Annotated in this window: 37 protein-coding genes (2 of these 37 running past the window's edge); 26 read left to right on the top strand and 11 right to left on the bottom strand. The window is 34.3% G+C overall.

The window, feature by feature from the left end; translation table 11 throughout:
• Positions 1-965: the 3' portion of a glycosyltransferase family 4 protein gene (locus tag ACZZZI_RS18220; RefSeq protein ID WP_316758663.1), read on the top strand. The gene continues 304 nt to the left of window position 1, outside the view; only the last 965 of its 1,269 coding nucleotides appear in the window; its start codon lies off the left edge, out of view; the stop codon is at positions 963-965.
• A gap of 19 nt (positions 966-984) precedes the next feature.
• Here ACZZZI_RS18220 and ACZZZI_RS18215 read toward each other — a convergent pair whose 3' ends face one another.
• From ACZZZI_RS18215 to ACZZZI_RS18205, 3 genes are all read right to left on the bottom strand, one after another.
• Complete coding sequence (locus ACZZZI_RS18215) at positions 985-1,722, bottom strand: glycosyltransferase family 2 protein (protein WP_316758664.1); 738 nt, start codon at positions 1,720-1,722, stop codon at positions 985-987.
• A 35-nt stretch (positions 1,723-1,757) separates the two neighbouring features.
• On the bottom strand, positions 1,758-2,612 hold the full coding sequence (locus tag ACZZZI_RS18210) for a beta-1,6-N-acetylglucosaminyltransferase (RefSeq protein WP_316758665.1): 855 nt from the start codon (positions 2,610-2,612) through the stop codon (positions 1,758-1,760).
• Positions 2,613-2,675: 63 nt separating this feature from the next.
• Positions 2,676-4,319 (bottom strand): hypothetical protein, encoded by a 1,644-nt coding sequence (locus ACZZZI_RS18205; RefSeq protein WP_316758667.1) that lies wholly within the window; start codon positions 4,317-4,319, stop codon positions 2,676-2,678.
• A gap of 65 nt (positions 4,320-4,384) precedes the next feature.
• Here ACZZZI_RS18205 and ACZZZI_RS18200 point away from each other — a divergent pair, with 65 nt between their 5' ends.
• From ACZZZI_RS18200 to ACZZZI_RS18175, 6 genes are all read left to right on the top strand, one after another.
• Positions 4,385-5,056, top strand: a complete 672-nt coding sequence (locus tag ACZZZI_RS18200) for an HAD family hydrolase (protein ID WP_316758669.1) — start codon at positions 4,385-4,387, stop codon at positions 5,054-5,056.
• Positions 5,057-5,077: 21 nt separating this feature from the next.
• Positions 5,078-6,121, top strand: coding sequence for a UbiA prenyltransferase family protein (locus tag ACZZZI_RS18195; RefSeq protein WP_316758671.1), 1,044 nt, complete (start codon positions 5,078-5,080; stop codon positions 6,119-6,121).
• Positions 6,122-6,144: 23 nt separating this feature from the next.
• Complete coding sequence (locus ACZZZI_RS18190; RefSeq protein WP_316758673.1) at positions 6,145-7,584, top strand: GMC oxidoreductase; 1,440 nt, start codon at positions 6,145-6,147, stop codon at positions 7,582-7,584.
• A 2-nt stretch (positions 7,585-7,586) separates the two neighbouring features.
• Positions 7,587-8,015 (top strand): hypothetical protein, encoded by a 429-nt coding sequence (locus ACZZZI_RS18185; RefSeq protein ID WP_316758675.1) that lies wholly within the window; start codon positions 7,587-7,589, stop codon positions 8,013-8,015.
• 120 nt (positions 8,016-8,135) lie between these two features.
• A complete protein-coding gene (locus tag ACZZZI_RS18180; RefSeq protein WP_316758678.1) occupies positions 8,136-9,047 on the top strand; it encodes a glycosyltransferase family 2 protein in 912 nt (303 codons plus the stop codon).
• A 9-nt stretch (positions 9,048-9,056) separates the two neighbouring features.
• Positions 9,057-10,226: a glycosyltransferase family 2 protein gene (locus ACZZZI_RS18175; protein WP_316758680.1), complete on the top strand. Its 1,170-nt coding sequence runs from the start codon at positions 9,057-9,059 to the stop codon at positions 10,224-10,226.
• 28 nt (positions 10,227-10,254) lie between these two features.
• Here the strand turns inward: ACZZZI_RS18175 and ACZZZI_RS18170 are convergent, their stop codons facing one another.
• From ACZZZI_RS18170 to ACZZZI_RS18140, 7 genes are all read right to left on the bottom strand, one after another.
• Positions 10,255-11,040 carry an FkbM family methyltransferase gene (locus ACZZZI_RS18170; RefSeq protein WP_316758681.1) on the bottom strand — a complete coding sequence of 262 codons (786 nt, stop codon included), beginning with the start codon at positions 11,038-11,040 and terminating at the stop codon, positions 10,255-10,257.
• 125 nt (positions 11,041-11,165) lie between these two features.
• Positions 11,166-11,999: a cupin-like domain-containing protein gene (locus ACZZZI_RS18165; protein WP_316758682.1), complete on the bottom strand. Its 834-nt coding sequence runs from the start codon at positions 11,997-11,999 to the stop codon at positions 11,166-11,168.
• A 106-nt stretch (positions 12,000-12,105) separates the two neighbouring features.
• Entirely contained in the window at positions 12,106-12,783 is a 678-nt protein-coding gene (locus ACZZZI_RS18160; RefSeq protein WP_316758683.1) for a 4'-phosphopantetheinyl transferase family protein, read from the bottom strand.
• A gap of 24 nt (positions 12,784-12,807) precedes the next feature.
• Complete coding sequence (locus ACZZZI_RS18155; RefSeq protein WP_316758684.1) at positions 12,808-16,827, bottom strand: non-ribosomal peptide synthetase; 4,020 nt, start codon at positions 16,825-16,827, stop codon at positions 12,808-12,810.
• A gap of 8 nt (positions 16,828-16,835) precedes the next feature.
• Positions 16,836-23,474 (bottom strand): amino acid adenylation domain-containing protein, encoded by a 6,639-nt coding sequence (locus ACZZZI_RS18150; protein ID WP_463490475.1) that lies wholly within the window; start codon positions 23,472-23,474, stop codon positions 16,836-16,838.
• 803 nt (positions 23,475-24,277) lie between these two features.
• Positions 24,278-25,114 (bottom strand): MBL fold metallo-hydrolase, encoded by an 837-nt coding sequence (locus ACZZZI_RS18145; protein WP_463490473.1) that lies wholly within the window; start codon positions 25,112-25,114, stop codon positions 24,278-24,280.
• A gap of 54 nt (positions 25,115-25,168) precedes the next feature.
• On the bottom strand, positions 25,169-26,191 hold the full coding sequence (locus tag ACZZZI_RS18140) for a LacI family DNA-binding transcriptional regulator (RefSeq protein ID WP_463491808.1): 1,023 nt from the start codon (positions 26,189-26,191) through the stop codon (positions 25,169-25,171).
• A 402-nt stretch (positions 26,192-26,593) separates the two neighbouring features.
• Here ACZZZI_RS18140 and ACZZZI_RS18135 point away from each other — a divergent pair, with 402 nt between their 5' ends.
• The 18 genes from ACZZZI_RS18135 to ACZZZI_RS18050 all read left to right on the top strand — a co-directional run bounded on the left by ACZZZI_RS18135 (position 26,594) and on the right by ACZZZI_RS18050 (position 56,659).
• Entirely contained in the window at positions 26,594-29,731 is a 3,138-nt protein-coding gene (locus tag ACZZZI_RS18135) for a SusC/RagA family TonB-linked outer membrane protein (protein WP_344764056.1), read from the top strand.
• A gap of 4 nt (positions 29,732-29,735) precedes the next feature.
• On the top strand, positions 29,736-31,430 hold the full coding sequence (locus ACZZZI_RS18130) for a RagB/SusD family nutrient uptake outer membrane protein (RefSeq protein WP_463490471.1): 1,695 nt from the start codon (positions 29,736-29,738) through the stop codon (positions 31,428-31,430).
• A 36-nt stretch (positions 31,431-31,466) separates the two neighbouring features.
• The gene (locus ACZZZI_RS18125; protein WP_463490469.1) at positions 31,467-34,565 is read left to right on the top strand and encodes a SusC/RagA family TonB-linked outer membrane protein; all 3,099 of its coding nucleotides are present in this window, start codon (positions 31,467-31,469) and stop codon (positions 34,563-34,565) included.
• 11 nt (positions 34,566-34,576) lie between these two features.
• Positions 34,577-36,292 carry a RagB/SusD family nutrient uptake outer membrane protein gene (locus tag ACZZZI_RS18120; protein ID WP_424059317.1) on the top strand — a complete coding sequence of 572 codons (1,716 nt, stop codon included), beginning with the start codon at positions 34,577-34,579 and terminating at the stop codon, positions 36,290-36,292.
• Between the two features lie 102 nt (positions 36,293-36,394).
• On the top strand, positions 36,395-38,224 hold the full coding sequence (locus ACZZZI_RS18115) for a glycoside hydrolase family 2 protein (RefSeq protein ID WP_463490466.1): 1,830 nt from the start codon (positions 36,395-36,397) through the stop codon (positions 38,222-38,224).
• A gap of 28 nt (positions 38,225-38,252) precedes the next feature.
• Complete coding sequence (locus ACZZZI_RS18110) at positions 38,253-40,472, top strand: glycoside hydrolase family 3 N-terminal domain-containing protein (RefSeq protein ID WP_463490464.1); 2,220 nt, start codon at positions 38,253-38,255, stop codon at positions 40,470-40,472.
• Positions 40,473-40,510: 38 nt separating this feature from the next.
• Complete coding sequence (locus tag ACZZZI_RS18105) at positions 40,511-43,162, top strand: glycoside hydrolase family 2 TIM barrel-domain containing protein (protein WP_463490462.1); 2,652 nt, start codon at positions 40,511-40,513, stop codon at positions 43,160-43,162.
• A 9-nt stretch (positions 43,163-43,171) separates the two neighbouring features.
• Positions 43,172-44,347 (top strand): DUF5009 domain-containing protein, encoded by a 1,176-nt coding sequence (locus tag ACZZZI_RS18100; RefSeq protein WP_463490460.1) that lies wholly within the window; start codon positions 43,172-43,174, stop codon positions 44,345-44,347.
• 9 nt (positions 44,348-44,356) lie between these two features.
• Entirely contained in the window at positions 44,357-46,816 is a 2,460-nt protein-coding gene (locus ACZZZI_RS18095; RefSeq protein WP_463490458.1) for a glycoside hydrolase family 2 TIM barrel-domain containing protein, read from the top strand.
• A 3-nt stretch (positions 46,817-46,819) separates the two neighbouring features.
• Positions 46,820-48,001, top strand: coding sequence for an alginate lyase family protein (locus ACZZZI_RS18090; RefSeq protein WP_424059305.1), 1,182 nt, complete (start codon positions 46,820-46,822; stop codon positions 47,999-48,001).
• Between the two features lie 2 nt (positions 48,002-48,003).
• A complete protein-coding gene (locus ACZZZI_RS18085; protein ID WP_463490456.1) occupies positions 48,004-49,515 on the top strand; it encodes a hypothetical protein in 1,512 nt (503 codons plus the stop codon).
• Between the two features lie 4 nt (positions 49,516-49,519).
• The gene (locus tag ACZZZI_RS18080) at positions 49,520-50,695 is read left to right on the top strand and encodes a glycoside hydrolase family 88 protein (RefSeq protein WP_463490454.1); all 1,176 of its coding nucleotides are present in this window, start codon (positions 49,520-49,522) and stop codon (positions 50,693-50,695) included.
• A 5-nt stretch (positions 50,696-50,700) separates the two neighbouring features.
• A complete protein-coding gene (locus tag ACZZZI_RS18075) occupies positions 50,701-51,828 on the top strand; it encodes a glycoside hydrolase family 18 protein (protein ID WP_463490452.1) in 1,128 nt (375 codons plus the stop codon).
• 63 nt (positions 51,829-51,891) lie between these two features.
• A complete protein-coding gene (locus tag ACZZZI_RS18070) occupies positions 51,892-53,370 on the top strand; it encodes a glycoside hydrolase family 30 protein (protein ID WP_344764034.1) in 1,479 nt (492 codons plus the stop codon).
• Between the two features lie 10 nt (positions 53,371-53,380).
• Complete coding sequence (locus tag ACZZZI_RS18065) at positions 53,381-54,202, top strand: SDR family oxidoreductase (protein WP_463490450.1); 822 nt, start codon at positions 53,381-53,383, stop codon at positions 54,200-54,202.
• A 3-nt stretch (positions 54,203-54,205) separates the two neighbouring features.
• Positions 54,206-55,381 carry a mannonate dehydratase gene (gene uxuA, locus ACZZZI_RS18060; protein WP_463490448.1) on the top strand — a complete coding sequence of 392 codons (1,176 nt, stop codon included), beginning with the start codon at positions 54,206-54,208 and terminating at the stop codon, positions 55,379-55,381.
• A gap of 127 nt (positions 55,382-55,508) precedes the next feature.
• Positions 55,509-55,742 carry a hypothetical protein gene (locus tag ACZZZI_RS18055; RefSeq protein ID WP_316758723.1) on the top strand — a complete coding sequence of 78 codons (234 nt, stop codon included), beginning with the start codon at positions 55,509-55,511 and terminating at the stop codon, positions 55,740-55,742.
• 317 nt (positions 55,743-56,059) lie between these two features.
• Positions 56,060-56,659, top strand: coding sequence for an LbetaH domain-containing protein (locus ACZZZI_RS18050; RefSeq protein WP_424059291.1), 600 nt, complete (start codon positions 56,060-56,062; stop codon positions 56,657-56,659).
• A gap of 2 nt (positions 56,660-56,661) precedes the next feature.
• On the opposite strand, the gene ACZZZI_RS18045 is transcribed toward ACZZZI_RS18050, so the two are convergent.
• Positions 56,662-57,306: a response regulator transcription factor gene (locus ACZZZI_RS18045; protein ID WP_316758726.1), complete on the bottom strand. Its 645-nt coding sequence runs from the start codon at positions 57,304-57,306 to the stop codon at positions 56,662-56,664.
• 76 nt (positions 57,307-57,382) lie between these two features.
• Here ACZZZI_RS18045 and ACZZZI_RS18040 point away from each other — a divergent pair, with 76 nt between their 5' ends.
• Positions 57,383-57,671 carry the beginning of a sensor histidine kinase gene (locus tag ACZZZI_RS18040; protein ID WP_463490445.1) on the top strand. 911 nt of this gene lie beyond the right edge of the window, so the window shows 289 of its 1,200 coding nt (coding positions 1-289); its start codon is at positions 57,383-57,385; its stop codon lies off the right edge, out of view.

Genomic DNA, 57,671 nt, shown 5'->3' with positions numbered 1-57,671 from the left:
ATTGCTTAAGGTTTAATAAAGAAATTAAGAAGAAACTTGCTGAAAATGAGATTGATTTAATCTACTCATTAACACCATATTATAACGATTTAAACTACCCAACTGTAGTAACACATTGGGATATTGGCCACAAGAGTACATTCTCATTTCCAGAAGTAATGTATAACGATGAGTATGAATTTAGAGAGCTTTTTTATCAAAAGTATCTTCAAAAATCTTTCGCAATAATGTGCGAATCGGAAGCGGGTAAAAAAGAACTTTGCGCTTACAAAAATATCAATCCAAATAAAGTATTTATTGTATCTATGTTTGCTGGTAACATGGTTAATTTAAAGTTAAACGAGGTTGAAGAGCAAAAAATTCTTGAAAAATTTGAAATAAAAAAATCTCAGTTTTTTCTATATCCTGCGCAATTTTGGGCTCATAAAAATCACTACAATTTGATTTTAGCTTTCGAAGAATTTGCTAGAAAACATACTGAAGTTAAGCTTCTTTTACCAGGAAGTGATAAAGGAAATTTATCTTATATTAAAGATTTAGTTAAGAAGTTGGGAATAGAAAGCAAAGTTATTTTTGGAGGTTTTGTTTCCAATGAAGAGCTTAACGTATTTTATAAAAATGCAATTTCGCTGGTTATGCCAACTTTATTGGGGCCAACTAACATGCCACTCTTAGAAGCTAATGCATTAAGCTGCCCAGTAATATGTACCGATTTTCCTGGCCACAGAGAAAGTCTAGGCGATAGTGCAATTTATATTAATCCTTTGCAAAAAGAAAGCATTTTAAATGCCTTAGAAGAGATGTATGCTGGCAAGAAATTTGAAAATACCAAAGCTAGAAATTCACTTGAAAATTCTTTAATTCAGATTAATAAAATATTTAGCAATCTTATATCTATTAGAAAAACTTTTCCTGTAGATTTTAAAGTATTAAATACGCTGATTAGTCTTTGGGCTTTTTCGTAGATTTCTTTTAAGAAAAACCTTATCGAAAAAAATAATCTTTTGTTTTAGCAATTACCAACTTGGTATAGAAATAAGGTAGCATTAATGGATTTTCCTTGAATAAATGCTGCTTTATAGTTTGATGCAAATGATATCCTGTATCTGCAACAGCAGTTTTATTTAATCCGTCTGAGTGAAAAACCCCCAATAATTGATCAATTTTTATGATTTTAAAATCTTTGTAAACACGTAAAAGAAACCAAATGTCCATAGCGTAATGATCATCTATTGGGAAATGGCCTATTTTTTCTTGTATTTTTCTTTTGTAAAAATAGCTAACTGGATTGTTAGGGAAAACGTTTAACCAGTATTGTAAAATGTGCGTATACTTATTTGAAGGAATTCGCTTTACGCTTTCTTCATCCGTAAGAAATACCAAATCGCCAACAACCATGTCTGCACTTGGAACCTTTTTGAAGGCGTTAATTATACTTTCAAACGCTCCAGGACTAAATTCATCATCTGCATTGAGATAAACAATAATATCACCGCTACTCATATCAAATGCCTTGTTCATTGCATCCGATTGTCCTCTGTCTTTTTCAGAAACGTAAATGATATCTTTGTGCTTTTTTATAATTTCAACAGAATCATCTGTCGAACCACCATCTGAAATTATATGCTCATAATTTGTATAGCTTTGTTTCAAAACGCTATCAATCGCTCTTTGTAAGTATTTGCCTGAATTATATGAAGGAGTTAATACACTTATTTTCATTTAATAATAGTTATGATTTTTAAGTCTGTTAAAGTTTAGGAAATAAGTTCGGAATCTACCTTATCAAGGATTATTTCGTCGAACTCTACATCAAATTTTCTGGCAAAATGCATTGGCGAAGATTTTAGCTTTGAATAATCTTCTATTCCAAGAAGCTTTGGGTGAGCATTTCCTTCTGACCAATCAATATAACGTAAATTGTTATTATTAGTTTTATTTTTAAATTCTGAATTCATAACTAATGTTGCAATAATAAACTCATCTGTTCCCCAGCAATATTTTAAGAAATTGTTTAACTTCTTATTTTTAGTTATTACTTCAGCTACGTGCTGAGCACATTCGGCACTTAAAGTCCACCATGAAGAATCGCTTCCGCCGTATAATTCTAAATTTTCAGGAAATTTCCTTTTTGGTAAAATTTTGTTAATTATTCTTTGAAAAAAATATTTGCTCTTAAAATTTATATCGGTGAAGTGGTATTTCTCATAGCGTTCTGGAGCGGCTGCCCACCAGTCAGACTTGCTACTTGCAAAGTTTATGAAATTCTGTCCTGGTCGTTCTTTAAAGAAACTATGAATATCGCTAATCGAACTTATCGGGTAATCTTGTGCACTTAGTAAATTAATAAAACCGTAATCCTTATTTAAAGCAGTTATCTCATTTATAGAATTTATTATTCCCTGAGTAAAACTCCAGCCACCCCAGTTGCATTTAATTCTATTATTTATAAAATAAACTTGATCTAATTTTTCCAAGAAAAGAAAATCATCAATTGAAATTTTCTTATCCAAATGGATATAAAAATCAAAATCTTTATGTTGCAGACTTTTTATTAACCTAGCCAATTGAGCTGGGTTTTTATGAGTCATAACGATATGTGCAATGCGCATATTATAGGGGTGAAGAATGCAATAAATGTACTGAACTATTAGGTGTGTTAAAAATACACTATTTTATCGTTTTTTTGGTTTAAATTCCAACAAATAAACAGCAATATCTTTAGTAACATATTTTTTTAAAGGTTTATGAGTTTTAAGGAATTCTTTTAATAAATGATCTGTTGGACTTAGATTTTTAGTATAATACCAATCTGGAGTATCAATTTTATCGCCAATATCTGTTAAGAATTTGGTGTTATATACAAGCCAAACCCGCCTATGTTTAGAAATTTCGCTAAAATCGTTATGTAAATTGTGGTAGTACTCTTCGTAGTTTTTTGAACTATATCTTTGGTCTGTTCCTTCAGTAGCCTTAAAATTATACTTATACATATTGTTATATAACCTAAATCCAGGTAAGTTGTTCCAGTAAACATATACAGCATCATCTTTACTATAATTTTTGTTTATATAAGATAATGCTTCTCTTTGAGATGATGTTTTATGAAGGTAAAAATTCTCAGCAGTTATGAAACTTCCGATAGAACCGAACACTGGCCCGATGATTAACAATACAAAAATTAAGTTTGATAGTACTTTAGACTTGAATTTAAAGCTGAGGTATTCAAAACCAATTCCCAAAATTATTATAAAAACTGGTGCTATAAATACCCAAAATCTTTCAGTAAGTGGATATAACTCCAATCCTGAAGCTAAAAAAGTTAAGGCGATTGGTATTAGTAAGATTAAAGATGTTTCGGCGCTCTTTTTCTTAATTGTAATGCAAAAACCAATAATCAATAGCAACATTGGCAATAAAGGCATCTTAAAAATCATGTTTAAGCCTTGATATTTTGTTACAGCACCAAAATTCCACAATAAGCCAAGCGGATAATCGAGCATTCGGTAAAAATTCATCGCAAACCATTTCAGACCTCCTATAGATTTAGGAGGAAAAGGCATAAAATTATCATATGCTCTAAACCAGTAAACAATCCATTGAGATTCAGCGTGCTTGTGTGTAAAAAGGAGATAATTGATAGCGAAACTAGTTAACCATATAGAAAATGGTATTAGAGATATAAAGAAGACACTCCAGTTTTTCTTCAATAAGTGATATATACTTACACCAATTCCAATACCACCAAGTATAAATACAGAAGCATAAGAAAACCATAAAATAATACCTCCAGTTATGCCCCAAAAGATTAAGCTGTTTATATATTTTTCGTCTTTAAACTTGATGAACAAGAAAAGCGACAACATTGTACCTAAAAGCTCGGTAGAATATTGCTTTACTTCTACGCTGTGGTAAACTAATGCAGGTGAAAAGCAAAATATTGTAAAAGCTAGTAGAGCAGCTTGATTTTTAAGGAAATATCTTGATACTGGAATAAATATTAGCATTGATAGAATACCTGAAATTAAAGGGAAAATTCTAAGAAAGATTTCCTTATTTCCAAATTGATAAACGAAAAACTTAACTGCCAATAGAAAACCAATCGGTGCTTTTTGCTGGTAGTAAAGTGGTGAAGATACAAGCTCATTGGCGCTCATTTTCACCAGACTGGTAGACAAATAAACCTCGTCCATCCATAAAGAACGATTGTAGATTAAGTGAAATAATCTAATTGTGACACCAGCAACAAAGATCGCAAAGAATATTGCTGTATTTGAGCCGTTTGACTGAATTTTACTTTTACTGCTTGATGAGTACATTATTTAAAAACTAACGCTTCGCAATATCGGATTTTTTAATAATTTTACTGTAATTAATCCCTTCTGTGAAAAATATTAATCTGAATAACATAAAACTAGTCATTTTTGATGTAGATGGAACATTGTATGATCAATCTAAATTAAGAAAAAAAATGCTTGTGGAATTAATCAGATATTACCTATTTAAGCCTTGGAGATTTAAGGATTTACTTATCGTTTATCATTTTAGAAAAGAACGAGAAAAAAAGGCTGGGCAACAAATTAACAATCTTCAGGAAGAACAATTTAAATGGTGTGCAGCAAAAATTAATGTTCCGCTAAATAGAATTAAAGAGGTAGTAGATAAATGGATATTTAAATTCCCGATCAAATACCTTAAAGAATCTGCCTATCCAGATGTAAATTATTTCTTTTCTAAACTAAAGGAAAACGGCGTTTTAACCGCTATATATTCAGATTATGATTCTAAGTTAAAGCTTGATAGTATGAACTTATCGGCGAATCTACTTGTTAGCTCAACTGATGAAAATATTAATGCCATGAAACCATTACCAGATGGCTTAAATTACATACTCGCAAAACTTAATATAGAAGATAAAGGTAAATGCTTATTTATAGGAGATAGGCAAGAGTTGGATGGAATATGTGCCGAAAGGGCAGGAATTCCTTTCTTATTAATTGATAATGATAACGCAAATGACAATTTTTATAAATCACTCTCAAACAAGCTGGCTTAATTTAAATTAAGTCGAATTATTATGATAGACAAAATTACGTTACCTAATGATCCCTTATCATCAGATAACACATCTCAAACCGAGCTGAGACCAGCTAAAATTAAAGAATATATTGCTATAGCTCGCCCAGACAACTGGGTTAAAAACCTTTTTATGGTTCCTGGAATGCTATTTGCATTATCTATATTCCATACTCCGTTTAATGGAGCACTTATATTTAAGATTGTTTTTGGCTTAATTAGTATTTGTCTGGTTGCATCAGCAAATTATGTTATTAACGAATATTTAGATGCCAGTTTCGATAAATTTCATCCTTTAAAAAACAAACGCTCTTCGGTAGTTTCAATTGTAAATCCAAAAATAGTATATACCGAATACGCAATACTGGCAGTTATTGGCTTGTCATGCGCATTTTTAGTATCTATAAAGTTTTTATTCGTAGCTGCTTTTCTCTTATTTATGGGCGTAATGTACAATGTTAGGCCATTTAGAAGTAAGGATAGAGTTTTTATGGATGTACTAACAGAATCTATAAATAACCCAATAAGATTTGCCGCTGGTTGGTTTATTTTTAGTCCAGCTTTAGGTATTCCAAATAGTAAATGGGATTTAAACTGGATAAACACTTTTCCGCCAGTTAGTATTATTATTGCTTATTGGATGGGCGGTGCGTTTTTAATGGCGACCAAACGTTTTGCCGAATTTAGGCTAATCGACAATCCTCATGTTGCAGGCTTATATCGAAAATCATTTAAGGTTTATACCGAAAACAGCCTTCTAGTATCTATGTTTTTTTACGCAATTACCTGTGCCTTCTTTATGGGTATTTTTCTGGTAAAAGATAGAATAGAATTACTGGTTAGTTTTCCATTTTTTGCTTTGCTATTTTCATGGTATTTAAAAATTGGATTATTAAATGATTCTCCTGTTCAGGGGTCAGAAAAACTTTACACAAGAAAATGGTTTATGCTCTATCTGGTATTATTTACAGCATTATTATGTACGCTGATGTTTATCGATATTCCATGGTTACATTGGTTTTTGAAAAATGCAAATAATTATTAAATCATAAATCTTAAATTATTGCGATGAAAAGAGATTTTTATGATTTAGTAGTTGTGGGGACAGGCTTTGCCTCGAGTTTTTTTTTAAAGAAATATCTCTCAAAAGTTGGTAATGATAAGAATGTACTTGTTTTAGAGCGCGGACATTTTTATCCTCACGAAGAACGTTTAAAAACAAAAAGAGGAGAGGAATCAGCATATCAAAAATATGAAGAGCCGTGGGAAAAGGCCATCAATAATTTAAGCCCTTATAAAAAATGGCCTTTTACAACAGGTTTAGGAGGCTGCTCTAATTGTTGGTGGGGTTGTACACCGCGTTTTATGCCAACTGATTTTAAAATGAAATCTTTATATGGTATCGAACAGGATTGGCCAATAGATTATAATGATTTAGATCAATACTATTACGAAGCTGAAGAGTTAATGCACGTATCGGGGCCAGAAGGAACGCCATTTCCAAGAACTGGAAAATATCCTTTACCACCACATGAGTTTAGTTTGGTAGATAAAATTCTGCATAAAACTTATGGCAACAAATACATCAGTCAGCCTACGGCAAGAGCAAGTAGAGCAACCGAAGGCCGAAATCAGTGTATGACTTCGAGCACCTGCGATACATGTCCAGTTAATGCAAAGTTTACAATAGAAAATTCTAAGATAGGCGTTTATGAAGATGAACGAGTAGAATTAGTCTATGGTGCTCAGGTTTATAGTTTAGAAATCGCGAATAACGTTGTAAAGAAAGTTTACTTTATTCAAGATGGAAAAGAAAAAAGTATTGGTGGCGAATTAATTGTTTTAGGCGCAAATCCATTCTTTAATTCAAATATACTTTTAAATTCTGGAGATACATCGAGCCTGTTGGGAAAAGGAGTAGGTGAGCAACTTGGCATGCAAGTGTTGATTTACCTGGATGGAATGAGTAACGTGGGCGGAAGTACCTGGGTTAATGCTAACGGATACATGTTGTATGATGGGGAACACAGAAAAGATTACGCAGCTTGCTTAATGGAGGTAAGTAATGCGCCTTATTACATACGTTTAGAAAGAGGAAAGTATTTAAACATTGCAAGTATTAGATTATTATTTGAAGATGTTCCGTTAGATGTTAATTATGTAAACAAAACTTCTAATAAATTAGTTCCTGATGTGCATCATGTAGAAAGATCTCCTTATACTTTAAAGGCAATTGAAAATATGAAGGAGAAACTTCCAGGCATTTTATCTTGCCTTCCAGTTGAAAAACTAGAGTACTTAGAGCCTTTTCCGAATGAAGGGCATATTATTGGTGGTACGAGAATGAGCAGCGACCCGCTACTTGGTGTGGTTGATAAACATCTTATGCATCATAAATACAGAAATTTAATGGTTTTAGGAGCTGGAGCATTTACTACTTATAGCGCATCAAATCCTACGTTAACACTTTCAGCATTATCTTTATTAGCAGCAGATAAGACATTTTAAGCATGAACCGCAGAAAATTTTTATTTTTAACAGGCGTAACAACTGGAGCTGTAATAATTCCAGCATCGGTTTATTTTGTTTCTGGATCAGTTAAAAAGTTTGCCGTATTGTTAATAGAAAAAGAACTATCCTACCTTAAGCTAGAGCCAGGAAGCGTAATTAAGTATGTAGATGATTATTTTAAAAATAGCAATGATGCAGTTTCGAGATTAAAATTCAAAACAATGTATTATCTCAATATCAACTGGGAAAAATCTAATCATCTTAAAGAACTGATTAAATATTATTTATTATCGACCGATTTCTTTATAAATAAAATGGATGAAAGCAAAGTTGTTAGATATTTGGGCCAATACAGCCCGTATAAAAGTCCTGTACCAAATCCATTTGCTTACACACTTTACCCTCCTGCAACAATAAAGAATCCATAATTTAATACCTCAACAATAAAATACTCGAATTCAATTCCATTTTATGAATGTGCATAACTAGAGAGATTTATCTCGTGTATATGCAGAACTATAGAATTGGATTACTACTTTTACATATAAATGAACTCGGTCTCAATCATCACTGTTAATTTCAATCAACATCAGGTTAATATTGATTTTTTAAAATCAATTAAAGCCTATCCCTCAAGTTCTAAAGTTGAAGTTATTCTTGTTGATAATGGAAGCAGAGAACAATATGAGCAAGAATACAAACAGATTTTGCCTGAACTGATTTATATCCGATCGGAAGAAAATTTAGGCTTTGCTGGTGGAAATAATCTTGGTATTAAGAAAGCAACTGGCAAATATTTATTGCTGCTAAACAACGATACCGAAATTACCGCTAACCTAATTGATTCATTAGTTTCTGAAATGGAAGAAAATCCCGAAATCGGCATAGTTTCTCCTTTAATTTTATATTTTGATAAACCTGATACCATTCAATATGCTGGTTTTACAAACATGAATTATAAAACTAGCAGAAACAGCGCAATAGGTTTTATGGAAATTGATAAGGGACAGTATAGTTTAGACAGTAGTGAAACTGGATATTGCCATGGTGCGGCAATGATGTGTAGAAAAACTGATCTTGAAACAGTTGGCTTAATGGCAGAGGAGTTTTTTCTGTATTACGAAGAATTAGATTGGTGCGAAAGATTTAAAAAGGCTGGTAAAAAGATTTGGTTTACAGGCAAAACTAAAATTTATCACAAAGAATCGATTAGTGTTGGCAAAGAAAGTGCTATTAAAACTTATTTTATGACCCGCAATCGAATGTTATTTATAAGAAGAAATACTTCGGCCTTTAATACGCTTATATTTAGTATTTATTATATTTTCATAGCCTGTAGTAAACAGGTAATTACACAGTTCTTAAAAGGTAGAAAAGATTTAGTAAAATGGACCTTTAGGGGACTGTTTTGGAATTTTAAAAATTCTAAAAACAGTAAAAACTTAGGTTTTAAAATTTAAAACATCCCAATGATTATAGCTTTCTGGATTTCTTTATTCATAATTATCTACACATTTGTAGGATATGGTTTTTTATTGTTTTTTTTGGTGCGAATAAAAAGAATCTTTAAAAAGAATTATTTATTTAGCGATAGTGCAGAACTACCAACCGTAACTATATTAATAGCTGCATATAACGAAGAAAATATAATAGAGGAAAAAATTACAAATACACTTGAGTTGGATTACCCGAAAGATAAAACTCAAATAATTGTTATTACAGATGGTTCTTCCGATTCTACTCCAAATAAAATTGCCGCTTATCAAGATGTCTTATTGCTTCATAAAGATTTAAGAACAGGTAAAATGGCTGCCATTAAAAGAGCAATGCCATCTGTAACTAATGAGATTATCGTGTTTACTGATGCAAATACTTTCCTTAATAAATCAGCCATTAAAGAATTAGTAAAGCATTATCAAAATGAGAAAGTAGGGGCCGTAGCTGGGGAGAAAAGAATTATGGTAGAGGAACTTGCCGACGCAAGTTCTGCAGGTGAAGGTTTTTACTGGAAATACGAATCGTTGTTAAAGAAGTGGGATTACGAATTATATTCTAATGTGGGAGCAGCTGGAGAGTTGTTTAGTATTAGAACAGAGCTCTACCAACCTGTTGAAAGCGATACTATTATCGATGACCATATGATTGCAATGAGAATAGCTGAAAATGGATATTTAATAGCTTATGAGCCAGAAGCTTATGCGATGGAAACAGCTTCGGCTAATACAAAGGAAGAACTAAAAAGAAAAGTTAGAATTGCAGCAGGAGGGATACAATCTATATTAAGGCTTAAAAAAGCTGCCAATCCTTTTTACTATCCCTTATTAACATTTCAATACATATCGCATAGGGTTTTAAGGTGGACTGTTACACCTTTTCTACTTATCGCTGCATTAGTACTTAATGGAATTATTGCTTATAAAACCGATGTTTTTTTCTATAAAACTTTGTTTACAGCGCAAATTTTATTTTATATATTAAGCCTATTAGGAATGTTCTTCGAGAGAAAAAATATCAGGATAAAGGCATTCTTTATCCCATATTATTTTTGTGTAATGAACTATGCGGTAGTTGCAGGAATTATTCGTTTTTATCGTAAAAATCAAAGTGCAGCCTGGGAAAAATCACAAAGAAAATCCTGATCGTTTTTTAATTATTTCGATTATAAGTTTACTCTTTCGATTTTAATAATTCATAAACATCTTTTCTAACAAATGTTCGTTTCATCATGTAAGTAGAATGAACTAAAACATAGCCTGCTTTTAAAAGCTGGTTACAAGATTTTTTAATTCTCATCTTATGAGATAAGCCTTTTGCGTGGTAAACTTCATCAAATTCTATGCAAATTATTTTAATATCAAGCTTATCTTTAACGATCGTATCAATCACTGTATATTCCGCACCTTCAATTTCAATTTTCACTAAATCAACAGTATTGTGTTTAAATTCTTTCATGAAATTTGATAAGCGGTCTACTGGTGCTTCTATATACTCTCCTGAATCCTGAAAAAGATAAACAGAATGAGAAATATAGTTGTCCAGCTGAGGAGCGTAAAATTTCAATATCGTATTTTCATCCCAAACACCTCTGTTAACGTACGTAATCTCATCTAATTGTTTAATGTTTGCACGATACATAAAGTTTTCATCGTCAAATACGCCGAAGGTTTCGCCTCTGGCAGCGAATTCTTTAAGCTTAATAAAATAGTTTATGCCCTCTGGCATCGGATCGAATATGAAAATCTTCGAATCGTATAAAACTTTGAGTTCTGTATCGAATGAGATATCCTCACCCGCTCCAATACAATAGCAGATCGAATGTTTATTCAGAAAACCATCAGGAACTTTATAGCCATGATGTTCTGAACCTATATGAACTAAATTTTTGAGTGGTTTTACATCTGATTGAGGATGGAATTTGATTATTTTTTTTGCAATTTCCTTTATAGCCTTCATAATATTTAGAATGATTACTAGAACATTGATGAGATTAAAGTCAATATTCTAACAAGAGATTTAATTTTTTTACTTTTTATGATTGAGCTTTATAAGCTTTAAGTCATACAAAAGATTAGATGTTATTATTTTAGGCTATCGCCCATTTGGCAACCAACCCAAGCGTAACCGTGCATAACTACAGCTCTCATTAAACTTTCACGCCGTCTAAAGTCCCAAACATCTTTTAAAAATGGTTTATAGTTTTTAGCATTTAATTGGTCAAAAGCAACTGAAATTGTAGCCGTTAAAGAATATGCCGAATGCCAGGTTCCAAAAGGAATAAACAAAGTTTCGCCTGCACCAACAGTAAAATTTATTGGGGTCGCATTTTTATATAAAGGAAATTTCTCGTAGTTGGGTTCAAAAATATTCACTTCAGATCGCCAAGGATCATCAGCTTTTGGATAAAGAAATTCTTCTTGCCCTCTTGGAAATACTGTAAATTGCTTATCGCCATATAATTGTGTAATCCAGGCATTTAAGTGATAGTAATCAAGATGTAGATAGGGAAATTTACCACCTGGCCCACCAATAAAAAGTTCGGTTGCACTTCCCCAGTACCCTTTCTTAAACCATTTACTTTCCAACCAATTAGGAAGCGCATAATTTAAGTTCAATGGATCTATAAGAGGCAATAACTCTGGTAATTCTTTTGAAATATTATATTTTAAAGGGTAAGGAGCGGGGTTACTTTCTGTACTGGCTTCAACTAAATCCATTACCTCTTTCATGGTGTATGTTTGTCCTCCTTTTTCTAGCCTTCTATCTCCGTAATTTGCTCTAAACCAATCGGGCGTAAATAAGCCTTTGGCTTTCCATACACTGGCGGCATTTTTGAAAACTACAGGTATGCCAGGTTCATAAAATTCTTTTATAAATTCCTGATGAGAAATGTTGTCAACTCTTTGAATCTCCATGGGGATTAATGGTTATTTTAGAATACAATTATAATTATAAAATTTGTCTTAACGATATGCTATTTAGTGAGATAACTAGCTATTTTAAATGATTTTCTTTTAATTTTTAAAATTTCCAATCCCAGTATTTATGTTGATTATTTAAGTTTGTTGTAGCTAAACTTAACAGATAATTATCTTCTATTTGATGACTAATCAGTTTGTAAAGTGAATCAAATCTTGTTACAAATTCCTCAGAACAATCGATAGAATTTAGGTTATCTACTAAACCTTCTCCAGTCGCTTTTAAAAGTGCTTCTTTTTTAGTCCAAAAAGTATAAAAGTCGGTTATATTATTTATTTTATTAATCTCTGTTTTATTAAAGCACTCAGGTAGTAATGATTTGAAATCAAAATTTTCTTTAATCAATTCGATATCTACACCAACTGGTAAAGGACCTAAAATGATGACTATAAAATTACCGCTATGACTAATATTAAAATGGTAATTTTTAAAACATGGCTTCTTATTTTCATTAAAAGAAAAAATAATATCAGATGCATTTAAGCCCGCTTGCTTCGATAATAACATTTTAGAAAAGAATTTTCCAACGATAAACCTTCTTTTGTCGTCGTATTGCCTAAACTTTTCAGCTTTTTGTAATTCATCAGCCTGAAGAACTTCTTTACTGGATTTTTCTATTTCGTTATATGCATTAATCGAAATTTTAAAAACGTGAATACAATCTGTTGCCAGCATTTTCTCGCCATAATAGTCTTCCCAAATAATATTATCGGTTATCAAGTTATTCAATTTAATGCAGCAAAATTATTTTTGAATGCCATTAAGAACTTCTTGTAGCTTTTGTGAAAAGATATGTACGTGCTTTGGATCAAAAAACTGCAAATGTTCTAAAGGAATATCAACTATGTTTAATTCTTTACCTATATATGGCGACCAACCGTTACTATCCATATTTGGTACATAATTCATTTTTTTATCATTGGCTCTAAAAAGATGAACATTTACATCATACTTTTTAAGCTTGTAATTATTTAAGGCAATTTCATGAGTCTTCTGAATCTTATCTAACACATATTTTGGATTAGATAAATCTGCTTTAATTGGATTGAATTTTTTATAGAAATTATACATCGATCCAAGTGTAAAGCTGATATTATGATCTATGTATGCCTTCGGATATTTAGATAGATATAAAAAAGCTGAGCCAACGGTTTTAAAAATATGGCTAAAAATTGCTGAAAAATTACCGTCTTTCATCAGTTTTGTATAACTGTCTCCATCGTAATAAGTATCAAGCAAGCCTAAAAAGGAAACATTTTTACCTGCTTTTTGGAGCTGATCTGCCATTTCTAGAGCGATAACTCCGCCCGAAGAGTAACCCATGATTAAATATGGGCCATTTGGATTTTCTTTTAAAATTTCTTGAATATAACCACTTGCAATTTCCTCAATGGTGGTAAATGGCTCTTCATCAGGGTTTAATCCTTTTGGCTGAACACCATATATTGGTTGATTTTTATCAACTACTCCCGCAAGGCTTTTAAAAATGATAATATTCATTCCTTGTCCGTGAATGATGTATAGCGGAGGTTTGTTTCCAGATTTTTTAATTGGAATTAACGAATCCCAAGTTATTTCGTGTTTTGATTTGTTTAATTGTAATGCGAATTTTTCGACAGTAGAATTGTCAAATAAAATGGCAAGCGGTAAACGTAGCCCAGTTTGTTTTTCAACCTCAACCATTACTTTAATTGCAATCATAGAATGCCCGCCGAGCTCAAAAAAATCATCGGTAATACTTACTTGATTTAGCTCTAAACTTTCTGCCCATATTTTTGCTATAAGTTCCTGCTCTTTGTTTTCTGGTTCAATAAAAGTATTTTTATCAACTAGTTCACTAACATCATATTGCGGAAGCGCCTTTCTATCAACTTTACCGTTAGATGTTAGTGGTATATTATCTAACTCAATTAATATTCTAGGAATCATATATTCTGGTAACTGGCTTCTTAGAAAAGAAATTATATTTTCTTTATCAAGTGCATTTTCAGTAACCAAATAAGCAATTAGTTTTTTCTCTTCGCCATCCGAATCGGTGGTTAATACAGCCGATTGTTTAACGTTTGGGTGCTTTTGTAAAATATTCTGTATTTCACCTAGTTCGATACGATTGCCTCGTATTTTTACCTGATCATCAATTCTGCCTAAATATAATATATTGCCATCAGGCAACCATTTAACCAAATCGCCTGTTTTATAAATTCTACTGTCTTCTAAATTGGTGTTAGGATTTTGAATGAACGATTTTTGAGTTAATTCTTCGTTATTTAGATACCCTTTAGCAAGCCCGTCTCCGCCGATATGCAATTCTCCAGGAACGCCTACTGGGCAATATTTTAAGTTTTTGTTTAAAATGTGAACTGATGTATTTGAAAAAGGTTTTCCAATAGGTATAATAACAGGATAATCGTAATCTTTATCTACCAGATGTACTAATTTTCCTATTGTTGTTTCTGTTGGCCCATAATGATTTACAATTTCACACGATGCATTTAGCGCTTTAATCTGTTTTATATATTCTGCTGGTAAAGCCTCGCCACCAAACATTAAAATTTTACAAGCGGTGAGAAGTTTGCTTTTGTAGTTTAAAAATTTCCAATGAGAGGGAACGATTTTTAAAAAATCTATCTCATTTTGATTAAAATATTCGTGAATGTATTCTGGATTATTAAATCTGTCTTTAGCAAAAAGATGTAGTGAAGAACCTAAGGTTAAAGCACTAAAAAGTGTTGTGTTACCTAAATCAGTTGAAATAGCAGAACCTAAAGCAAAACTCTTACAGCTTTCTAACTTCGTTAATTTTGCTTTTAAACCAAATAAATAATCTACAATTGCGCTATGTGGAATCATAACACCTTTCGGGTTTCCAGTAGATCCAGAGGTATAAATAACGTAAATTAAAGCATCAGAATTTATAGAAATTGGTGGCTTTTCTTTTTTTGCCTGCCAAACCTGATGATTAATATCATCCAAGCAAATTATATTGCCATTAAAAGATTCGTATATTTTTTTATGGCTTGCTTTATCGGTAATAACAAAGTCACTCTTCGATTCATCAGTTAAAAATTTTATCCGTTGCGATGGGTATTCAGGATCTATAGGAACATACGCCGCACCAGTTTTTATAATTCCAAGAATACCGACAACAGTTTCTAAAGATGGGTTTATACAAATTGGAATTAACGTATCTTTTTTTACACCAGCATCAATTAAGTAATTTGCTAACTGATTCGATTGGATATTAAGCTGTTCATACGATAAAGATTTCCCTTCAAAAACAACTGCCGTTTGATTTGGAAATTCGCCAACTTTGTCGTTAATTAAATCAACAATTGTTTTTTCTTTAGGATAATTGCAATGAGCAGGCGTTATTTCGGGAAAGGGGTTAAGGTGAGATTGCGTATCACTTATTAAGACCTGAGGATTTGAAGATATTTTTGATAATAATGAAACGAAATCGCCCATCATTCTATTTATCGTTTCAGATTTAAAAAGCTGAGTGTTATAAGCCCATTCAAAAATCATCGAATCTTTTGATCCATTTACATTCAACGAAATTTCGAAAGTTTGGCAAACCCTTGGGTTAGAAATGATTTTATGTGTTAAGCCAGAGAAATTAACAGCATCGTCCATTCCTTTATCAACATTAAAAACTACAGGCACTAAAGGAATATTTGCTTTGTTCCTTTTTATATTAAGCTTTTTAAGTAATTCACTAAACGTTAATCTTTGATGATCGTATGTATCTAAAATTTCGTTTTTTCGTTTCAGTAAATAATCTAAAAATGAAGCATTTGGATCGATTTTACTGCGAAGTGGTAATAAATTTACGCAGTGGCCAACCAAATTTAAATTTTCGGATGCCAATTGCCCAGCCGATGGTAAACCTAATACAATTTCTTCTTGCCCTGTTTGGTTGTATAAAAATACTTCGAACGCCGCAATTAATGTTGATACAACACTGCTTTTAGCTTTAACAGATAGATTTTTAACGGAATCGTATAATGCACTATCTACAATGTAATCATTCCTTTTGCCTTCGTAAGTTCTGGTTGTTGGTCTGCTAAAATCTAAAGGCATATCCAAAACTGGAATATCATCTTTGTATTGATTTAACCAAAATTGTTGCGTTTCAAAATATTCATCAGTTTTACTAAAAATAACCTGCTCCAACGCATATTTACTGATTTGATCTGGTAAAACAAGCGTAGAATTTAGTCCGCTAAGTGAAATGTTATAGCAATTACTTAAATCTTCCAGAATAATTCCTAACGACCAGCCATCTCCAATAATGTGATGGATGATAATAGTAAAATAGTGCGTTTCCTCGTTAAGTTTATGAACGAATATTTTAAAAAGTGCACCATCATAAAGATTGAAAGGTATACCGATTTCTTCGGTTATAAAGTCTTTAAGTTTTGCATTAATTAATGATTGATCGATATCCGAAAAATCAGCAAAAATAATGTCGTTATCTACCTGATTATATACGATTAAATTTTCGCCATCTTTAGAAACATTAGCCCTTAATGCTTCGTGACGAGCCGTAACGAGCTTAACTGCCTCTTGAAATGCTCTTAAATTAAATCTACCACTTAATTGTAGCGAAACAGATTCGTTATATGCTAAACTTGCAGGGTTGCCACCTATGACACACGATAGCCAAATTTCCTTTTGCGATTCATTTAATGTAATAACCTTCTCAATTTCCTTTCCTTCTTCGAAAGGATTATAATCAACCTCAATAAAGTTAGCCTCTGTCATAAACACTTTTACGTAAGTTTAACTTGCAGATATTTTCCTTCCTGGTTAGGATCTTGAACAAACCAAGCAGGATTTCCCTCTTTATCTTTTCCCAACTTAGCACCCTTTACAGGAGGATTATTTCCATCAACAACTACATCACTTGCAACATAATTATTATTAGTTTGATTTAGCGAAGGGAAAAAACTTGCTTCAATCATCTCATCCATACTTTCAGTAAAGCAATTGATAATTTTATCAATATCCTGATAAGTTAGTGTTTCTGTTATAAAACAAGGAAAACCATCTAAAACATGAATGCCTTTTTCTCGCATTAAAGCAAACATTAATTCGCTGTACGGAATTTCTTCATGATATTTAACTTTCCAAAGCGAGCCGTAATTAGCCACATATATAGGAAGTTGTCTTTTTTCGAAAGCATCATTTATACCCTTACTTAAATAAGCGCCTTTTTCGTTTAGCTCTTGCTGTAAAGCAGGACCTTTTTCTTTCATGTAATTAAGTGATGCTTTTGCCGATGCCAAAGCGAGAGGATGGCGTACGAATGTTCCTGCAAAATAGGTTACGCCAATTTCTGGATATGAGTTATCGCCATAATCCCAATTTCCACCATCCAACGCATCCATGAAATGGCTGGTACCAGCAATTACACCAATTGGCACGCCTGCACCAATAACTTTACCATAAGAAGCTAAGTCGGCTTTAATTCCAAATAGAGCTTGAGCGCCGCCTGGATGCATTCTAAATCCCGTAATTACTTCGTCAAAAATTAATGCAATACCCGCCTCAGCAGTAATTGTTCTTACTTTCTTTAAAAATTCTATTGGAACAAATTCTGGTCGTCTACTTTGTACAGGCTCAACTAAAACAGCTGCAATTTCGTCTGCTCTTTCTTTAATTATTGCTAAAGATTCATCAGTTCCGTAATCTAAAACGAGTATATTTTGCACAGCTTCAGGCATAATTCCTGCTGCTGCTGGGAATGATTTTAGTTTTTTTGTTCCTCTAACCAAAACTTCATCAATAATACCATGATAGGAGCCTGTAAATGCTACAATAAGCGATCGGGCTGTTACTGTTCTTGCTATCCTAATGCAACCTAAAACAGCTTCAGAACCAGTGCTACAAAGCGCTGCTCTATCAAAACCCGTAAATTCACAAATTAGCTTGCTAACTTCTGCAGCCAATTCATGTTGAGGGCCCACTTCGTAGCCTTTATCAATTTGTTCGTGCATTGCTGCCTTTATAACTTCAGGTTGGTAACCTAACATGCTAGATCCAAAGCCATTTAAAGCATCAATATATTCGTTGCCATCGATATCCCACAACTTGCTACCGTTCGATTTATTTATAACGATCGGATAAATAAGTTCTTTAGTTGCAGGTCTGAAACCCGAAACAACTCTCGGATCTGCCATATAAGAACGGCTGTTTTTGGTATATTCTTTACTTTTAGAGGTTTTTTTGTTGTAGCGTTCAACTAAATTGCTAATAAAATCTGTTTGTTTTTGATTCAAATGCGAAGATTGACGTTCAATTTTAGGAGTGGCACCAAAAGGTTTTTGAATTTCTGCTTTTTCTTCTGCAGATAGACTATTATCCGAAGTTTTATTTAACTCTGGTGTTTTTGCAGTATTATTCGTAGCAACTGCTTGTACCCGTGTAGGTTGGATAGATACAGGTGCACCACCTTGCATAAGCATAACTTGTTTAGATAGAATTTCTAACTGCTGCGCAATTAAACTAAGTGCACTATCATTAACAGGCATTGAAGCTACGTTTTGTTGTATATATTGAACAGCTTGTGGTGCAACAAGAGGTTGTTGTGTAACTGCTTGAGCTACATATTGTTGCTCTTGTATTGCATCAGCAGGTGTATTTGTATCTAAGTAATCAACTAGAGTATCTATAGAAGCGTATTCTTCGTTTAACTTTCTAAATGTAATAGGTAAATTAAATTCTCTTTTTAATGAAATAGCAACTTGAGTTAATAATAATGAATCTAGTCCTAATTCAAGAAAATTTCTTTTCGGATCAATATTGCTCATTTCAATACCTGAAGCATCTTCTAATATTTGCTTAACTTTTTCTGTCAGGTTATTTTTTCTCATCACAATAATATTTAATGGTATACTTTGTTTGGTTTGTTCTGGTACAACTTCTGTTTCAGTTGGTTTCGAGGTTACAGCACTTACCCAATATCTCTTTTTATCAAATTGATATCCTGGTAAATCTACAATTCTTCGGTTTTGGTTTGCATAAAAATCATCCCAATTCGGACTAATTCCATTAACCCATATTGTACCCAATGCGTTTAGCAATGAACTGTATTCGTGCTCTTTAGTCGCTAAGCTCGATACCGAAGTTACTTTAGTTGCCTTAACAGCGGCAATTTGTTTAATTAGAGTAGCAGTTACATTGCCTGGTCCAATCTCTAAAAATAATGGTAAATCTCCATCAATAATATTTTCTATTGCTTTAGAGAATAAGACTGTTTTTCGTAAATGTAACGTCCAATAATCAGTATCGGTTGCTTCTTCGTTAGTTAAAATTTTTCCAGTAACGGTAGAAATTATAGGTAGAGCAGGGGAGAATAATTTTACTTCCGAAACAATTTTTCTAAAATCATCTAATATTGGATCCATCATGCTCGAATGAAAAGCATGACTCGTAAATAGTTGCTTATTAGCAATTTCAGCTTTATCTAAAAGCTTTATAAATTCTTCGATTTGATCAAAAGGTCCAGCTACTACACAAACCCTCGGACTGTTGATTGCTGCTATTGATAAATCACCAAATAATAAATCCGCAACAATTTCACTTTTCTCTCGTACCGAAAGCATAGCACCCGAAGGTAATCCGCTGATTAACCTACCTCGGTTAGCAACTAATTTTAAACTGTCTTCTAAAGAAAAAATTCCTGCAAGCTGGGCTGCAACATATTCTCCGACACTATGACCGCATAACATGGTTGGGTTAATTCCCCAACTTATCCAAAGCTTAGCCAAAGCATATTCAGTTACAAAGAGGGCTGGTTGAGTATATTTCGTATCTTTTAAGATATTACTTGCTTCTTCAGAGGTATTTTCTACATAGATTATCGCTCTGATATCGGTATCGATATACTTTTTCAATATACCAGCACACTCATCAATTGCAGCTTTATAAACAGGTTCCTGCTTATAAAGTTCGAAACCCATGTTTAAGTATTGTGCACCTTGCCCAGGAAAAGTGAAAACCAATTCGCTCGGTAATTCATTAAGTGTATTATCGTTTATTACATTCGATTGTTCTAGTAATTCTTTAAACTGATTAGCTGAATCAGCAACTAAAAACCTGCGGTATCGATAATCGTTTCTGGTTTTTTGCAGGGTATAAGAAATATCTGAGAGTTCTGCATCAGGATTTTTATCTAAATAAACATTAAGCGCTGTTGCATAATTTTCTCTGCTGCTTTCTGAGTTCGCCGACCAAGTAATAAGCTCAGCAGGCATTTTTTCTGCAGGTTCTTCGATAATATTATCATATTCTTCGAGCACTACATGAACATTTGTTCCGCCAACGCCAAAAGAGCTTACGCCTGCAATTCTTTTGTTATCGGTTTCCCAGGCAGAAAAAGTATTGTTAACATAAAATGGACTGTTTTTAAAATCAATATTGCGATTTGGTTTAGTGTAACCTAAAGATGCTGGAAGTTTTTTGTGCTGTAAAGCCAGACATGTTTTTATTAAACCTGCTACACCAGCGGCATGCGTTAAATGGCCAAAATTACTTTTAACTGAACCTATAGCACAAAAATTATTTTTATCCTGTGGGCCGAATGCTTCAACTAAGCCTTCAAATTCAATTGGATCGCCAATAGGCGTGCCTGTTCCGTGTGCTTCAATGTAGCTAATTTCAGAAGGTTCTACTCCCGCATCTGCAATTGCATCACTTATAGCGCCCGCTTGTCCCTCCGTACTTGGAGCAGAGAAACTACCTTTGCCAAAACCATCATTATTAATTCCAACACCCTTTATAATGGCATAAATTTTATCACCATCATTTAAAGCATCATCAAGTCGCTTTAATAAAACAGCGCCAACACCATCGCTAAAAACCGTTCCTGTTGCATTATCATCAAATGGTGTACAATGGCCATCGGCACTTAACATGCTGCCTTCCTGATAAATGTGGCCGCTATTTATAGGTGCAGTAATACTAGCTCCACCCGCTATGGCAATTTCACATTGATTTGCACGTAAACTATTTACCGCTGTAGCAACAGCTAAAAGAGAAGTTGAACACGCAGAATTTACGCTTACAGCAGGACCTTTTAAATTTAAGTGATAAGCAGTTCTCGAAGCGAGGTAATCTTTATCATTAACAGATAAAACCTGCGTTTTACCTTGATTATTAATTAAGGTTGGATGACCCAAAACATTGTTTTCGTAATAGGTATTATTTCCATTGCCTGCGTATACGCCAATTTTAGCTTTGTGTTTAGAAGATAGATATCCTGTTTTTTCTAAAAGCTCATGAGAAACTTCTAGAAATACACGTTGCTGTGGATCCATTAGTTCGGCAAGCTTTGCATTTATTCCGAAAAAAGCAGGATCAAATTTATCTGCATCATTTATAATTCCTCTTGCTTTAACATAATTCGAATCATTTTTCAATTCGTCGGGTATGCTTTTGTCTAAATCGCATTCAGAAAAAAATGTTGTGGTTTCGCGACCTTCAGAAAGAAGACTCCAAAACTCTTCAATCGTATCGGCACCAGGAAACCTGCCCGACATACCAATTATCGCTACATCTTTTGTAGTAGTGGATGTGCTTTTAGTGTTGCTTGTTTTTTGTTTAGAATTAACTTTATCAAGGTATTGTGCTATTCCAGATATGGTTGGAAATTGATAAAGCCTGGTAACAGGTAAACTATAGTTAAATGAAGACTTTAATTCGGCTACGGTTTTTTGAGCCAGTAAAGAGTTGCCACCCAATTCAAAGAAATTATCATTTACGCCAATTTTATCATAACCGAAAATGTTTTTTAAAACTTTTTCAATTTCAATTTCTTTTTGGGTTGATGGTTTTTTAAAGATTACGTTCGATTCAGGTCTTTTACTATCTGGTTTTGGGAGCAACTTGCGATCAACTTTTCCACTTGTTGTTTTAGGGAATTCTGATAACCACACAAATGCATCAGGAAGCATATAATCTGGTAAAGATTTTGCCATTAACTCACGAAGTTTATTTCCTTCATAGTTCTCCTTTTCGCCGATTAAGTAAGCTACCAAAACCTGTCTTCCTGGTAAATCCTCTCTTAAAACAACAGCAACCTGTTTTATGTCTTTTTGTTGAGCTAAAGCAACTTCGATTTCTCCAAGTTCAACTCTGTAACCTCTAATTTTAATTTGAAGATCTCTTCTTCCTAAAAATTCGATATTCCCATCAGGAAGAATTAAAGCAAGATCGCCAGTTTTGTATATTCTGGTATTCGATTCTGGTATAAACACAAATTTTTCGGCAGTCATTTCTGCCGAATTTAAATAGCCGTTTGCTAAGCAAACACCACTAATGCAAAGTTCGCCAATTTCTCCGCTGGGTAGTTCTTCTAAGTTTTCGTCGAGAATTAAGATCTTAGTATTGTAAATGGCTTTGCCAATGTTTGGCAGATTTGGCCATTCAGAAGGATTTCCAGTAAGCTTAAGCTCAGTTACAACATGTGCTTCAGTAGGCCCATATTGATTATATAATATTAAACCTGGTATTTTTGTGAAAAAGCTAATCACCTGAGGCGTAACTTTTAACTGCTCGCCTGCAGTCATTACCTCTTTTAGCGATGAGGGAAAAATATCATTTGCAATTGCACTTTCTGTAATAGATTGCAAGGCAACAAACGGAAGAAATATTCTGTTTACTTCTTGTTCTTTAATTAAATTTAAAAGCATGTAAGCATCTAATCTTAAATCTTCTGAGATAAGAACTAAATGACCGCCAGTTGTTAAAGTAGCGAAAATCTCTTGAAACGAAACATCGAAACTAAGAGGAGAAAATTGTAAAGTTTTAGTTTTAGGGACGGCTATCGATTTTTCCTTTTGCCATAGCAATAAGTTAACCATTGCCATTTGTCCCATGCAAACACCTTTCGGTATACCAGTGGTACCAGAAGTATGTAAAATATAAATTAGGCTGTCTTTTTCTGTTTTTACATCTAAATTTTCATCCGATAAGTCTTTTGAATAATTTAAGATGTCTTCTATTATTAAAGTTTCGCAGTCTGAATCATCAAATTTTGAAACGTTTTTGCTCGATATTAAAAAGAATTTTGCTTCAGAATTAGCGAGTACAAAATTTGCTCTATCTTTTGGATAGCTTAAATCTACAGGTACGTAGGCACTCCCAGTTTTAATAATAGCGAGTAAAGAAATGATTGTATTTATTGAACGCTCCGTAGATAATGCTAGCCTATCATTCGGTTTAATGTTTTTCTGAATTAAAAAACGAGCAAGTTGGTTAGCTTTTTTATTTAATTGATCATAAGAAATTGAGATACCATTAAAGCTTACGGCAACCTCGTTACCATACTGCTCAACAGTATTGTAGATTAAGGTATTAAGCATTATGATAATGTCGCTTTCCGATGCGTCTTTTTGGGTTGAAAACATATTTTTAAATATTGCAATAGCTTAAATAATAAAGCTTTATAATAAAAAAATGATGATTACTGTATTTTGCAATTTAATAGCATAATATGACTACTATTAAATTTAACATATTTTATTTAATTTTTTCTCAAAACCATGTCAGATAATGATAGGCTGATTATTGCAGAAGTATAGAAAAAAGTTCGTGCAAGTTGCCCGACTGGATGGCTTGAATTGTTTTTTTTGTTAGTCATGATTGAGAGTTGTCGACTTAAATTCACATCAAAAATTATCAGATAAATGATAGCTTTTGTTTTTTAAAAAATAGGATAATTGTTGCTGTTTATGAAACAACTTAGGTCTATTTGGTAATTAATCGTTTGTTTGGTTGTATTTAAATACATTTCAAATATAATGAAATCGTATGCATATTTTATATAAAATATCAGACTAATTGTAACGATTAAGGTCACTAAATATTAAAACAAGGAATATTCATATTTCAGTTTTACAATGGTTTAATTATACACAGTTTGGGACTGATTCTAGCAAACTATAAAATGTTTTAGTTTAGATATAAATATATGGTTGCGTAGAAAAGAGAAAGGGGCTTAAATCCATAAGCCCCAATAAACCAAACAAACTATTTATGAAGTTTTAATATAACCATCAAGAAATAAATTTGTTTCAAAAAAAAGAGATTAAAATTAATTAATCCCTTTTTTGATGTTAATTTTAAATCGTCCCGTTGATTTATTCCTAACGAAACAAACCTCTATAAATAATGAGGCTAAAACAATACCTAATACTTGGTATTTTTCAATTTAAAATAGATTAAGTTGTGCAGGTTTGTAAAGTTGTGGGTCGAAGTTATATTCGTTTGTTGTATCAGTTTGATGAGTTGTGAAATAGATATCGCTTTCGTTATAACGAGAGGCTACGGTTACAAAAGTTTTATCGGCAACGTCTTTAAATAACTTTTCTACCAAAACAGGGTCATTATTATCTTTTGATAAATGACTGAGTAAAAGATGGCTCATGTAATCTGGCTTATGGTTAAGAAATAACTCTAAAGCTTGCTTGTTCGAAAGATGTCCTTTTCCACTTGTAATCCTTCTTTTTAAGTGATAGGGATATCGTCCGTTTTCCAACATATCGGTATCATAATTTGCCTCTAAAAATGCTGCATGGCAATTTTTAAATTGAGAAATTAGCCTATCGCAAACCGATCCTATATCAGTGAAAATTCCAACTCTTGTATTATTATATTCAACGGTAAAGCTAAATGGATCTGCCGCATCATGAAATTTCGAAAAAGCGCAGACTTTTAATTGTCCAATGCTAATGGTTTCGAGATGTGTAAATGTGAAAACATTATCTGTATTTAAAACCAGTTTACTGCTTTTTAAAGTGTTAGTGGTAATGTAAACTGGAAGGTTGTATTTTTTTGATAATACAGCTAAACCTCTGATGTGGTCGCTATGTTCGTGCGAAATAAAAATAGCTTTAACTTTTTGAAGACTTAAACCAAGTCTTGCCATCCTTTTTTCTACTTCTTTGCAAGACAAACCAACATCAACTAAAACAGCTTCTTCTTTATTACCAATGTAATAACAATTACCGTTGCTACCAGAATTTATAGATGTAAAATATAGTGCCATTAAGTTTGCAAGATAAGGCTAATTTGCTGCGATGACAAAAACTATCCGTAAAGTTTAGTTCGAATCGTGAATAACGAGTTTGCAATCAACCATTATTTTTTGATAATTTTCCATATCAATTTCCTTATTAATTAATTTTAGAAGCAGATTAATGGCATTTTCACCAACTGATTCAGGATTTTCTTCTATAGAAGCAATAGGGGGGGAATCCAAATAGCTGATAAAAGAGTTGTTTCCAAAACCAACGCATTCAAACTCATTAAATTTTGGGTGATTAATACTTCTCAGATATTTCAAAGCATCAAATAATATAGGCTCTTTAAAAGCAACCAAAGCCGTAGGCATATTGCTTTCATCGGCAAATAAGTTTTGAATGGCTGTTATTGTATTTTCCTTATCAAAATCTGTGTACGCAACTAAAGTGGCATCAAAAGAAACATTATTATCTTTTAAGGCATTAATATAACCATTAAACCGATCGTGTGTAAAGTTGATCATTTTTGGCCCACCTAAATAAGCAATTTTTTTGTGGCCTCTATCTATTAAAAACTTTGTAGCCTGGTAACATCCTTGAAAAGTATTGCCTAAAACTTTATGACAGTTTAAGTTAAAACTTGGGTTACGAGTATAATAAACAACAGGTAAGCCAATTTGCTCAAACTGATCGAAGTGAGAAAAATCTTGGGTGTTCTTCGAAATCGCTACAATCAACCCATCAACCCTACTTTTTAAAAGCATATTGGCCAATTGAATTTCTTTCTCTAAATCATCGTGAGATTGCCCAATGATAACGTTGTACCCATGCTGCATAGCAAATTGTTCAACTCCATAAATACTTCGGGTAAAAAAATGGTCTAATAAATTAGGAAGAATAATACCTATAATTCTCGATTTACGTTCTTTTAAATTAATGGCCGATTTATTAGGCGTAAAATGCAAATCGCGAGCCATTTCCTGAACACGTTTCTTCGTATATTCATTAATTGTAGGGTAGTTATTAAGCGCTTTAGATACTGTTGATACTGACATTTTTAGCTTTTCTGCCAAAAATTTTAACGTAACGGGCGTATTATTCATCTTCTTTTCCAATCTCCATTGCATAGATAAGAAAAATTTTGGAAATTATTTCAAACGTTTGAAATAGATATGCAATGAGTATTCGTTGTTTTTAGCCATTTAAGAGTGATTTTATAATCCTCCGTTTTATACATTCGTTATTAATAATCACAACTAACCAAATAACTATGCACAAATCACTACTTCCCACTAGAAAAAAAGTCCGTTAAATTCATCATCATTTGGCTCTACCAATTGATTTAATTTTAGCGCACAAAAAACAGATTTCTTAAAATTCTTTAACAAAAGAAATGCGGTTATAAACTGCAAGGGGCTATTTTTTTGCATTTTTTTTGCTAAGAAATCTCTATGCAGGTATTTATAAAACAGAAAAATAAAACCAAATAAACAATATAATTAATTATGGATAAACTATACATTTTTAAAGAAAAACTTCTCTTTATCTACCAGCTTGATTTAAGAAAGAAAATTCTTTATTCGTTAGCATTTTTTCTTTTTTTTAATTGTTCCGAAATTTTTGCACAAACAACATTAACAGGAACAGTAAGAGATAGTAAAGGAGAAACTATTCCTGGAGTAAGTGTAAGGGTTAAAGGAACCCAAAACGGCACAGCTACTAATGAGGATGGAAAATTTTCCTTAAGTGTTTCTAATGGTAATTTAACAATTGTATTCGCAAGTATCGGATATACAACAAAAGAACTTCAAACGGGAGGTAAAACAACTATAAATACAAGTCTCGAAGAAGATACCCAAGGCTTGGAAGAGGTAATGGTTGTAGGCTATGGCGTTCAGAAAAAATCTACGTTAACAGGCGCTGTTTCTCAAATAAATTCTGAGGAAATTATGAAATCGCCAACACCAAATCCAACAAATAGCTTAATTGGACGTTTGCCTGGATTAATCGCGGTGCAAACAAGCGGTCAGCCAGGGGCTGATGGTGCATCTTTAAAAGTGAGGGGTGTGGCTACTTATGGTAGTAACAATGCGGCAATTGTAGTGGTTGATGGAATAGAGCGACCAAGCTTTTCTGATGTAGATCCGAATGAGATTGAAACCATTACAGTTTTAAAAGATGCGGCTTCAACCGCCATTTATGGTATTAGAGGTGCAAATGGTATTATTGTTATTACCACCAAAGTGGGTAAAATCGGTAAGCCAAAGGTTACTTATACAGGCAACTTGGCCCAACAAACTTATACTGGTTTAGCTGTTGGATCTGGAGCCTATGATAGTGCGGTTATGCTAAACCAATCGTATACAAATGATGGGAAGGCACCGTTTTTTACAAGTGATGATTTACAAAAGTTTGCTGATGGTTCTGATCCACTTGGGCATCCTGACGTGAGGTGGTTCGATTATCTAACCAAAAAATATTATACCCAAACTCAACATAATATTAATATAAACGGAGGAACAAAAATTGCCAAATACTTCGTATCAGCAGGCTATTCTTTTCAAGATGGTATATTTAAGAAATTTGAATCGCCTTATGGCATCAATACGGTTCCTAATTACAATCGTTATAATTTCAGATCAAATTTAGATTTTAATTTAAATAAAGATTTAACTGTTGGTTTAAAATTAGGCGGTCGCTTTGCAGATCGTTATCAGCCAGCTGGTCTTCTATCCTCGTCTGCTTTTTCTTACGATACGATTGAGGGGATGATTTCTCGTATTTTACAGGTCCCAGCTTATGCTTATCCTGTAACCTTGCCCGATGGCCGAATTACGGCAAATCCAAATATTGGAACCAACATTTGGAATCCTTACGCGATACTAACCCGTTTTGGTACCCGTAACGATAATATAAATACGATTGAAAGTACTTTTAATATTGATTATAAGTTGGGTTTTATTACCAAAGGTTTGTCATTCAAAACTAACTTTGGTTACGATTCTTACTATAACAACGTTGAGCGAAGAAATGCAAACTGGGCAGCTTATGTTTATAATGCAGCAACAGGAACTTCAACTTTATCAACCGATACGAGGAATCGTGATGAGCCTCTTGGTGCTGTTCAAGGTGGGGGAGTAACTTCGGGAAGTACCAACATGAACCTGCAAACAGGTTTTTATTATGATAGACATTTCGGTAAACACAGCGTAACTGGCTTATTATTAGGAACTCGACAGCTAGTACGAACTACTGGAGAAACGGCTTTTACCGCACCGCCAAGAGCAGTTCAAGGTTTAGCTTCTCGTGTTGCCTATAATTATGAGGAACGATATTTTGCTGAGTTTAACGCAGGTTATAACGGCTCAGAAAATTTTCCAAAAGGTTTAAGGTATGGTTTTTTCCCAGCGGCTTCTGCAGCATGGGCACTCACCAATGAACCATTCTGGAAGAAAAACGACATTTTAAATTACTTTAAAATTAAAGGTAGTTATGGTTTAGTAGGTAACGATAAGATATCAGATTTACGTTTTCTCTATTTAACAAGTTATTCTGCAAATACTCAGGCACCCTTTGGTAATCCTTTATCGATAAGTAATTTTCCAACACTTTTTATCGGAGACACAAACTTGGGAAATAACGCGGTAACCTGGGAAACAGGAACAAAGCGAAATTTAGGAATAGAAAGTATCTTCTTTAAAAATTCCTTAAAACTGAATGTGGATATATTTGATGAAACTCGTCGTGATATCCTAACCAATTCATTAAGTGGTTCTGCGTTATTTGGTCACTCTTACCCTAAGTTAAATAAAGGTATTGTGTACAACAAAGGGTATGAGGTTGAGATGGATTACCAAAAACAGTTTGGACAATTAACCGTTGGATTAAATGCTCAAATCAGTTTTGCTAAAAATAAAATTCTTGAAAACGACGAGCCAGATGGAATGCCTGAAGCATCGGTAAGAAAAGGAACACGCGTTGGACAGTTTTTCGGTTACGTTACAGATGGTTTTTATCAATCTGCCGCAGATATCGCTGCATCACCAAAACAGCAAGGTTTTAGTCCGATTCCAGGCGATTTGAAAATGAAAGATTTGGATGGAGACGGACAAATTACTACGCTCGATCAAAAAGCTATAGGCTATAGCAATACACCTGAATATGTTTACAGCTTTAGCCCAAGATTAAGTTATAAAGGGTTTTCATTTTCCATTTTATTTCAAGGCGTAGCGAATGTTAGCTCAAATGTAATTTTAAATGAGCAAAATAACGGACAGCAAATGTATCCGTTTATGCTTGATGCCTGGACCCCAGCAACAGCTGCTACTGCCACGTGGCCAGCACTGCACGCTCGAGGTACAGCATCGTTAAATTATGCTCTAAATGATTTTACGTTACAAAATTCTGCATACTTAAAAATTAGAAACGCCGAATTATCATGGACTCTACCAAAAAGATGGGCTGAAGCTATTAAAATAGCAAATGCAAGGATTTACTTACAAGGACAAAATCTTTACACCTGGACAAAATACAAGTTCTATATAGATCCCGAAAATGTGAATACGATAAATACAGCTTTCCCACTACAAGCGCTTTATCCAACCTCTAAAATTTACAACTTAGGTTTAAATCTTACTTTTTAAGAACATGAAAAACTATTTAAAATATACAATCATCTTTACTTTAATACTTTCTAGTGTTTCTTGTAAAAAGGACTTTTTAGAAAGGACACCTGGAGTAGCATTAAATGAAGAACAGATATTTGCAGATCCCGCACAAGCGGCTAAATTTGCCGATAATGCATATAATTATGTAATTAATAAATACGTGCGATTTAATGATCATCGTGGTTGCACGTCTCAGGCTTCTGATGAAGCTGTATCAGGTAACTCTGAAGGTTCAATTACATCTTTAAACAGAGGTTTATATCACGAACATTCTACCGGTCCATCTCTAAATGATATTGGGGCCATATGGAATTTGATGTATGCTGGTATAGCAATTGAAACGAAAATGCTGGCAAAACTATCAAGTGTTCCTCCAGCACCGCCAGCAACAGTTTCAATTTTCGATCCAGTAAGGGTAGAGGGTGAGATGAGATTTTTGAGAGCCCTTTCTTATTTTGAATTGACAAAAAGATTTGGCGGAGTACCGATAGTGGATAAGGTATATGAAGTGAATGATGAACTTAATTTGCCAAGAAGTTCTTTTGATGAAGTTACGAAATACCTTCTAGCAGATTTAGAGATAGCGGTTGCTAAACTAGGTAACGATGCAGATTACACTGCTTCGATGTATGGCCGACCAACAAAAGGTGCTGCTCAGGCCCTAAAAGCAAGAGTTCTCTTATATGCTGCCAGCCCGCTTAATAATGCTACTGGAGATAAAGCAAAATGGAAAGCGGCAGCAGATGCAGCTGCTGTTTTAATGGATGGAAGATATTCGCTGCAATCTTCTTACGAAGACTTGTTAAACGTTCCTTCATCTCCTGAGTACATTATGATAAGAATTAAGGGGAACACACCATTAGCAGGTGAAATGATGCAGGATTTCTCTATGTCGCCAGGTTCTGGTGGTGCACAAGGACAAATGAATCCTACTCAAAACCATGTAGATATGTATGAAATGGCAAACGGAAAAGCGATAACAGATCCAACATCTGGTTACAATCCTCAACAGCCATATCTAAACAGAGAACCACGTTTTTATGCAAATATAATATACAACGACAGACCGTGGCAGGGCCGTAGAATTCAAATGTGGTCTACTCCAGCAGGAGCATTAGATTATAATACAACCATAACTTACACTGCAACCAGATATTACTGTAAAAAATACTGGCCAGAAGTTTACCGAACTGTGGGTGGTAGCACAACATTGCTAAATTATATCTATTTCAGATATGGTGAAATTATGTTGAATTATGCTGAAGCTCAAAATGAAGCAGTTGGACCAGATGCCTCTGTTTACGATCAGCTAATATTAATCAGAAAAAGAGCAGGAATAGATCCTGGTGCAGATAATCTTTACGGATTAAAAGCCAACATGACTCAGGATGAAATGCGCACCGTAATTAGACACGAAAGAGCAATTGAACTTGCTTTTGAAGATCATCGCTGGTACGATATAATGCGTTGGAAAAATGGAACCCAAACCATTGCTGTGCCTATGAAAGGCATGGAAGTAATCAGAAACACCAATGGGTCATTTACTTATACACCATTTGTTTTAGCTGCTGGTTTTCAAAAGTCGTGGACAGATAAACAGAATTTATACCCAATTCCCCGTACAGAAATTTACAAAAGTAAAGGCGTATTAATCCAAAACCCAGGGTGGGAATAGTTATCTATTAGTGTTATTTTAAAAAGATTATTAATAATGAATTTAGCAAAAATAAGATATATAGCGTGCTTACTGTTTTTCCTTGTAGGTACAATCAATGTATATGCACAAAATCCAGATGCCGACATAACTGTTAAAGGTAAAGTTGTCGATCAGGATAAAAAACCACTTCCTGGTGTTGTGGTGACAATTCAAGAAGATAAAAGGAATAAATCGGTAACTACTGGCGCTGATGGTTCATTTACTATAGATGCAAGTACCAGCGATGTTTTGGTATTTAAATTTATCGGCTATAAAATGATTATAAAGCCAGCTACCGAAGTAAACAAAGATCAGGTTGTTTTATCTAAAGCTTTGGTTGACGCTGGTGATGATGATAACGTTTACATTCCTTTCGGAGTGAGAAAAAGAAGAGAAATTACAGCATCAATTAGCACAGTTTCTGCTGATGCACTTCCTCAAATTCCATCTTCATCGTTAACCAATGTTTTTGCAGGTAGAATGCCTGGTTTAGCAATTTACCCAAGTGGTTCTCAACAACCAGGTTATGATGTTGCGAGTTTCTTAATCCGCGGACGATCATCATATAATAGCAATCAAGACCCATTAATTTTAGTAGATGGTATTGAAAGAGATTTCAGATCAATGGATTTGGGCGAAATTGAAAGTATTAGTGTTTTAAAAGATGCCGCAACATTAGCTTGGTATGGTATGTATGCGGCAAACGGTGTAATTTATGTTAAAACGAAAAGAGGAAGTGCAACTTCTACCAAAGTATCTTTTGATGGACAAGTAGGCTTACAAGCTCCTTTACAGGTAACTAAACCATTAGATTCGTACACCTATGCTAATTTATATAACGAAGCTTCGATAAATAGTGGCGGTACATCTTTTTACGATGGTACAGCTTTACAAGCCTACCAAAGCGGAAGTGATCCATACAAATATCCCAACAATAACTTTGTACGTGATTTTACAAAAACTGTAGCTCCAACTCAACGTTATGTAGCATCAGTTTCTGGTGGAAATGCGTTCATTAAGTATTATGCTTTATTAAGTGCCTTTAATCAAGGCGGATTTTATAAGGGCGGAAATAATGAAACTTACGATGCAAATACAGATTTCTCCCGTTATAATTTAAGAACAAATATTGATCTGCATGTAAATAAAAATTTAGATGTGGCTTTAGATATTGGTGGTCGGATTAGTACATTAAATTTTCCTGCTGCAGGTACTGGAAACTTTCTAAGTGCAGTTTATTCTACACCACCAAATGCATTTCCAGTTCTTAACGCAAATGGCTCTTATGGTGGTACATCGATTTTTACATCAAGCAATCCGCTGGCAATGTTAGAGTCGGCAGGTGCAAGTACAGATTTAACTCGTAATATGATTGCGACTATCAGTGCCAGACAGAAGATGGATGGCGTACTGAAAGGTTTAGCCGCAGAAGTGTACTACGCTTATGATATTGCTGGTTTATACCGTTCGGGTTTTACGCAATCTTATGCAACGCAAGAACTTTTACCAACAAATGTGTATCAAACTTACGGAACGGCACAAAATGTAGATTATTTACCCAATGCTTTCTCTGGTAATTTAAGGAAAAGTGAATTTTGGGCAGGCTTGGATTACGACAGAACTTTTGGTCAACATGGCATTAAGTTCTCCACGCGAGTATCTAGACAAAACTATTCACAATTTGGCTTCTTGGATATTAGACGTGAAGGCTGGTCGAACCGTTTATCATATAATTTTAAAGAGCGTTATTTTGTAGATGTAATTGGATCTTTTTCTGGATCTGAAAACTTTGCTCCAGGAAACAGATATGGCTTTTTTCCAGCAATATCTGGAGGATGGATCATTTCTGATGAGAGTTTTATGAAAGGAAGTGCTTCAGTTCTTGATTTCTTAAAACTAAGGGCATCTTATGGTTTGGTTGGTAACGATGCCCTTGGTTCTGCCAGAAGATTTGCATTCAATAATTTCTACAGCAGAAGCGCAACTGGTTATACCTTTGGTACAGGCTTTACTGGTGTAGGTGGTACGGCACAGCTGGCTGCGGCAAATCCTTTCTTAACCTGGGAAAAAGCATATAAAACCAGTATTGGTTTCGATGCCAAATTGTTAAAACAATCTTTATCAATTAGTGCCGATTATTTTTATGAAGATAGAAAAAATCTAGCAACTGCTTCTCAGTTACCAAGTTTATTAGGGCAAACCTTAACCTATGTAAATGAAGGAGAAGCGTCGTATAGAGGCTTTGAAACGGGGATAAATTATGGTAAAAAATTAGGTGATTTTAATCTTAATGTGTTTGGTAATTTTACTTACAATACCAGTAAAATTTTAGCGGTTAACGAAGCCGCAAATTTACCTGAATACCAAAAAGCTTTGGGTCATCCAATCTCCAGTGTAATTGCGCCTTCTGCTACCGCATCAACAAATCCTGGATACATTAGTACCATGTTAATATCAAAGGGGCTTTTTCAAAGTCAGGCAGAAATTGATGCTGCACCGAAACAACTTTTATCAAGAGATGTAAAGCCAGGCGATATCAGATATGTTGATCAGAATGGTGATGGAATTATTAACGACTTGGATAGAGTTAGAACCGATTTCAATTTTGTACCTAAAGCATACTTTGGTTTTGGAGCTTCACTAGCATTTAAGAATTTAGATATGAACTTCTTATTTCAGGGAACAAGTGGCCGTTCTATTTACATTCAGCAGCTTGTAAATGCTGGAACCACCAATAACGGTTTCTTAAATCAGTTTAGTGTGGATAGATGGACACCAACAACTACGGATGCACAATTTCCTAGATTACTTTTATCTGATCGTGGAAACAACACAGCCAACTCAGATTTTTGGATCCGTTCAGGCGATTACATTCGATTGAAAAATGTAGAGTTAGGCTACAGTCTTTCTGCTTCAACCCTTAAAAAATTAAAAATAAGCCAGCTTAGGTTTTTTGTTAGTGGATTAAACCTACTTACCTTCGATAAACTTAATGGTTTACCAGTCGACCCAGAATTGCCAGAATCGGGTTATGCATCAAGCATTGGTGGTATCAATAGTGCCTCTTATCCATATATGAAAATTTATTCTTTCGGTATGAATCTGAAATTTTAATTGAGCAGAAAATGAAAAAAAATATATTCTATATCGTTTTATTTACAACAGCAATTTATTTCGCTGGATGTAAAAAATCAGAGTTCTTGCAAGATGGTTCTTTTAGTGGAACAAATGATATCACAGAAGCACAACTTTGGGCTAATCCTGATTATGCAAGAAACTTCTTAAATAATGTTTATTCGGTTTTAACCGATAGATATAACTTAACCGATGGTGCAATTTTAGCCTCGGGGAGTGATGAAGCTGTTAACTCAAACTTAAACTCCACAATTAATACCTATAACAACGGAACATGGAGTCCTGTAAGAACTTTTGATGATGTTTATTCTGATATGTATGTAGGCATCCGTAAGGCGAACATGTTCTTAGAGAAAGTTGATGGAAGTGCAATTATCCCAATTGATGAGTTGTTACCAGCAAACGTACCAGCAAATCAAACCTATGAAGCTCAAGTTGCCCGTTTAAAAGGGCAGGCATTATTCTTGAGAGCTTTTTTTGAGTTTGAATTGCTAAAACGCTATGGCTCTTTTCCAATTGTTACACGTACGCTGGCTGTAGATGATAACTTGGATTTACCAAGAAATACATTTGATCAGTGTGTAAAGCAAATATCAGATGATTGTGAAGAGGCAATTTCAAGACTACCTTTATCGCCAACAGAATGGAGAACAACAGATAGAGGACGAGCAACACAAACTGCAGCAATGGCTTTAAAAGCAAGATTATTGTTGTACGCTGCTAGTCCACAATACAATCCATCAAATGATTTAACAAAATGGCAATTAGCTGCTGATGCTGCTAAAAGAGTTATGGATACCGGTAAACACAGCATTTACACATCTTATCCAAATATTTGGCTTTGGAACGTGGGGGCATTTAATGCAGAAACCATTTTTGCAACAAGTACATTGAATACCGTTACAATTGAAACTAACAATGCGCCAATTAGTTACGACGCAGCAAACGGCAGAACAAACCCAACACAAGATTTGGTTGATGCATTTGAAATGCGAACTGGCAGAGCGATTACAGATGCTGCTTCAGGATATGTAGCTAGTGCTCCTTACACCAATCGCGATCCTCGCTTAAATTTTGCGATTATGTACAATGGCTCTACATTTAAAGGTAAAACAGTTGACACTTACGTTGGTGGTAAAGACGGACTGAATTTAAATGTAAATGCAACAAAAACTGGTTATTATATGCGTAAATACTTGAGTGAAAGCGCATCTTGGGCAGGCACTACAACTAATATTCGTCGTCCTTGGATATTTTTTAGATATGCAGAGATATTGCTAAATTATGCCGAAGCTTTAAACGAGGCACAAGGTGTTGGCGCAATGCCACAAGTACTTTCTTCAATTAATTTAATTCGTGCCCGTAGCGGTGTAGCTATGCCTGCATTGCAAACAACTAATCCAGCAGGAAACGGTTATGTAGCACCTACTCAGGTTGAGCTACGTAAGCGTATTCGTAACGAACGTAGAGTAGAGCTATGTTTTGAAGAACACCGCTTTTTTGATGTTAGAAGATGGAAGGAAGGAGAATCGACTTTCAATAAAGCCGTAAGCGGAATGCGTATTATTCAAACTGGTACAAATACCTTTACCTACACACCTTTTGTTGTAGAAAACAGAGTATTTACTGCAAAAAACTATTTATATCCAATTGCTCAAAATGAATTAAATAGGGCGCCTGCTTTAGGTCAAAATGCTGGTTATTAATTGTTAAATTAAATTTAGGTTAATTTTAGTGGGCGGTGGCAATACCGTCCACTAATTAATTATTAGTTTTACGTTATTAATCATTTTTTAAAACAATACGTTATGCTTAAATCTATTTCTAGAGTTTTTATAATTTGCCTCTCACTGTTTTCTTCAATTTGTTTTGCTCAGGTTAGCTCTATTCAAAATATTCAGGCCCGTAAAATTCAAAGCCTTAATGGTAAATGGAATTATATTGTAGATCCGTATGAAAATGGATTTTACGATTACAGACACGAACCATTTGACCAAACGAAAACTGGTACGGGAGGTTTTTTTGATGATAAAGAACAGGTAAATAAAAGTGAATTAATAGAATACAATTTTGATGGTTCGCCTCAAATGAATGTTCCTGGCGACTGGAACTCACAATCAGAAAAACTCGAACTTTATGAAGGCACTGTATGGTTAAGACGAAAATTTAATGCACAGCCAGAAAAAGGCAAGCGTTATTTTGTTTATTTCGGTGCTGTTAACTATGAAGCTCATGTTTACCTGAATGGCAAAAAATTGGGTATCCATAAAGGGGGATTTACGCCATTTCAATTTGAAGTAACAGGGAAATTAAAATCTGGAAATAACTCATTGGTTGTTAAGGCCGATAATACAAGGAAACCTGATGAAATACCAACTGTTAATACCGATTGGTGGAATTATGGAGGCATAACCCGCGATGTTTATTTAGCAGAATTACCCGAGCATTTTATTGCTGATTACAAAATGCAGCTTGAAAAGGGCAGTAACAATTCAATTAGCTTCTCTTTAAAACTTGCTGATGCTTTTGCAGGTCAGGAAGTTTCGGTTTCTATTCCCGAATTAAATCTTAAAAAAGATTATAAAACAGATAGCGAAGGTAAAATAAGTGAGGTTTTTATTTGGAATAACCTTAGCCTTTGGTCGCCAGAAAACCCTAAGCTTTATACAGTAAATATTAAATCTGCAAATGAAAATATTGAAGATAAAATTGGTTTCAGAACTATTGAAGTAAAGGGCGATAGTATTTTACTAAATGGAAAATCGGTTTTCTTTCGCGGAATTTCTATGCATGATGAGAATCCGCTTTTGCAGGGTCGTTTACGTTCGCAAGGCGATATGCGTATGATGTTGCAATGGGCTAAAGATTTGAACTGTAATTACGTTCGTTTGGCTCATTATCCTCATAACGAAGAAATGATTCGCCTGGCCGATGAAATGGGTTTACTGGTTTGGGCTGAAGTTCCTGTTTACTGGACCATCAGCTGGGAAAATCCAGTTACATATGCAAATGCAAAACAACAGTTAACCGATTTAATTTCTCGTGATAAAAACAGAGCCAGTGTTGTAGTTTGGTCAATTGGTAACGAAACACCATTAAGCGCACCTAGACTTAGTTTTATGAGTAATCTGGCAGAAACTGCACGATCTTTAGATGATACAAGACTTGTTGCTGCGGCATTAGAAGTTCATCGTGAAGGTAATACCATGATTCTGAATGATCCACTTGGTGAAAAGATAGATTTGGTAAGCTTTAATGAATACGCTGGCTGGTATTTTGGCGGTGTACCAAGCGAAATTACCAAATATGATTTTAATATTAAATACAATAAACCAGTAGTAATTACAGAGTTTGGGGGCGATGCCTTAGGCGGTTTTCATGCTGATGAAAACACACGATGGAGTGAAGAATATCAGGAAGCGTTATATAAAAACCAGCTGACTATGTTAAGCAAAATATCGTCACTTCGTGGTATCATTCCATGGATTTTAGCTGATTTCCGCTCTCCGAGAAGACAACATCCAGTTTACCAAAATTTTTGGAACCGTAAAGGGGTTATGACCGAAACAGGCAAAAAGAAGAAAGCCTATTTTGTGCTTAAAAACTTTTACAATCAAATGCAAGAAAAATATAAATAAGGCTTTCCAAATTTCAAGATAAATAAATATGAAAAAATATCTTCCGTTTGCACTTCTTTTAGCATTTCCCTTTACAGATGCTTTAGCGCAGGATAAAAAAATTGAAAAGAAAATCGATTCAGTTTTAAAACTGATGACTTTGGATGAAAAAATTGGTCAGCTAAATCAATATACTGGAGGCGATGCAACTGGTCCAATTACCAACAATCCAAATAAGTTAAAGGATATAAAAGAAGGTAAACTTGGCTCCCTGTTAAATGTAAAAGGAGCTGCCGAAACCAGAAAGGTACAAGAAGCTGCAATGCAATCGCGGATGAAAATTCCTTTGCTTTTTGGTTTAGATGTAATTCATGGTTACCGAGTTACTTTTCCTATTCCTTTAGCAGAAGCTGCAAGCTGGGATTTGGCTGAAATGGAAAATGCAGCACGGGTTGCCGCAAGAGAAACAGCTGCATCTGGTGTACATTGGACATTTGCACCGATGGTGGATATTGCCCGCGATCCGCGATGGGGCAGGGTAATGGAAGGCGCAGGAGAAGATACTTACTTAGGTTCGCAAATAGCAAAAGCCCGCGTTCATGGTTTTCAGGGAAAGGGTTTAGGAAACCTTGATGCCATTATGGCTTGCGCAAAACACTTTGCCGCTTATGGTGCTGCAATTGCAGGGAGAGATTATAACGCCGTAGATATGAGCGAACATACTTTGTGGGAAACTTATTTACCTCCTTTTAAAGCTGCGCTCGATGCTGGTGCGGCAACTTTTATGAATTCTTTTAATACTTTAAATGGTATACCAGCTACAGGAAATACTTACCTACAACGCGATATTTTAAAAGGTAAATGGAAGTATACAGGTTTTGTGGTGAGTGATTGGGGTTCGATAGGGGAAATGATTAATCACGGTTACGCAAAAAATAAATCTGAAGCAGCAGAATTAGCCATAAAAGCAGGTAGTGACATGGACATGGAAAGTAGAAGCTATTTACCATCTCTTGCTAAACTGGTTCAGGATAAAAAAGTATCTGTTGCATTAATAGACGATGCTGTTAGAAGAATTTTACGTAAGAAATTTGAATTGGGGCTGTTTGATGATCCTTATCGTTTCAGTAATGTAGAACGTGAAAAAAAGGAATTAAACTCAGCTGAAAATAGAGCCGCATCATTAAAAATGGCAGAGAAAAGTATAGTACTGTTAAAAAACGAAAAACAAACATTACCTCTTTCTAAGGATTTAAAAAAGATAGCCGTTATCGGACCATTAGCAAAATCAGAAAAAGATATGCAGGGCTTTTGGTCTATAGCATGGGAAAACGATAAGCTGGTTTCTTTGTACGAAGGGTTAAAAAATAAAGTAGGAGATAAAACAGAACTTTTATACGCCAAAGGCTGTGGAATTTCTGATAGTTCAAAAACAGGTTTTGCAGAGGCTGTAGAGGTAGCTAAACAAGCTGATGTGGTAATTATTGCTGCAGGCGAAACTTTGGATATGAGTGGTGAAGCAAAAAGCAAAACTAATATTCATATTCCTGGTGTTCAGGAAGATTTAATAAAAGCCATCCAAGCTACAGGTAAGCCAGTTGTGGTGTTGCTTATGGCGGGTCGTCCGTTAATTTTTAACTGGACAGCCGATAACGTTCCAGCGATAATGTATACCTGGTGGTTAGGTAGTGAAGCTGGTAATGCAATGGCAAATGTTTTGTTTGGCGATTATAATCCCGCAGGAAAACTTCCAATGACTTTCCCTCGTAGCGAAGGTCAAATTCCACTTTATTACAATTATTTAAGTACAGGTCGTCCTTCAAATAGCGATAAAGATAGAAACTATAAATCAGCATACCTGGACTCGCCAAATAGTCCTCGATTTGCATTTGGCCATGGTTTAAGTTATACAACTTTCGATTATAGTGAATTATCGTTTAGCAAAACTCAATTTACAATGAACGATAAAATTAACGTGAGTTTCACTTTAAAAAATACAGGTAAATATGATGGCGAAGAAGTTGTTCAATTGTATTTGCAAGATAAGTTCGCATCAGTAGTTAGACCAGTAAAAGAACTTAAAGATTTTCAAAAAGTTAGTTTAAAGGCTGGAGAAGCTAAAAACATAAGTTTTACTATTGATAAAGAAAAACTATCCTTTTACAACCAACAATTAAAGTGGGGTGCAGAAGCAGGCGATTTCAAACTAATGATTGGTACCGCATCAGATAAAATTAAACTAGAAAAAGATTTCACATTAACCAACTAAAACATCGGTTAATAAAATAATCAGCATTTAAATCATCCATGTTAAAAAGCTTAAAACTGAAAAAGAATACACTTTTATTGTTCGCAATATTAAGTTTTGCCTTAAATTCTTTTTCGCAAAATCCAGGAAGGCAGCTCATCAGCTTAAACGATGGCTGGGCATTTCAAAAAGAAAACGGTCAATCAATAAACGTTAATATTCCGCATACATGGAATGATAAAGATGTTTTAGACGATGCACCAGGTTATTATCGTGGATTAGGTATTTATAAACGAAAACTTAAATTAGATCAATCATCAAAGGGAAAAGAAATTTTTCTTGTTTTTAATGGCGTTGCTCAAGAGGCTGAAATTTTAATTAACGGTAAAAGTGCTGGTAAGCATATTGGGAGTTATACAAGATTTACAGTTTCCATTACGAAGTTTTTAAATTTTACGGATGATGTAATTGAAGTTAGGGCAAACAATTATTTTAACGAAAATATTCCACCTTTAACTGCAGATTTTACCTTTTTTGGTGGTTTATATCGTAATGTAAATTTGTTAATTACCGAACCTGTTCATTTTACGCAAAATGATAATGGAAGTTCGGGTGTATATATCACTACACCACAGGTATCAGCTAATTTAGCAAGCATTCAGGTTAAAAGTTTAATAGATAATTCGTCAGCAGCTACTAAAAAGATTCAAATTAATAATCGTTTAGTAAATGCAGACGGTAAGGAAATTGCTTCACAAAATTCACTTGTTAGCATTGCTTCTGGAGAAAATAAAATAATAGTTCAGGATTTTAAAACTGTTAAACAACCCAAACTTTGGTCGCCAGAAAATCCTTATTTGTATCGAATTATTACAAAAATAAGTGATGCTGGTTCAAAAGTTGTATTAGATCAGATTTCAAATCCATTAGGATTTAGATGGTTTAAGTTTGATGCAGAGAAAGGTTTTTTTCTTAATGATAAACCATTGAAAATCATTGGTGCAAGTCGCCATCAGGATTATGAAGGTCTAGGTAATGCTGTTCCAGATGCACTACAAACTAAAGATGTGGAATTGCTTAAACAAATGGGCGGTAACTTTTTAAGAATAGCACACTACCCGCAAGATCCGCTAATATTGGAGGCCTGCGATCGGTTAGGCATTCTGGCATCTGTAGAAGTGCCCTTGGTTAATACCATTACCGAATCTGAAGCCTTTACAACCAACAGCCTGAATATGCAAACTGAAATGATTAAACAAAATTTTAATCATCCAAGCGTGGTAATTTGGGCTTACATGAACGAAATTTTATTACGCCCAAAGTTTGTAAATGATAAGCCTCGCCAGGAAATTTATTTCAATCATATCCGCGAATTGGCTCAACAGTTAGATGACTTAACCAGAAAACTCGATCCATCAAGATATACAATGTTGGTTAACCACGGGGCTTTTGATAATTACAATAGAGTTGGATTAACGAAGATACCAATGATTGTTGGATGGAATTTATATTCAGGTTGGTACTCTGGAATACCAGCTGATTTCGGAAAATTTTTAGATCGCCATCATAAAGAATTACCTGATAAACCATTTTTAGTTACAGAATACGGTGCTGATGCTGATCCAAGAATTCGTTCTTTTCAACCAGTTCGATTTGATAAAAGCGTAGAATATGCTACTAAATTTCATCAAACGTATTTAAACGCAATGCTAGAGCGGCCATTTGTAAGTGGAGGAATGGCTTGGAATTTAGCCGATTTTAATTCTGAAACCCGCGAGGAAACCATGCCACATATTAATAATAAGGGTTTGTTAACCATTGGTCGCCAACCGAAAGATACTTATTTCCTTTATCATGCTTATCTTTCTGATAAACCTTATTTAAAAATTACTTCTGCGCAATGGAAAACCAGAGCAGGCATAGCCGACTCTTTAAAGTTAACCAGCACACAACCTTTACAAGTGGCTACAAACCAAAAAAGTGCAGAGCTGTTTTTGAATGGTAAAAGCCTTGGAGTTAAAGAAGCGACAGATCATATTTGCGAATGGCAGGTTTCTTTTATTGATGGTATAAATCAGATTAAAGTTGTTTCGGGATTTAATACCGATGAAGCTGATATTGATTTCCAGCTGCAACCTTATAAATTTTCTGATAAAATCCCTTTTAAGAATATTAACATCCTTTTAGGTTCAAAACGCTTTTATATTGATGAGAAAAATCAGCAATTATGGTTACCAGATCAACCTTACAAAACAGGTAGTTGGGGTTGGATAGGCGGAGAAGCGTACAAAGGAACCAATAATAGGATTTTATATGGAAGCGATAAAAATATTCTTCAAACAGATAATGATCCGGTATATCAAACCCAACAAGTAGGAATTAAGCAGTTTAAATTCGATGTGCCAGATGGAGAGTACGAACTGGTTCTGCATTTCGCTGAATTAGTAGGTGGCGAAACTAAGGAGGCTTTAGCTTATAATTTAGATAATAACCATAAAAAAGAGATAGAAGAACAACGCATTTTCAATGTCACAATTAACAATGTTCTTTTTCTCGAGCAACTAAATCTGGCCAAAGATTTCGGATATACAAAAGCAGTAGAGAAAAAAACAAGGTTAACCATTCAAAACGGAAAAGGTATTTCAGTCGAATTTAATGAAATTATAGGAAAACCTGTCTTAAACGCGATACAGTTAAGAAAGATATATTAATTCTCAAACATGAAAAATTTACCTGTACGTATTTTATCAGTTGATGTATTAAGAGCGATAACAATGTTCTTAATGATCTTTGTTAACGACGTGGCAGGCGTACGAAATATTCCAGAATGGATAGAACATACTAAAGCAGAAGTTGACGGTATGGGCTTTTCAGATCTCATCTTTCCAGCATTTTTGTTTATTGTTGGTTTATCATTACCGTTTGCAATAAAAGGCAGAATAGATAAAGGAAAGCCGTTTTCTTCAATCGCCATGTATATTCTGTTAAGATCAACAGCGCTTATAGTAATGGGATTTTTTCAAGTTAATCTAGAAAACTATAATAATGAAGCTGCACTTTTACCTTATTCAATTTATACAATTCTGATTACCATTTCTTTTTTTATGATATGGTTAGATTATCCTCAAAGTTTTTCAAAAGTTAAAAAGTTAGCGTTTATTATTACTGGTGTTTTGCTTTTAGCAATTCTCGCATTAATATATCGAGGGGGGAATGCAACACATGTTGAAGGATTAAAACCACATTGGTGGGGTATTTTAGGTATAATTGGATGGGCTTATTTGGTATCTGCATTTGTTTTTCTACTTAGTAAAGGAAATTTAATGGCTTTAATCTTGGCATTCCTCGTGTTTGCAGGAATAAATATCAGTGTTCACATGAATTTATTAAATCTTCGCTTATGGATAATTGGAGATGCCTCATCAATTACCTTAATGGTAGGTGGGATTATTATTTCCTTACTATATACTCGGTTCGTTAATAATAAGGATTATAGGGATTTTTGGATACAGCTCGCATTAATAGGTTTAATTTCAATTGCTATTGGCATGTTTATCCGCCCTTATGCTGGTGGAATTTCAAAAATATATGCAACTCCTGCATGGGTGTTTATTTGCATGGGCATAACCATTCTGGTTTTTAAATTGCTAATTTTTCTGGTTGACATTAAAGGAAAAAATAATTGGTTTAATGTGATCAAGCCTGCAGGTACAAGCACCTTAACTTGTTACCTAATTCCTTACTTACTTTACTCTGTTTTCACGCTGTTTCATTTTCATTTTCCTAAATTTTTAAGTAATGGGTTTGGTGGTATAGTAAGGTCTTTTTTTATAGCTTTTTTGGTAATTGGTATTGTTTCTTATTTAGAAAAAAAGCGACTGCGTTTAAAGGTTTAATTCTAAAATATGTTTAAAAAAATAAAATATTTATTTTTAATAAGTTTTCTGTTTATCAGTTATTTATCGTCGGCACAGCAAAGCATACGTTTAAATAATAACTGGGAATTTATTAAGCAAGATTTGGGTGGCATTTGGGAGTCTGTTCGCCCTGTAGGTTTGGGTAACCCCGAATCTGTTCCATTGTGGCAAAACGTTACTTTACCGCATTGCGTTAATGCAGAAGATGCGGTAGATCCCGATGTTAATTATTATCAAGGGCCAGCTTGGTATCGAACACAGTTGGCTGTCGAAAATCCTTATCAAAAAGGTAGAACAATTCTACATTTTGAAGGTGCAGGACAAAAAACCGAGGTTTATGTTTATACAACAAAAGTAGGAGCGCATGTTGGTGGTTACGATGAGTGGACAGTTGATATTACAGATGCTGTTGAAGCTTTCAAGAAAAGTGATGTTTATAAAAAACAGTTCAAAGGTAAAGTTCCAATTTCGGTAAGAACCGATAATTCGAGGGATTTAGAAATGATTCCTTCTAATTTATCAGATTTTAATGTTTATGGCGGTATTTATCGTTACCTCAATTTAGTTTATTTACCAGCGCTTTCTATAGATAAAATGTTTGCAAAAGCTGAGGTAGATTCTCTCGGTAAATTGGGTAAGCTCAACGTAAAAGCCAGGTTTTATAATCCAAATCATTACGGAGGAGGTAGTTATCGATTAAAACTGATTGATCCGAGTGGAAAAATTGTTAATGAAACATATAAGAAATTCGAAATAAGTGAAGATTTACAGTTATTAAACATAGAAGTTAAAAAACCAATACTTTGGTCACCAGATAAGCCCGCACTATACACAGTACAATATGAAATCATCTCCTCAGAAAGTAATTATAAAGGCGAAGAAAAAATCGGTTTCAGAAATATAAATTTTGTTGAAAAAGGGCCTTTTAAGCTAAACGGAAAGCGGTTGTTGCTTCGTGGTACGCACCGCCACGAAGACCAGGCGGGTTTAGCTGCTGCAATGACAGAAGACCTTATCCGAAAGGAAATGGTAATGATGAAAGAAATGGGTGTAAATTTTATTCGCTTAGGTCATTATCAGCAATCGCGTATCGTTTTAAATCTTTGTGATAGTTTGGGTATTCTCGTTTGGGAAGAAATTCCCTGGTGCCGCGGAGGTTTAGGTGGCGATATTTATAAGCAACAAGCCAGAACGATGTTAAAAAATATGATTGAGCAACATTACAATCATCCATCCATTATGATTTGGGGTTTAGGCAATGAAAACGATTGGCCTGGAGATTTTCCCGAATTTGATAAAGAAAAAATCAGAACCTTTATGAAGGAGCTGAATGATTTATCACATAAATTGGATGCATCTCGATATACCGCCATTAGAAGATGCGATTTCTGCAGTGATATTGTTGATGTGTATTCGCCTTCTATTTGGGCTGGTTGGTACCGCGGTGTTTATACCGATTACAAACAAGTGTCGGAAGATGAGTTTAAGAAAGTAAAACGCTTTTTACACGTAGAATGGGGAGGCGATAGCCATGCAATGCGCCATTCAGAAAATCCTGATAAGGCTTTAAGTAAAATTAAAACAGGCGGAAGCGCCGATGAACGTGCAGGTGATGCCTCGTTATATGGAGGGGCAGCAAGAATTTCAAAAGATGGAGATTGGAGTGAATCGTACATAACAAATCTGATAGATTGGCATTTAAAAGAGCAAGAAACTATGCCCTGGTTAAGCGGAACTGCATATTGGCCTTTCAAAGATTTTTCGACCCCTGTTCGACCTGATAATCCTGTACCGTATATGAACCAAAAAGGGGTGGTAGAACGCGACCTAACTAAAAAAGAGTCTTACTATGTTTTTCAATCTTATTGGACAGATAAACCCATGATCCACATTTATGGTCATACCTGGCCCGTACGTTGGGGTGATGAAGGCGAAGAAAAAATGGTTAAAGTTTATGCCAATTGCACCGAAGCCGAAATGTTTTTAAACGGTAAAAGCTTTGGAATCAAGAAACGCAATAGCCAGGATTACCCTGCAGCAGGCTTGAGATGGAATTTACCTTTCGCAAAAGGCGAAAACATAGTAAAGGTAATTGGTAAAAAGGGAAAGGAAATGGTAACGGATGAAATTAAATTCAATTACCAAACAGAGAAGTGGGAAAAACCTGCAAAAATGGAATTGAAAAAGATAAGCCAACAAGGAGACGAAGCAACTGTCGAAGTAAAATTATATGACAACAAAGGCGTACAATGCCTGGATGCCATTAACTGGATCAATTTCGGATTAACTGGCGATGGAAAATTACTCGATAACCTTGGAACATCTTCAGGATCGAGAAAAGTTCAGGCTTACAACGGACGAGCAATAATCAGTATAAAATTAAATAAAGGTAAAAGTGTTGTTTCTGTTAAGTCAGAAGGATTACCAACCGTATTTACAGAGCTTTAAATTATGAAAAGAACCCTATCAATTACATTAGTTAGCTTATTTTATTTAATGTTAACATCTTTTTCGGCTTTAAGTCCATCCAAAGGTACTGTAGAGCAGGAAGCGGAAGCCGTTTTGAAAAAACAAATTTTAAAAGAAGCAAATTGGGCTCTAAAAGAGAAACCTATAACGGTAACAGCGTCATCATCGCCAAGAAGTGCAGGTGGAAAACACGATTTCTTTTCGGAGGCAGATTATTTTTGGCCAGATCCTAAAAACCCCGATGGGCCATACATTAATAGAGATGGTTTAACCAATCCTGATAACTTTTTGGAGCACAGAAAAGCTATGGTTCGCTTGAGCAAGATTATTGGTGTTCTGGCCTCTGCCTATAAAATTACTGGCGACGAGAAATATGTAAGGCAAGCTGTTTTACATTTAAAGGCCTGGTTTATTAATCCTGAAACCTTAATGAATCCTAACTTACTGTATGCACAGGCGGTTAAAGGTAAGTTTACTGGTCGTAATTATGGTATTATCGATACTATACATTTAATGGAAGTTGCGCAAGGTGCATTAATTATGGAAAAGGCAAAAGCTTTTGATAATGAAACTGCAAGGGGAGTTAAAAAATGGTTTGCCGACTATATATTATGGTTAAATACGAGTAAACCTGGTATTCAAGAGAAAACAGTTAAAAACAACCACGCCACCTGTTGGGCAATGCAAGTTGCCTCATTCGCTAAACTTTGTGGAGATCAAAATATGCTCGATTCCATTAAAACCAATTTCAAAACCAACTTACTCCCAAACCAAATGGCAGTTGATGGAAGTTTTCCTTTGGAAATGGCACGTACTAAGCCTTATGGTTACGCTATTTTTAATTTAGATGCGATGACCATGCTTTGTCAAATTTTATCAACCCCAAAAGAAAATCTTTGGAATTTTAGTACTGCAGATGGAAAATCAATAAAAAAAGGGATTTCATTTTTATATCCTTTTATAGCTGATAAAAGCAAATGGACGTTAGCGCCAGATGTTATGTATTGGGATAATTGGCCAGTTGCACAACCTTTCTTGCTTTTTGGTGCCAATGCATATAACGAAACAAGCTGGCTAAATACATGGAAAAAATTAGAACACCAACCACAGATAGAAGAAGTTATTAGAAATCTGCCAATCCGTAATCCTTTAATTTGGTTATAAAAATGGCGTTTAAAGGAAAAGTTAATATTGTGGTTTTGTGTATAACGATGCTGTTTATTACACATCAAGGATTCGCACAAAAATGGGAATCTCAATTTGTAAAAATTGAATCAAATGGCCGTTTAAAGTATATTGCTGATGAAAAGGGAAATACTATACCTGATTTTAGCAGAGTAGGTTATCATCAAAATACTAAAGCAATACCAGAAGTTAAAGTCGTTTTAACACTTTCTGCAACAGGCGACTCTGATCAGCAAAAAATTCAACAGGCCATAGATGATTTATCAAAAAAACAAGCTGACAAAAATGGTATTCGGGGAGCGATTTTACTAAAAAAAGGTACCTATAAAATCCCCGAAAGTTTAAAAATATTAGCCAGTGGAATTGTACTTCGTGGTGAAGGCGAAGAAACAAGATTAATAGCTACTGGAAGAGGTAAACGAAAAACAATCATCGCTTCTGGAAATGGAAAAGTAAATGAAATTAAGGATACACGGGTGAAGATTACAAATCATTATGTTCCAGTTGGGGCGAAAAGTTTTGCAATCGCATCAACACAAGGTTTAAATGTCGGCGATCAAATTATAGTTTATCGACCAGGTACTGACAAATGGATTAAGGATCTAAAAATGGATCAAATAGAACCTGGTACAGGTACTGTTCAATGGATAGCCGCAGATTATAATTTGCAATTTGAAAGAGTAATAACGGCAATTAAAGGCAATGAAATTACAATAGATAATCCTGTTGTAATGGCAATGGAGGATCAATATGGAGGAGGAGAAATTTACAAGTATAATTTTAATGGTCGCATTGCTGAAGTCGGGATTGAGAATTTATATCTCGAATCTGAATATGAAGGCGACATAGATGAAGAACACGGTTGGGATGCCATTTCTTTTAACAAAATAGAAAACAGCTGGATTAAGAATGTGACAAGTCGTTATTTTGGATATTCTTGCGTTAACTTAGGTAACGACAGTAAGCAAATTACGGTTCAGGATAGTAAATGTCTCGAGCCAAAGTCGCAAATTATTGGCGGTAGGAGGTATTCCTTTAACAATGATGGACAGCTTAATCTTTTTATGAACTGTTTCGCATCAGAAGGTAGGCACGATTATGTAACGGGTGCAAAGGTTTGTGGACCTAATGTTTTTTACAATTGTAAATCTGAAAATGCCAAAGCAGATATTGGTCCACATCATCGCTGGGCAGTTGCTACACTTTACGATAATGTTGTTACCGATGGCGAAATTAATATTCAGGATAGAGGAAACTGGGGAACAGGTCATGGTTGGTCTGGTGTTAATCAAGTATTATGGAATTGTACGGCAGTTAAGGCGGCAGTTCAAAGTCCATACGTAAGTGGTAAAAACTATGCAATTGGATTAAAAGCTAAGAAATATGATGGTCGTTTAGCAGAAAGACCAAATGGTGTTTGGGAAGGGCAAAACAAAGATGGTTTAAATCCTAAATCTCTTTATTTAAAACAAGTAGAAGAAAGTAAAAAGTAATTATATGAACTTAAGGATTAAAATATCTGGCTTAATGTTATTGTCTTTTAGTGTTGTAAATGCACAAAAGATTGATGTTGCAAAAGCGTTTAAACTGGCTGAAAAACAGACAGATTTATTGGTTAAAAATGTAGATTCAGCCAGAAAGTTAAAACCTAATCTGGTTTCGCCCAGAACAGTAGAAAAAGGTCAGTTTAAAATGGTCGTTTCTAAAGATTGGACCAGCGGCTTTTTTCCTGCAGAGCTTTGGTACTTTTATGAATACACAAAGGATAAAAAGTGGCTTGATTTAGCAAAAAAATATACACAGGATATTAAAAAGGAACAATTTAATAAAGGGACACATGATTTAGGTTTTATGATTTACTGTCCATTTGGTAATGGTTACAAAATTACAAAAGATACAGCCTATCGCTCCGTTATCATTCAGGCGGCTAAATCACTATCAACAAGGTTTAATAAAACTGCTGGTGTATTGAAATCTTGGGATCATAATGGCGATAAATGGAAATTTCCTGTTATTATCGATAATATGATGAATCTGGAATTACTTTTTGAAGCGACTAAGTTTACTGGCGATTCATCATTTTATAAAATTGCTATTTCTCATGCCGATAACACAATCAAAAATCACTTCCGTACAGATTTCAGTTCTTACCATGTTATCGATTACGATACTACTCAAAATGGTAAGGTTTTACAAAAATTAACCGCTCAGGGTTATGCAAACGAATCGGCCTGGGCTCGCGGACAAGCTTGGGCATTGTACGGATATACCATGTGTTTTAGAGAAACTAAAAAGCAAACCTATTTAGCACAGGCTGATGGAATTGCAAACTTTATTTTAAGTTCAAAAATAACGCCTGAAGATGGTATTCCTTATTGGGACTACAACGATCCAAAAATACCGAATGTATCACGAGATGCTTCAGCTGCTTCAATTACAGCTTCAGCGCTATACGAACTAGCAAAATACAGTAAAAATGGTAAGCAATATAAGGCAGCAGCCGATAAAATTTTGCTTTCGTTAAGCACGAAATATATAAGTAAACCTGGCGATAATTATGGTTTTATTTTAGAGCACAGTACAGGCCACTTACCTGCGAAATCTGAAATTGACGTACCGATTAATTACGCAGATTACTATTACCTTGAGGCATTATTAAGAAGTAAAAAATAGGAAATATGAGGTTAGTTAAAATTTTAATTGGTTTTACGTTCTTAGGTGCATTTGTTTTTATGTCTATGCGCTCCGATAATGTCGCAATTCGCAAAAAAGTTATTATAGGCTATGTTGGCGGTTATAAAGGCCTGGCCGATTTAAGTAAAATCGATGCAAATAAACTAACACACATAAATTATGCTTTTATCAATGTTAAAAATAACAGGGCCTTCTTAAATAGAGAAGCAACAGATACTGTAAATTTTCAAAACCTTAATAAGCTTAAAAAAGTTAACCCTGATATTAAAATTTTGATTTCTATTGGTGGCTGGTCGTGGAGTGAGAACTTTTCTGATGCTGCATTAACAGACACCTCTAGAAAAGCATTTGCTTCGAGTGCGGTCAAAATCATCGAAAAGTATAATTTGGATGGGGTAGATGTAGATTGGGAATATCCTGGTATTTCTGGTGAAGAAGGAAATGTTTATCGACCAGAAGACAAAGAGAATTTTACGTTAATGCTAAAGGAATTGAGATTGGAACTCGATACTTTAGAGAAAAGTCGGAATACAAAAAAGCTATTAACAATTGCAGTTGGTGGTTTCACTAATTTCATTAAGCATACGGAGATGGATAAAGTGCAACAATATCTCGATTACGTAAATTTGATGACTTACGATTTTTACAGTGCAACTATTGCAGGACACCACACAAATCTTTATCCTTCAAAAACAATAACTGCTGAACATAGCGCAGATAAAACTTTTAAAGAATTTTTAGCGGCTGGGGTTCCAGCTAATAAATTGGTAATGGGAATAGCATTTTATAGTCGTGCTTTTACTTTAAAACCTAACTCAATTAATGGTTTAGGTGATTCTATACTAAGTAGTAGATATGGAAAAGGTTATACTTTTATAAAAGATAGTTTAATTAATAAAAATGGCTTTATATTTTATCGGGATAAAGAAGCAAAAGCACCCTATATTTTTAATAAAACAACTAAAGAATATATGACTTTTGATGATGAAGAATCGGCAAAGGAGAAGTGTAAATACGTACTTAAAAATGATATGGGCGGTGTAATGTTTTGGGAATATAGCTCTGATATGAATGACTATTTGCTTAATCAAATTAATAAAACTTTAAAATAAAACGATTACAATAAATTAATAATATTGCATCAGAACATTATAGAAATAAAACGAGTGATGAAAATGAAACAAAATCTAAGTCTAATTTTAGTTTTGGCAACGGCGTTTACCGCTGGCGCTCAAACAAAAAAAGCTAATAATTCTGCAGCTAAACCTGTTCAGGCTTATACAGTAGGTAATAAAAAAGTATCGGTGTATGTTACCGCTCAAAATTCTGATTTAAGAATCCGCAAAACAGAAACCTTAAATTTCGCCACAAATAAACAGCCATTTGAAACTGAGCCATGTATATTCATCGATCCTACAGTAAAATACCAGACTTTGGTTGGTATTGGTGGCGCCTTAACCGATGCTTCTGCCGAAACATTTGCAAAGCTATCTAAGAAAAATCAAGATGAGTTGATGGAGAAATACTACAATCCAAATAGTGGAATTGGATATACTTTAGCACGTACTAATATTGCAAGTTGCGATTTCTCAAGCGGTAGTTATAGCTACGTTCAGGATAATGATAAAGAATTAAAAACCTTTAGTGTTGCACACGATGAGGAATTTAAAATCCCGTTAATTAAGAAAGCCATTAAAGCTGCTGGCGGTAAACTTCCATTGTATGTAAGCCCATGGTCGCCACCATCGTGGATGAAAGACAATAATAACGTACTTGGAGGCGGGCATTTACTTCCAGAATATCGTCAAAGTTGGGCAAATCATTATGTGAAATTTATAAAAACCTACGAATCTATGGGCATGCCTATTTGGGGTTTAACTGTTCAAAATGAACCTATGGCAAAACAAAAGTGGGAATCTTGTATTTACACTGCCGAAGAAGAACGTGATTTTATTAAAAATTTCTTAGGACCAACGCTTCACAAATCTGGTTTAGCTTCAAAAAAACTAATTGCATGGGATCATAACCGCGATCAGATCTTTCAGAGAGCTTCGACCATATTAAACGATAAAGACGCGGCGAAATATGTTTGGGGTATTGGTTTTCATTGGTACGAAACCTGGACAGGTAGCAACATGCAGTTTGGAAACGTTAAACAAACACATGAGGCTTATCCTGATAAAGCCTTAATTTTTACAGAAGGATGTAAAGAAAAATACGACGTAACTAAACTTGATGATTGGACTTTGGGAGAACGTTACGGTAATTCGATGATCAACGATTTTAATAGTGGAACTGCTGCGTGGACAGACTGGAACATTCTTTTAGATGAAAACGGTGGACCAAATCACGTTGGTAATTTCTGTTTTGCACCAGTTCATGCAGATGTAAAATCAGATAAATTAATTTATACAAATGCTTTTTATTACATGGGGCACTTCTCTAAATTCATTCGTCCAGGTGCAAAGAGAATTGGTTCGGCATCAAGCCGCGATAAATTAGAAGCAACCGCCTTCATTAATACTGATGGTAAAATTGCTGTTGTGGTTATGAATCAATCTAACGAAAAATTAAAATATAGTTTATGGATCAAAGGAGAAGCTGCAACAACAACAAGTTTACCTCGCTCTATAACCACATTGGTAATCGAATAATACTAAATTAATGATAAAAGAATTTAACCTTTTCTCGTTAAAAGATAAGGTTGTAGTATTAACAGGAGCTACAGGCGTTTTAGGCGAAGCTTTTATTAATGGCCTTGCCTCTGCAAATGCAACTATAGTTATCATCGGAAGAAATGAAGCGGTTGCAAAGAAAAGAGCAGAAGATGCTAAGGCTGCAGGTTGCAAATCAATTTATATTCTTGCCGATGTATTAAGCGAAGAAGATTTAATGAAAGCCAAAGCATCAATTCTATCAGAATTTGGTAGAATTGATGCCCTAGTAAATGCTGCTGGTGGCAATGTTGCAGAAGCAGTTGTTCAACCCGGAAATGATGTTTTCGATTTAAATATTTCTGCATTAAAACAAGCATTCGATTTAAATTTATTTGGCACCATTTTACCAACGCAAATTTTCGGTAAAGAAATAGCAAAACAGGGTGGAAGCATCGTTAATATCTCTTCTGTTTCCGCAACGCAGGCTTTAACAAGAGTTTTAGGTTATTCGCTGGCTAAATCTTCTATCGATAGCTATACCAAATGGATGGCAATCGAATTAGCAAATCGCTATGGCGATAAAATCAGAATGAACTCAATAGTTCCAGGTTTTTTTATCACCAATCAAAACCGAGATTTATTAACCAATAAAGATGGTTCTCTTACCGCAAGAGGACAATCTATAATTACTAAAACACCATTTAAAAGATTTGGTAATCCCGATGAGTTAATAGGTGCTTTGGTTTATTTATTAAGCGATGCTTCAAAGTTTGTTAATGGCGAAAATATAAAAGTTGATGGTGGTTTTAGTGCTTTTTCAGGTGTGTAATTTATGGTAACGAAATTTAAAAAATTAGAACAAACCTGGCGTTGGTATGGTCCAAACGATCCAGTTAGTTTGCAAGATGTAAAACAGGCAGGCGCTACAGGAATTGTAACCGCGTTGCATCATATTCCTCATGGCGAAATCTGGCCATTGGCCGATATTCAAGAAAGAAAATCAATTATCGAAGCAGCAGGTTTAACCTGGTCTGTAGTTGAAAGTGTTCCAGTGCACGAGGCCATTAAAACCCGAAGGGGAGATGCGGATAAGTTTATCGAAAATTATAAGATTTCGCTTCAAAACCTGGCGGCTTCTGGTATTAAAACGGTGTGCTATAATTTCATGCCAGTTTTGGATTGGACACGTACGCAGTTAGATTTAGAAATGACTGATGGTTCAAAAGCTTTATATTTTAATTGGATTGATCTAGCTATTTTTGATTTATACATATTAAAAAGAACTGATGCCGAAAATGATTACCCACATTCGGTTTTAGAACGTGCAAAAACCAAATTTGCTACTTTAAATGAGCATCAGCTTGATGATTTAAGAATCAATGTACTTATGGGTATTCCTAATGAAAAAGAAATTGAACTGGAAACGCTTAGAAATAGTATAAATGAATATAAAGCCATCGGTTTTAATGGGTTGAGAGATAATTTGGTTTACTTCCTTTCATCAATTGCAAATGTTTGCGAAAAAGAAGGCATAAAGATGACTATTCACCCTGATGATCCACCTTATCCGATTTTGGGTTTGCCACGTATTGCCAGTACAATTGACGATTTTAATTATATTTTAAAAAATGTTGATAAGCCATTCAATGGCGTATGTTTTTGTACAGGTTCTTTAGGAGCAGGGGTTGATAATAATGCACTGGAGATTTTTAATGTTGTAAAACACCGAGTTTATTTTGCGCATTTGCGAAACGTAACTAAAGATGAAGATGGAAGTTTTTACGAAGCCGATCATTTAGGTGGCGATGTAAATATGTACGATATTATGAAAGCATTATCAGAAGAAAATGCTTTACGCGATAAATCTATACCATTTCGGCCAGATCATGGCCACCAGATGTTAGATGATTTAGCTAAACAAAGTAATCCTGGCTATTCTGCAATTGGGCGTTTACGCGGTTTAGCCGAATTACGTGGACTTGAGCTTGGTGTAACAGGTAACTATTAAAAAATATCCTGCCAGCTAATTTTGCTGGCAGGATAAATTATTTTCCAAATTCTTTAAGGAAAGATTAAAATAGATTGTTTTAGTCTCAATATTTTAGTTGACCTTTGATTAGGTTAAATCTTGATTTATGGAACGAAATACAAATCCCAGTAAAAGAATTCTAAAGCCTTCAGTAATTCATGATGACTTACCAGAAGTTAAAAAACCAGAGCATCTTAGAAAAGCATCATCCAACGAGGATGATATGCTACCCGAAAATCCTGAAAGAAATTATCATCACGAAGAATTTAAAAGCGAAACTGGAAGTCACGACGAACTTAGAAATGCAGATGACGATGTTTGGAATGGGGAAGATGCCTGATTTACAGTAAAATACAATATTTAAATACGAGGTTGTAATAAAAATAATAAAGTAAAGTAGCCTTTAAGGGCTATTTGCTTGTTAAAACTTATTTTTTAAATTTAGGTAGTATTTTTCGTTAAACAATTTGAAAAATAAACTAAACTAGCCTAAATATTTACTTAAATAATTTCTATTATTTTACGTTAACCTCATTACGATTTAGAGTTTTTGTTTTTGATCTTAATCAACTTTATTTATTTTTTTTTAAAATAAATAAATGTGTCTTTAAAATGTTCTCACGATTTGTTAAATTATGCCTCTAATAAATAAACTAAATGAACAGTTCTGATAGCAACGGGGTTTCTTATAATATCTTTCAAGATTGGAAGGCTAATAGTGGAAATGTAAATAGCCAAGTCATCATGATAAGTTATAGGATTGCTAAATGGGCTCGTAATACAACTATTTTAACAATACTTTTTTTCTGGTACCTTATTTTGTATAAAATCTTTATCGAATGGATCTCTGGAATTCAAATTAGCTTGTTTGCTAAAATTGGAAAGGATTTTAGGATTGAGAATGGAAGAGGTACTTTTATTGATGATGAAGCTGAGTTTGGAATAAATTGCACACTTCGTCAGCTGTCGGTAGTAGGACGTAAAAAGCTAATAGATAATACATTTAGCGGTGCCCCAAAAATAGGCGATAATGTAGATATTGGCGTTAGCGCAATAATTATCGGAAATATACAAATTGGTAATAATGTAACAATAGGTGCAGGAGCAGTTATAACTAAAAATGTATCAGATAATTCTGTAATGGTTGGTAATCCTGCTAAATTGCTTAAAAAAGTTTATGATTTTCCAGCTATTGAAGATAGCGAAAAGAAAATTGATGAAAACGATGAGTCAGTTAGCTTGTTGGATAGAGTATAAAGCTATTCTTGATTTTCGTTTGAATGCAAGTTGTATTGGCTAAATTTATTTAAAGCTTCTACTCTGTTTTGAACATGTAATCTTTTATAAATATTTTTGCAATGGTTTTTTACGGTATTTTGACTAATCTGTAATTTATCAGATATTTCTTTATATAAAAGTCCTTCACTCAAAAGTGATAAAACTTCTAATTCTCTACTGCTCAAACCAAAGCTGTTTTCGTCGCTTTTTTGATGAAGTAATGTTATAACCTTTCTGGCAATGTACGGACTCATTGGCGAACCTCCATTGTAAAGTTCTACAATTGCATTTTGAATTTCGAAAGAAGAAGAGCCTTTAACAATATAGCCAGATGCACCGGCTTTTAATGCACTAAATACATATTCGTTATTCTGATAACCTGTACACATAAGAAATTGTGTAAGAGGTAAATGTGATTTTATTTGTTGAATAAGTTCGATCCCAGATAAAGCCTTTAATTTTATATCAACTACAGCTATGTCGGGTGGGTTAAGCGGTAAATTAATAAGAGCCTCTTCGGCTGATGAATAGGCTCCATTTATCGTGAATAATCCATTTTCCTCGATAGCTTTAACCAAAGAGTTACGATAATTATCATGATCTTCAACAATGGAAACAGAAATCATACTATTCAACTAATTTAGATTTAAGTAAAAGGTACTATTGTGTTATATTCGTAAATCATCTGCGTATTAACAAACTATGACGAAAAATTATAAGCTAAAACTTGTTTTATTAACTATATCAGCAGTTTATTTATTCTTAATCCATCACCCTTTAACTAATAATGGGTTGCATAGAGAAAATAAAATAGCTCAAAAGGAATCTTTATATTCTGTTTTTGGAAAAAATGATAACTTAATCAATACGAATGTATTAGAAAAATATTATCCTTTTAAAAATATATATCTCCTTTTAAAAGCTAACTCCGCTCGCCTGCAAAGCCCAAGCAAATTAGCTATTTATTTGCAAAGTTTACACAGTTTTAAAT

The organism is Pedobacter sp. AC190 (genome assembly GCF_979258025.1).
The sequence above is the reverse complement of the archived record's forward strand: the minus strand, read 5'-3'. Positions and strand labels throughout refer to the sequence as shown.

What these genes read in the sequence shown, in the direction of transcription:
- ACZZZI_RS18215 (WP_316758664.1), bottom strand. Translation starts at nt 1,722, where the DNA reads ATGAAAATAAGTGTATTAACTCCTTCATATAATTCAGGCAAATACTTA.
- ACZZZI_RS18210 (WP_316758665.1), bottom strand. Translation starts at nt 2,612, where the DNA reads ATGCGCATTGCACATATCGTTATGACTCATAAAAACCCAGCTCAATTG.
- ACZZZI_RS18205 (WP_316758667.1), bottom strand. Translation starts at nt 4,319, where the DNA reads ATGTACTCATCAAGCAGTAAAAGTAAAATTCAGTCAAACGGCTCAAAT.
- ACZZZI_RS18195 (WP_316758671.1), top strand. Translation starts at nt 5,078, where the DNA reads ATGATAGACAAAATTACGTTACCTAATGATCCCTTATCATCAGATAAC.
- ACZZZI_RS18190 (WP_316758673.1), top strand. Translation starts at nt 6,145, where the DNA reads ATGAAAAGAGATTTTTATGATTTAGTAGTTGTGGGGACAGGCTTTGCC.
- ACZZZI_RS18185 (WP_316758675.1), top strand. Translation starts at nt 7,587, where the DNA reads ATGAACCGCAGAAAATTTTTATTTTTAACAGGCGTAACAACTGGAGCT.
- ACZZZI_RS18180 (WP_316758678.1), top strand. Translation starts at nt 8,136, where the DNA reads ATGAACTCGGTCTCAATCATCACTGTTAATTTCAATCAACATCAGGTT.
- ACZZZI_RS18175 (WP_316758680.1), top strand. Translation starts at nt 9,057, where the DNA reads ATGATTATAGCTTTCTGGATTTCTTTATTCATAATTATCTACACATTT.
- ACZZZI_RS18170 (WP_316758681.1), bottom strand. Translation starts at nt 11,040, where the DNA reads ATGAAGGCTATAAAGGAAATTGCAAAAAAAATAATCAAATTCCATCCT.
- ACZZZI_RS18165 (WP_316758682.1), bottom strand. Translation starts at nt 11,999, where the DNA reads ATGGAGATTCAAAGAGTTGACAACATTTCTCATCAGGAATTTATAAAA.
- ACZZZI_RS18155 (WP_316758684.1), bottom strand. Translation starts at nt 16,827, where the DNA reads ATGACAGAGGCTAACTTTATTGAGGTTGATTATAATCCTTTCGAAGAA.
- ACZZZI_RS18150 (WP_463490475.1), bottom strand. Translation starts at nt 23,474, where the DNA reads ATGTTTTCAACCCAAAAAGACGCATCGGAAAGCGACATTATCATAATG.
- ACZZZI_RS18145 (WP_463490473.1), bottom strand. Translation starts at nt 25,114, where the DNA reads ATGGCACTATATTTTACATCTATAAATTCTGGTAGCAACGGTAATTGT.
- ACZZZI_RS18140 (WP_463491808.1), bottom strand. Translation starts at nt 26,191, where the DNA reads ATGAATAATACGCCCGTTACGTTAAAATTTTTGGCAGAAAAGCTAAAA.
- ACZZZI_RS18135 (WP_344764056.1), top strand. Translation starts at nt 26,594, where the DNA reads ATGGATAAACTATACATTTTTAAAGAAAAACTTCTCTTTATCTACCAG.
- ACZZZI_RS18130 (WP_463490471.1), top strand. Translation starts at nt 29,736, where the DNA reads ATGAAAAACTATTTAAAATATACAATCATCTTTACTTTAATACTTTCT.
- ACZZZI_RS18125 (WP_463490469.1), top strand. Translation starts at nt 31,467, where the DNA reads ATGAATTTAGCAAAAATAAGATATATAGCGTGCTTACTGTTTTTCCTT.
- ACZZZI_RS18120 (WP_424059317.1), top strand. Translation starts at nt 34,577, where the DNA reads ATGAAAAAAAATATATTCTATATCGTTTTATTTACAACAGCAATTTAT.
- ACZZZI_RS18115 (WP_463490466.1), top strand. Translation starts at nt 36,395, where the DNA reads ATGCTTAAATCTATTTCTAGAGTTTTTATAATTTGCCTCTCACTGTTT.
- ACZZZI_RS18110 (WP_463490464.1), top strand. Translation starts at nt 38,253, where the DNA reads ATGAAAAAATATCTTCCGTTTGCACTTCTTTTAGCATTTCCCTTTACA.
- ACZZZI_RS18105 (WP_463490462.1), top strand. Translation starts at nt 40,511, where the DNA reads ATGTTAAAAAGCTTAAAACTGAAAAAGAATACACTTTTATTGTTCGCA.
- ACZZZI_RS18100 (WP_463490460.1), top strand. Translation starts at nt 43,172, where the DNA reads ATGAAAAATTTACCTGTACGTATTTTATCAGTTGATGTATTAAGAGCG.
- ACZZZI_RS18095 (WP_463490458.1), top strand. Translation starts at nt 44,357, where the DNA reads ATGTTTAAAAAAATAAAATATTTATTTTTAATAAGTTTTCTGTTTATC.
- ACZZZI_RS18090 (WP_424059305.1), top strand. Translation starts at nt 46,820, where the DNA reads ATGAAAAGAACCCTATCAATTACATTAGTTAGCTTATTTTATTTAATG.
- ACZZZI_RS18085 (WP_463490456.1), top strand. Translation starts at nt 48,004, where the DNA reads ATGGCGTTTAAAGGAAAAGTTAATATTGTGGTTTTGTGTATAACGATG.
- ACZZZI_RS18080 (WP_463490454.1), top strand. Translation starts at nt 49,520, where the DNA reads ATGAACTTAAGGATTAAAATATCTGGCTTAATGTTATTGTCTTTTAGT.
- ACZZZI_RS18075 (WP_463490452.1), top strand. Translation starts at nt 50,701, where the DNA reads ATGAGGTTAGTTAAAATTTTAATTGGTTTTACGTTCTTAGGTGCATTT.
- ACZZZI_RS18070 (WP_344764034.1), top strand. Translation starts at nt 51,892, where the DNA reads ATGAAACAAAATCTAAGTCTAATTTTAGTTTTGGCAACGGCGTTTACC.
- ACZZZI_RS18065 (WP_463490450.1), top strand. Translation starts at nt 53,381, where the DNA reads ATGATAAAAGAATTTAACCTTTTCTCGTTAAAAGATAAGGTTGTAGTA.
- uxuA (WP_463490448.1), top strand. Translation starts at nt 54,206, where the DNA reads ATGGTAACGAAATTTAAAAAATTAGAACAAACCTGGCGTTGGTATGGT.
- ACZZZI_RS18055 (WP_316758723.1), top strand. Translation starts at nt 55,509, where the DNA reads ATGGAACGAAATACAAATCCCAGTAAAAGAATTCTAAAGCCTTCAGTA.
- ACZZZI_RS18050 (WP_424059291.1), top strand. Translation starts at nt 56,060, where the DNA reads ATGAACAGTTCTGATAGCAACGGGGTTTCTTATAATATCTTTCAAGAT.
- ACZZZI_RS18045 (WP_316758726.1), bottom strand. Translation starts at nt 57,306, where the DNA reads ATGATTTCTGTTTCCATTGTTGAAGATCATGATAATTATCGTAACTCT.